The following is a 51,920-nucleotide window of genomic DNA, read 5'->3' as shown; positions in this document are numbered from 1 at the left end:
TTTTATAACATCTATAAACGATAATAAAATACTACGTGAAAAGACCGCATTTTGTATAAATATATCCCTTAAGTTGATGGGTGTGTGGCGGTACCCCTATAAATAGACGAAACAAAACCTCGTTATAAGTTCTGTAGGTTCCGTTTGGAAATAAAAGTAAGATTATGACTCGAATTTAAATCTGTCTCGGCTGTGCTCCCATTTATGACGGAAGGTTATAAATTTTATTTAATATTTTTTGGGAACGATACCCTTTTTATGTTAATTTATTAAATGTGGTAAAGTAAAATTAAGGTCTGTGCAGCAATAAAACTTTTTTGCGCAACAAGGATTATCGGACATTCATCTTAATGGTTATTCCATATATTAGTGGACATAAAAGGACTATTTTTCGTTATATGATATCCAATAATGTTTATTACTTAACTTGGTTAAAAATATAGGGGGAGCAAATGATTATAGGGTATATTTGTATAAATGACTGCGAGCAGAAAATGATTGATGGGATTCGATCACTTACCGAATTTGGATGTGAAAAAATAATTAAAGACAATCTTATAGAAGTAAAGAAAAAGAGATCCGAACTAGAAAAATTGTTTGATTATATATATACAGAAGATGTTTTAGTTGTTGAAAGTATATTATGTTTGGGAGAAAAAACGTTTGATATTTTAAAAACTCTTCAGAGTTTAGATGAAAGAGAGGTTGGTTTTATATCATTAAATGAGGGAATAGATACGAGAACAGTTGCAGGAAAAGCTATGTTGCGTATGATAGCTATTACCCTAGAATTAGAAAATAAATTAATTGCTAAAAGAATAAAAAATAGCCTGAAGAAAAGTAAGACGAGAGGGAAAAGATTAGGAAGACCACCATTAGCAGAAGGGAAAATTTCAATTGCATTACACATGTATGATAGTAATAAGTATTCCATCAAAGAAATTGTAAAAAAAACAGGAGTGTCACAAACTTCTCTATATAGAGCAATCAATGCTGGAAATAAAAAACACAAATAGTATCATATTTGTGTTTTTTATTTTGAATGCAAATTCCCTTTAAAGCATTGGTTACTCCCAAAAATAAGTTAAATTCTCATAAATAACTGTAAACTAATAAAATACCTTTTCACATCACAACAATAATATAAAAGTTTTAATATAACACTTATCATAACAAACTACTCAAAGAACAATGTTTATATAGCAAAGGTTATTTAACATCTATACTAATACGTAATTAAAGATACGCACACCAGAGGTTTAAAAACATTTTCTACTGTATTCCCATTTATACAACATATACACTTAATATATTTCAAAAGTCACTAGCAAACTTTGAAAATACATTTTAATATCTATATACTCAAAACCGAAACCTGTATAGCTTGTTCGTTTTGTCCCAACCTCCAAACCGAAACATACTTCTCATTAAAATCTTGTTTTTATAATAAATGGACAAGAAGTTAGAAACCCCATGGGATAAGCCTTCTGCTTGTCCACGTCTTCGGTCTAGGGTTATGAGAAAGATAGTATTTAATTATTGAAAAGGAACGTCGTATATAAACCATGTTCCATTTTTTTTATACATATAGAATTGAATGTTGGTACCCATCCATGGGGGCATATTAATAGCTGCGGAATCCTTGTAATCTTCGTTTATTACTACAGATGATCTTGCAAATCTAAAAGAGGATAGAATTGTTTTATGAAATTCAGGCGCTTCTTTTAAAAATTGTTTCTTTTCCTCTGTCATTTTTTTATCATTTTTATAGAAAAGATAAGTTATTTCATAATCTTTTTCTTGTATTGAATGTAAATATAATCTTACTATTGTTTTAGGTTTTTGTTCTTTTAGTGTATAAATATCTTGGGATTTTTGTAATTTATCATATAACTTTTGTTCTGTATGATTTAAATCTGCTAAATAAGGTGAAAGAGGAAATACAAACCAAAGAATAATGATTACTAAAATTAATAAACCTATTTTTTTCTTATTCATTAAAAGTCCCTCACTCCACTTATTGGCAATATAAGGATATTTTAATATATATAATGCGGTTTTGCTAGGCTTTTTATTACAAATAGATTTTCTTTGTTTGCCTTTTTGTATTTACAGTTTTGAATAAGATTAATTATTTTTCTGAAAGTAAATTTCTATTCAAAAGTTTATTTTCGAAAAAAGTAAAAAAAGAGTCCTAAATTAATAGGACTCTTTTTTGTTTTAGGATAATTTTGAATTTTTAACTTGATGTTGATGTGACAGAACCTTAGGTATGTAGAAATTTTAAAAAAAGTTCCTTAATAATGCAAAAGGGACTTTGCTCATACAAATGATCTGCACATCAATTTATTTTTGATATACAGATCATTTGTATGATAATTTTATAGATAATTACTAAATAATGAATTTACATAAATGTTTTTAGGAGTTCTTGAACGAATGGGATTGCTCCACCTATAAATTTTAAAACTGTCATTGCGATTTCCATATTATTTCCTCCTCTTGTTCGTATTAAGGTATGATAATTTTATAGATAATTGCTAAATAATGAATTTACATAAATGTTTTTAGAAGTTCTTGAACGAATGGGATTGCTCCACCTATAAATTTTAAAACTGTCATTGCGATTTCCATATTATTTCCTCCTCTTGTTCGTATTAAGGTATGATAGTTTTATAGATAATTGCTAAATAATGAATTTACATAAATGTTTTTAGGAGTTCTTGAATTAATGGGATTGCTCCACCTATAAATTTTAAAACTGTCATTGCGATTTCCATATTATTTCCTCCTCTTTTTTGAGTATTAAGATGTGGTGAATCTTTATATTTTCATTATAGTAAGCGCTTACATTTATATCAATGTATTTTTATATGCAATATTACATATAGTAGGCAACGAACTATCACGTTTTGGCATTAAGACATGTATTGGAAATTAATTATTCCCTAAAACAAAAAAGAACTTGTAGAAGGACTACAAATTCTTTTTTTAGATAGTGCTAATGTTAATGGTTAAAAAATTTGAACAGATAGTAAGACCAAATCAATTTATCATCATAATTTTGATTTGAAGTTTTCGATTCTTGAATTTTTTATAACTATATTGGGAATGTTGATAATGGTATTTTATAGTGATGTGAAAAAAGCGATCATTAATGAATTTAAAATAAAAAGAAGACCGAACTAGATTGTTTTTTCTGGTTTGATCTTCTTTTTATTTTATTTTTTGCTTGGATTGTAGGTGAAAAAGAAAGGGGCAGAATCTGAATCCAGATTCTGCCCTATTCCTTAGTTGGTCATTACAGTTAAGATGGTTTACTCTCGACAAACATTGTTTTTTGAAATAAAAAACATATAGTTTTTACTTTTTTAGACTACCAAATGATAGTGAGTGTATACAAGACTTTATGCAAGATTGCATGAATTTAGGACTAATTCGTTAGCTATCAAAAGTAACGACTCACCGAGAAGCCCCCACTTCAAGTAAGCTCGTAAGAGCTACTAAGTGGCGGGTAGTTCACTTCACTGCAATAGGTTACTATTATTTTAATACCTTTCTAAATTTACGACCAAAAGAAAGAACCATACCTGCAAGAACCATCAATACACCCATTGCTGCACTGTTATTTGTACTTGCACCCGTTTTTGGAAGCTCTTTATATGTATCTTCTTTTTTATCAGTAGTACTATTGTTTGAGATATTACTGTTACCAGTATCAGAGACATTGCTGTTGTTAGTACCAGTACTGCCATTATCAGAACCGTTATTGTTGCCTAAACCATTATTTCCGTTATCAGAACCGTTACCATTGTCCTTATCTTTCACAACTACTTTTTGTATTGTAGTTACCTCATTACCTGCGGAATCTTTGACACTATATATTACTTCATAAGTACCGGCTTTAGATGTATCAACAGTTCCTTCATGCGTTACTTTAGAAGTAAGGTCACCGCCTTCTTTATCAGTAGCTGATACTCCTGCCATTGGGGCGAATTGATTACCCTCAATAATTGTTGTTTCAGCAGGTACTTTTAGTACTGGTTTTTCATCTTTAACTTCTTCTCCAGCTTTAACCGTTACTGTTTGTTTCGCAGTTACTTCATGGCCTTTAGTGTCTGTAACAGTGTAAGTTAATATGTAAGTACCGGCTTTAGATGTATCTACTTTACCATCAACTGTTACTTTAAAAGTAAGGTCGCCGTCTTCTTTATCAGTAGCTGATACTCCTGCCATTGGGGCGAATGAATCTCCTACATTAATTGTTGCTCCAACAGGCACTGTTAATTTAGGTTCCATATCTGGAGTTTCTCCATTTCCCTCTACAATTACAGTCTGTGTAGCCGTTGCATTAACCCCTTGGGAATCGACAACCGAGTACTCCACAATGTAGTTACCTGGTTTAGAAGTATCTACATTGCCTTTATGTTTTACTCTATTTGTTAAATCACCATCTTCTTTATCAACAGCTTTTACACCTCTCATCGGGTCGAACGTATCACCTACATGTAGTGTAGCTGTAAACGGTACAGTTAACTCCGGCGCTTGGTTTTCCGCAGGCTTTTCTTTTTCTTTCACTGTTACCTTGATTTTTGCTGCATCAAAAGCTTCTTGGACTGCTTGAGCTTCAGCTGAGTTCGCGCCATATTCATTTGTTGCAACTCGAAGACATGCTGATCTCAATTCAGAGAAATCAGAAGTCATGTTTAATTCATCAGTGTTTGCATAATAGAAAATATCAAACATTTTATCCTCGCCAATACCTTTTACAGTTACACCGTTATGAGTGCCACCTTTTGCAATTAAATATGCAACTTTATTAATAATACTTGAGTTGAAATGAACGCCTCCATCATCCTCTCCATTTAAATTATTATATTTACTATAATCATCTGGATATGGCACTCCATTTGAATAATTGATTGAAGATGGATTTTTCATATCACGTAAAACTGATCCAGTTTGTTCTCCTATTGTCCAGTTAAAATTCCCATTGTTTATATATTTCTCAATAGCCGTCCCCATAATATCCGATAACGCCTCGTTAATCGCACCAGATTCTCCGGAATATTCAAGATTGGATTCGCTAGATGTAACCGCATGTGTAAATTCATGTCCCGCTACGTCAAATGCCTTTACCATAGGGTCTCCATATACGAGCATACTACTATTATTAATATTAGCACTTAATGCATTTTTCCAATTTTTTGGATCGTTCGTATCCTCAGAATCCCAAGCGTGTACAACTGAAACTACTTTTTGTCCCTTATTATCAAAACTATTACGCTTGTATTTATCTTTATAAAAATCAAATACTTTTGTTGCTAAGTAATGAGCACTTACCGCTTTTGGGTCATTAAATGTTGTTGAAGTGCTAGTTGCTAGTGTGCCAGGATAATAGCTTTCCTCTTTAGTAATATCTCTGTAATTCACATCATATGTTTCAATTCCTTGCCCTCTTGAATAATCAGAAAGTGAATATTTTTCATTACTTTGTTTAGAAATACCAAATGTACGAGATATACCGAAAGCATCTTTTCCTGTTCCAGTTAATGATGTAAGATTGCTTTTACTACTTTCCTTTAAGGCACCAACAAGCTTCTCACTTGCTTTTAAATCTGATTCTTGTACCATATTTTTTAACATTTCACCATTATGTGCATTCACTAAATAAGTTCCAGATACATATTTTGGTGTTGCTGCAGTAAATGTAACCTGGTAGGCATTACTGGCTTGTCCATTATTTTCATCAACAAAAATAACTTCCTTTACTTCTGGCTCAGAAATAAACTTGATATCATTCCCATACTTCGTATAAATATATTGTTTCGCTTTTTCTTGTGATAGATTAATAGGCTTCTTTAAATCTTCTTGTTTTAAATTTTGCGCACTATCCCCTGAAACACTTTTAATAACACCCTTTTTATCTACGTGTGCAGTCAATTGATACCCATATACTTCTTTTCCTTCATATGTTTGTTGCATACGCACAAGTGTAGTCCCATCATACGAACCACGTTTTTGAAGAACCTTATAATCTACTCCCATTTCTCCATTCACTTGTTTTGGAGACAAAGCTTGCTCTGTCTGTTCCTTAAGGGCATCTTTTACTACATTTTCTGGTGCCTTTTGTGATGGTTGTGTAAGTTCACCTGTACGGAACGAATCCTCCTGAATTTGAACTTGTAATTGATCCGTTTCCTCTGCATGACCTACTCCATATGGTGTTACAGCTGTTAAAGCTAATCCTGTTGTTAATGCAACTGTAGCTGTTCTTTTTTTATTTTTCATCATATTTACCTCGTATCATTTTCTAAAAAATTAAGCTTATAAAAAGGTAACGTCACATGCCTATCAACCTAGCAGAACAAATTGCCCCAAAACGATAAAAATGAACTTCGGTGCTATAAAAACACAAAATTTTTGTTTAGGGGGTACTTTAAAATCTTAGCTTGATAGCGATGTGGCGGGACCCTTATTAGGAAAGGGATGGTGCGCTTATATATTTTAAAAAGAAAAGACACCCTAAGGTGCCTTCCTCCGACTTGATAACCACTTTAATTTTAATAACATTGGACTCCCATCCAAATATTATTTTACCACGTTAAGTAATGTTAGTCATTGAGAATGTCAAATACGTAGTGCTCATATATGGTGACCCCTAAGAGCATGCAAGATTTTATACAGTTTTTTGGTTAATTCAGTAACAAACGAGAACCCTAAAACCGCGCCAGGATAGGAATGTATAAAAAAATGAATAGAGTCATAGAAAAAGAAAAAGGCGGATTCCTTGTGAGAGTATGAATCCGTCTTTTTCTTGCTACCGATAATTTTATGTTATGTTAACTGGTTTTGTATACGATATACATTAAATGACGATGTAAATTAGTGCTGCTATAAGATTTGGAATAGCCATTATTAAAAAACCTTTTGATTGATCAATACGGCCAATTTTACGCGTTTCCTTTTTTGAAGAAAAGGTTCCTTTGTTACCTAAAATTAAACTATCAATGAAGTAAGCTAAAGCTAACCCAATGCTAATTAACCCAAAAGTTCCACATACATAATAAATGTGGCTCCAATCCCGACTAAAATAAGCTTCTACAGATACGATAAGTAATAGGAGTATTCCTGGAATGAGTCCTCTTTTTATCATTATGATCCCTCTTTCAAAAAGATTTAATATCCATATAATACCATATTATTAAGTGTATATTTTTTAAACAAATTCCGATAATGAGACGTTATATTAACTGGTCGTGTATAGGATATACATTGTTCCTTGTTCAAAAAATGAGAAATTTCAGTTGAAAAAGAAAAGATATATTTTTACAGTTACTAATTTATCAATTATACTTAATGCATTCTTTCAAATGAGGTGAATTGAATGTCGTTCCGTATTGTTCGAAGTAATTAGTTTTCGGGCTGGAAAAAACGCGTACCAGCTATCAAGGGGGGAGTCTGCCCTTTTTTCTGAAAACTAAAACTTAGAACAGTGCAGGAAGTCATTTTTAGTTATGAAACCAAGGCACTGTTATGTGACTTGGTTTTTTACATTTGAAAGGTGGATTTTAAAATGAATGAATTAGAATATAAAAACTTTTATGATAGAGTTGGAGAAATAAATGGTTGGGATTTCAGTAAAATAAAGAGCACTTCAATAGGAGTACAATGGAATTTTTATGAGGAAGTGAAAATTGAACGTTCATAATTACTCTCATATTTTTGTGTATATTTTGACAGCATTCGAGGTTTGCGCCAGAACCTAGATCCTTTCATAAACACTTTTGGCAGGGCTAGAATTGTTCAATTAGATATTTGAACATATAAAATAATCCGCTAGTATCTAAACTAGTGGATTTCAATTCATTATTTTTTCCATTCTGTAAGTTTGACATCCCATAGCAATGCATCTGTATCAATAAATTTAATACTAAGTTCATTTGCTTTAGCCAACTCTATCCTAAAAGAACTTGTGGATGTAGATATGCTTTCTTCAGAGAATCGAAGGGTTTGTACATCTTTTCCATCAATAGAAATAATTATCTTACCGGAATGTTTGCTAGCACTATCAGGGATACCGAGATATCCCGAAAGTTTTGCATACTTACCTTTTAACAAGTATTTAAATTGCTGAGAATTTGTCCCTTTACTACTAAACATATTTAATTTAGGTTCAATTTTTTTATGAGCCACTTCAAAGCTAGTGGAATTGTTAACTTTCGGTACATATCCAGTACTTTCTGTCAGTTGATTTAGCGCTATAACGGTTCCATTTTTTGGGGATTGTTGTTCCTTTTCTAATGATTTATTAATTTCACCTACAACTACAAGTACTCCTAATGTCAAGATAAATGCTGTTACACCTGTAATAATAAAGTTTTTCAAAGTATTATTAGAGCGAAATCCTATTTTATATGCACAAAAACCTATTGTAGCACCCATTGCATTCACAATTACATCATCAATGTCAAAGCCACCAAGAAAAGTAACCATTTGTAGTACTTCTAGTATAAGAATAGAAATACAGAATGAAGTAATAAATCTAATAAAGCTACAACGATATAACATAGGAATTAATACCCCAAAAGGTATGAATGCTGTTAAATTTCCAAAATTAAAAAACCATAGATTAAAATCTTCCCTATCTACCATATTTGGCAAGCTCAAAGGAATACTACTTGGAATTAACTGGAATTCATATTCGTGGTTAATATATTTTAATCCCAATCTATCGAAACCAAGAAACATAAAGTAGAGAATCAGAACGGAATATAGTCCTAATATTGCGAGGGTAATGTTACGATGTTTTCCGTTGATAATAAAACCTCCTATTACTAATAATTGTTCTTATTGATACTTTTACAAATTCGCACATTTTAAATATAACAATAAAACCATGTCCGTGTAAGTAGTAATTCGGTTCTGTTGCAAAGTTTTTAAAAGTAAGTTAAAATTTTGCAAAACAAAGCGAGGAGAATACGTCATTCCTTTCTTTTTCTCTCGAACAGATTGATCTTGTAGACGTTTTTTTGTTCTTTTTCTGTAAGTCGATGAACAATAACATGAGTCTGTACTTTGTCACTCATCCCTACATAAGCATCTGTTATATCATAGGTTTGTCCTGGCTGCATGGAATTCATCAACTTCTCCATATCTAATTGAACGTATTGCGTACCTTTCTTTATTCTTCCGGCTTGAAAGTAACCTGGATTGAGATTTTTCTGAATTACAAGCTAATAATGGTTCGTACATCATTATAGCGTGATTCTCCGTTACATATTGATTTTCTACAAACTGTTTCTGTTGGCTATATATTCTACGTTGAATAAAATTATGTCGTATATAACCACCCCAGTATGCAGATTGGATTGAGTGTTTTTTTTCATAAACTTCATATTGATAAAGCTGCGGATAGTCTGTTCTCCATTCACCAACTAAATGTTTATCTGTGATATAAAGGTGGAGTTGATACGATGGGTCCGTTTCATTTTCAATTTGTAAGTCCAAATAGTTATAGGAACAAGATCATTGCTTTATTAAGAAGGGGTAGCACCACATCGCTATCAAGATAAGAAAAGCAAATACCCCCAAACGAGAAAATTGACATGTCCAGATGAAAATGTACAATTTTTTGTTTTGGGGGCGTTATAAAGTTTTTAAGTTGATATGGGGTATCACCTATTAAATTTTTACGAGCAGTAATACGCCCTTATAATGATGGTATAATAAACCACTCAACTTCATTTTCTTTTTATTGATGGGATTGCGCATTTGAAATTGCATTATATAAAAACTGTGCATACTGTTCACGTGTTACGTTCATATCCGGAGCAAATTCCCCTTCTCCAACTCCTACTGCAATATGGTTCGATTGCAAGGCACTAATCGCATCTTTTGCCCATGAATTTGCTGGAACATCGTTGAAATTATGTGGCGCCTTTACATCTAATCTAAACGCTTTCTTAATAACTTGTGCCATTTCTGCACGTGTTAATGAAGCTTTCGGTCTAAAGTTTCCTTGATCATCTCCTTGGAAAATTCCTAGCTTAGTTAAAGCTAATATTTCCTCAGGAAACATTGTTGAATTTCCATCGATATCTCTGTATGGATTTTCATATTTATCTTGTTTTTCTATATGCAAAGTACGGTAAATTAATGCAGCTACTTGTTCACGTGTTACATTATCACCCATACCAAATATCCCATTTCCATAACCTGCAATAATTCCTTTATTCGCTAAATCATGAATTGCATGAAATACCCAGTGTTCTTGTGGGACATCCTTAAATGTAGTTCTATTTACTCCTGCATCGATTTGCAAATCATTTTTTATTACATCCCAAAGTGGATTATCTTGACGTTTTGGTTGCCCCTCTTCATCCCATTTTATTTTTTCTGTTCCTAATTCATAATTCATTCCTGTCCAAGTATCTTCACGGAATGCATAGAATGATTTATGCCATCCTTTCTGATTGAATATAGAAATTAAGTCTTGCATGTATTGAGGTGCTCCAGGAACGGTACGATTAATTCCAAATTCCTCAGCAATGATTCGATTAGATGGTACATGATTTTCCTGAGACCAATTTTGCACAGGCTGTAAGAATGTATTTAATCCATCTTTATCCCACATCATAGGTGTTTCTAAATCTCCTACTTTTACAATTCCAGGATATTGATACTCTTTATTTTGCTTTTCACGTTGACTTGTTAATTGATATGGCTCATACATATGAAATGCATACAATGTCTTATTATCTTTAACTGGTTTAAGATATTTAAAAGCCCAAGGTGTGGCATATAGACCTGAATCTAAAATAATAGGTGTTTCTTTATCTACTTCACGAATTGAAGTAACAACTTTTTGATAAAATTCATTTAAATCAGCTGGGGTTCCCTTCACTTTTGAATACCATTTCTCATAATCTTCCGTCCAAAAATCATTATATCTATTTTTCTTAGATGTTTCTGGATGTGGTTCATTGATAATGTTGTAACCAACCACAGCGGGATGATCTTTCAATTCAAACGCAAGGTCCTTCCAAAATTGGCTTGCTTGTTCTTGATATTTCTCTTCTTCCCAGATTCTATCATCATTCTGATTATTGTTAAATTGACGCCAACGATCACCAGGTAATGAAAGCATTGTAAGTACAACTTTAATCCCTTGTGATTGTGCAGCATCTAAATCTGCTTTCAATTTTGCTACATCCTCTTTCACTAATCCTTGATAATTATCTGCATTACCGATAAGAAAATCTTTTCCTGATGTATCTGGTTTGTCTTCAAATAAGAAATCCTTATCTTTTGCCCATTTATCAGGTGCTAAACGAACATATTCAATATGAGCTTCCTTTGCACTTTTGTAGTTCTCAGGTAATGAAGTGCTATTCATAAAATTAGTACCTGTTCTTTTAGAATTCCAAAAATCCATTTTGGAACCTGCACTTTTGTATGTCTCAGCTTTCACATTCATTTCTTGTATACCTAAGCTCATCATGCCTATTAATGCGACTATCGGTATGAGTTTTTTCATAACTTCTCCCTCTTTCCATGTCAGTTTCTTATTATAAAATAAATCACTTATGTTACAGGAAAGTGACAATTTCAAAAAAATCAATATATCAGTATTGGCAGGTAAAGAGGGAGCAGACACAAAAACAGGCTGTGGAGAAAGTCTTCTTCACAGCCTGAGAACAAGTTATATATCCAAATATGACTTGTTCCTTTCACTATTTAGTTTTTATCGTTTGTTATAGGTGATATAACTAGGGTCATTATAAACCCACTGATTCGTTTCAATTCTTAGCCAACCATTCTTTTCTTCATATACTGTAACTTTTTCACCTTTACTTGCCTTTCTAACAATAGAGTAGTTTGTACCTGCTCCACTCCGAACATTTACCCCAATACCATTTATTTGAGCTGTTCCAATTGGATTTTGAACACTACCAGTTTCAATTACTTGAAGCATGTTTAGAATGAATGATGCTGTTTCACCACGAGTTGTTGTTCCTTTAGGGTCATATTGATTGTCACCCTTACCTTTTACAATACCTAGTCCATACAATCTTTGTACGTCTTCCTTATAGACAATTTGGTCTTTGTCTGAGAATGGTAAGTTTGCAACTGGCCCCCATAGACCTTTATACTGTAAAGCCTTGTTTACAATAATTGCTGATTCTTCTCTTGTAATAGGTGTGTTTGGGTCAAAATAACCGTCACCTCTACCTGCAATGATACCTGCACTTGCAGTGCGTTTAATACCATCTCGTAAAGTTGAGTTTGCATCGTTTAGGTCTTTAAATGAAATATCTCCAGCTGGCAGGTTTAGAGATTTAGAGATTAATTGAGCAAATTCGGCTCTTGTTACCGCTCTATTAGGTGAGAAAACACCGTTCCCTTCCCCTGCCATAATACCCCTTCTATTTAGCTCTCGAATAGCCGGCTCATACCAACCTCCTGTAATGTCGTCTTTTGGTTGATAAAGATTATTATAATACCCTCCAACACCATTTACGAATGCATCCCATTGCCCATTATTAATCATGTTAGCAGGACAATTTTTACCGCTCCACTTTTGATGTTTTACGATGTTATTTAACGGTACACCAGTTTCTTTCATTAAATAAGCTACAAGTTTCTTAGCGTTATCTACTGCTTTACTGTAGTTACCATCACTGTTAACCGCGATTTCAATTGCAATAGACTCTCTATTACCCGGGCCATTACCATCTCCTGCGTGCCACCCGTTCTCGTTTAATGGTAAGTGTTGATAAATCTCTTTATCGTCCACTGTAAAGTGCCATGATGCAGCTCGGTCTGTGTTCCCTACTGCTTGGTTATATAGGTATTGAGCGTGGTTCTTAGCACCTGCTCCTACACTTGTATTATCAGTCTCATGAATTGTAATGTACTTTGGACTCATGTAGTTTTGAGGACGAATATTATCGTTACCTGCTGGAACAATCCATTCAGTGAATGGAACACCGTTTATTGTACTAGAGATGCTAGGTGATGTGGAAGACAGACTACGTTTTGTTCTGTTTGAATTGTTAGGAACAGTTAATGTACCTGTTTCTTCATGAATACCTTCTGAACTTTGAAGACTGTCTGCTTTCTTATTATCGACAGTACCTCCACCACGTCCGTCTACCTCTTCAAAACTAGCTTCAATACTTTTTAGAGCCTGTTCATCTGATGTTTGAAGTTGGTCTGTTTTACCTTGTTCCTGAACGCTTGTAGGTTGCTTATTGTTTACTGATTGTTGTTCCTCTGCAAACGATACTAATGGTGAAGATAATACCGTTAATCCTGCCGTGAATGCTACTACTTTTTTATTAAATTTAATGTTCATTTCTAACTTGGTATATCTCTCCATCTTAATAGATATACCTTCCTCCTTATACCTCTTTTAATGTGAATAATAGTGTGAATAATAGTGAGAATAATAGTTTGAATAATGGTAGTCTGAATCCCAAGAATAACGACTTAATTTTTCATTCCATATAATCAACCAAAATCTATAGTTGCTCCTACAGATTTCAGTGTTATAACATAACACTAGGGCTCCTCTCACTACTAAGACAAAAGAAAACCCAACATAGATTTTTTCTTTTGTCTTAGTAATGGGAACGTTTCAATCAGAAACCGAAGAGAATGATAGAGACTTATATTGTTCTCCTTTGCGATTTCAACCATACCCTACATGATAGCACTCCCTCTAGTACATTTGCAAAAATATAGAATAAATAGCCTTATAATAACAAAAACTCAAAATATATATCAAGCAATTTTTTAAAAGTAAGCTAAACTTTTGCAAAACAGAATGAGGAGAATCATAAATGGGATATTTTAAAGGAAAACAGTTCAAACAAGATATTATTTTGGTAGCCGTCGGCTACTACTATCATTTTTCTTAAGTTATCGAGATGTATCTGAAATTTTGAAAGAACGTGGCGTATCGGTCCATCCCACTACCATCATGCGATGGGTTCATGAATATGGAAATCTCATTTATCAGATTTGGAAAAAGAAAAACAAATCTGTGCAGCTGTCTTGGCATCTGGATGAAACCTATATCAAAGTGAAAGGCGAATGACGTTATCTCTATCGAGCAATTGATAAAGATAGACACACATTGGATATTTAGCTTCGCAAAAAACGAGATCATCAAGTGGCTTATGCCTTTATGAAAAGACTAATAAAAACATTTGGAGAAGCAACGGTTCTCACAACAGACAAGGCTCCCGCGTTACTTTGCGCGTACAATAAATTGAGAGAGCAAGGCTTTTTTAAGCATACCATTCATTGCACAATCAAGCATTTGAATAATCTCATCGAACAGGATCATAGACATATCAAGCGACGTTTTTCTAAAAACGCAGGATTTCAAATTTTCCGCCATGCTTCACGTACTTTGAAAGGCATCGAAACTATTCATGCCCTATATAAACAAAAACGAAGTTTGCAACAACCAAACCTCGTTTTTTCGACGTACAATGAATTAGAGAAACTATTCAAAGTTGCATAAACTCTACCTACTAAATTAGGATTTTTTTGTTTATATAAAAACTTTGCAACAGAGCCCGTAAAAGAAAGATTTAGTTTCATTTATGTTAAACTTTCATATTTTTTATAAATTAATTAGGATATAGTTCACTTAACATAGCATGTGGGTTCTTATTCCAAAATCTATCTAATGGGGTTCTTAACCCTTGATTAATTATCCACCTTCTACTATACACCCTTATTAGTTCTTCATTAGTTAATTTTTCTTTTTCCTCTATCGTCCATTTCAATGCTTCCAATGCTTTCTCCTTTGTCCAAAATCCACGAGGGGCCCTATTTAATTCCCATTCTTTAAATTTCCCTGGATACAACTCGTGTAGCATGGCATATGGACTATTTTTCCAAAATCTCTCTAATGGGGTTCTTAACCCTTGATTAATCATCCATCTTCTACTATAGACCTTTATAAGTTCTTCATTAGTTAACTTTTCTTTTTCCTCTATCATCCATTTTAATGCCCCCAGTGCCTTTTTCTTTGTCCAGTAGTTTTTAGGTGTTTTCTGGAATTCCCACTCTTTAAAACATCCAGGATATAACTCATTTATCATACTAAATGGACTATCATTCCAATATCTCTCCAATGGGGTCCTTAAGCCTATTTCTGAAAACCAAATTACACTAATTTTTTTTCTTATCTCCTCATTATTCATTTGTTTTCTTTCCTCTATCGTCCATTTTAATGCTTCCAACGCTTTTTTTCTTGTCCATAAACGACTAGGAGTTTTTTTAAACTCCCATTCCTTAAAATGGTCTGGATATAATTCATTTATCATTATGTAAGGACTATTTCCCCAAAAAATTTGGCAAGGCGAACTCAAATTATGATTAGATAACCACCGAACGTTATAAACCTCCAATAGTTTATTATCTGTTAACCTTTCTTTTTTTTCTATCGTCCATTTTAATGCTTCCAATGCCTTTTCCTTTGTCCAATAGTTCCTAGGTGTCATTTGAAATTCCCATTCTTTAAAACAATTCGGATAAACATCATTTATCATTCCATATGGGCTATCATAATATTTAACGCTAAGTAAACCACCTAATTTATATTTAACAATTAATTGGGATTTCCAACTCTTAAGAATTGTTTTTTTATCCCACTTTAAAACTTTTTCTATAAGATACTTGATTACACGTTTTGCTAGATTATTATCTTGATCATCACTCCATGTACCTGTGGGAAATCTGTTCCTTTTACTGTCCAATATCTCTTGGTATATCTCTTCTATTTTTATTACCATTACAATCCTGTTCTCTCTTTCTATAGTGATTTTTACAGTAAACTAGATAAAAATCACCAGCAATTACAAATTTATTTCTAAGCAATAATCCACCTATATTTTAAGTACTAATAGGTGAATTTTGTTCATAATTAATATATATAATTGAACACCAATCCCCCCTCGATAAGGGGGATTAAGGGGTTCAGCCCATCAAGTTAACATTTTGAAGTTCCCCTTTAACGAAAATTTTGTGTTTTTTATAGCAACGAAGTTCATTTTTATCGTTTTGGGGGCAAACTGTTCTGTTAGGTTGATGGACATGGGGTACAGCCATAATTACACATACAGAAAAAGAATCCCTTATGATTTCTGGGATTCTATTTCTTGTTTAAAGTTTTTTCAGACAAATGATCTGCACATCAATTTATCTTTGATATACAGATCATTTGTCTGATAATTCCTATAAATAATTGCGGAGTAATAAACTTACATAAATGCTTTTAAAAGTTCTTGAACCAATGGAATTGCTCCACCTATGAATTTTAAAACTGCCATTGCGATTTCCATAATCATTTCCTCCTTTTTAATATTATGATGTAGTAAATCTTATACTCTCATTATATTAAGTGTATCAACTCATATCAATACATTTTAATATGCAATATTTCATCTTAAAATCATGCTTAATACTGTTATAATAGAAGAGGTAAATTCTACAGCATTTTTCGATATACTAAACGGCTAATGAACATAAAAAAGGAAGAGAATTTTTAAAATTCTCTTCCTTTTTTATGTGTTCATAGACAGTACTCATCTATATTAAGAAAGTACACCTATACAATTATTGGTTTTGAAATGCTTGATGATTTACCTTCAGCTAGAGGAATGACACATGCAAATCCGCAATTAGGAACAGGGGGATTGGAGCAAATATTTACTCCAGAATTTAAACAACTTGTAAGAGAAGGAAGAACAAAGCCGATGTTGGATAAACAAATGATGAATAGATTAAGAGAAAGTGGCGTAGAATTTGATCCTATATTACTGCAACAAGTTGATAAAGACGGAAAATATGTTTACAAGAGTATTTGTGATACTTTAGAGGTATTAACAGATGATTCTAACATAATTAAACTCAATAATTATAATTTAAATAAAATGGAAATAAGGAAAATTAAAGCGGCAATCAAAAACATAGAAAATAGCGGCGGAGGAATAAGATAATGAATAATTTGAAGCAAGGTATATTAGAGATTAATAAAGTTTTAATAGCTCCTAATCTTAACCTGAGCGAAGTTATTATGAAATTTAATAAAGATGATATTAAAATAATGAAAATAGATGATGAAACTACAGTTGTAGGACTTTTAGCACCTACAAAAATAAATACCAAAAGTTTTAGGATAGATATTTTCTTTAAAAATGAAGTAATTTGGTCTATTGATCTTAGAATAGATGATCCAGAGATAGACGAACCAATTATGAATGAGCATGATTTTTGGCGATATGTAGCTGAACAAAGAGAATGGCTTATTGAGGAATTAGGAAAAAATGATGGGATACGTGATGATATTACGTTTGAGTGGGGAAAAATAGGTCCTTGGTTTGATCCGAGATCATTTGGAGCAGGTATAAGTATAGTATATTTTCAAAAGTAAAAGTAATGAAACTTTAAATATTAATTACAGAAGTTTAAAGGTTCTTGTATAAATGGTTTTAAACAAGATTTATATGGATATGCAGGTGATAGGTATATGAGACGTATTCTTCCTACTGTGGTTAGATTTGTATGATAGCTTATCTATACCAGAGGAGGGGGAATGTGTATCAATTTAAAACAAAGTTGTACTGTTTATAAAAAAGTCATACCGTTTTGAAGAAGGTTAACCGTTTATAAAAAAGATGAACTGAAATAATCTAATCATCATCTGGAAAATGGTTCTGGTGCAAAAATACCAAGACTCTTGCAAGTAATCTCCTAATCTTGGACATACTGATAGTATGACTCTAAAAAGGTGCGTGATCAGTATGGAAAAGGAAAATTTGTTTAAATGGAAGCATTATCAGCCTGAACTAATCTTATTAACAGTAAGGTGGTACCTACGGTACAATTTGAGCTTCCGTAACCTGTTGGAAATGATGGAGGAAAGAGGATTATCAATTGCTCATACAACGATTATGCGCTGGGTTCATCAATATGGATCTCAATTAGAAGAGAAAGTACGACATCATCTTAAATCAACAAATGACTCATGGAGAGTCGATAAAACATATATCAAAGTAAAAGGTCAATGGATGTACTTATACCGTGCAGTCGATTCAGAAGGGTATACAATTGATTTTCATCTAAGTAAATCAAGAGATAAACAAGCAGCCAAGCGCTTTTTCAAGAAAGCCTTGGATTTTTCGTATGTTTCTAAACCTCGCGTGATAACAGTAGATAAGAACCCTGCCTATCCTGTAGCGATTCAAGAGTTGAAAGAAGAGAAACATATGCCTGAAGGCATACAACTAAGGCGAGTTAAATATCTCAATAATATAGTGGGACAAGACCACCGGTTTATTAAAAGGCGAGTTCGTTCTATGTTAGGATTCAAGTCGTTTAAAACAGCAATCTCTATATTGAGTGGTGTTGAAGCCATGCATATGATGAAAAAAGGGCAACTTATTTTACTGGATAAGTCTGTCCAAAACCAGAAAGAATTTATTCATAAATTCTTTGGCTTAGCTTCATAAGATAGAAATGAAGAGGAAATTGCTACTATATGTTTCTAACTAAAATTTTCGCACCTAACCAAATTATGAATAGATAGGAATTAATTCTTGTGTGAACTACTCGCCACTTAGCAAAGCTTGAAGTGGGAGCTTCTCAGTTCCACGACGAAAGCAACCTTTCATCTCCCTGAGCGTTACTTCGGAGTGTTCCAACCCTAGATGTCCAACGCTTGGACGCTCTTTTGGTACGGTTGATATTTTACGCAGGAACCGAATGGCTTGGTTTTCGCACTCTATTTTCTTCCTGCAACCTCATATATCAAGTTATCAAAGAACTTCATATAGCTAGTTTATCAAAAGTTTTTGGCTATGCCAAACCGAAATTCATCTCCCACCTACCGTTGGGCTATCGCCCTTCACACGCTTGAGGAAGGAGAATTCTTTCGGTAAATTCGTTAAAATCTTCATACATACCTAAAGCAATTTTAAAAATTTTTTCTAAGCTGTCATAATCGCTAAATAGTACAGGCTTAATTCTAGTATCAGGAGAAATTAAAAGTCTTGAATATAGACTCCATGGACTACCTAATCTTAGTTCATCATTATGATAAACTACCCAAGTAAAATCCAGAACGTTTACTTTAATACCAATATTAAAATAAAATAAATTTTCTTTTTTATCACCTAGTTCTCCAACTTTTAAAAACTTTTCTTTTTTATCATAAACTGATTTATAACCTAGCTTTTCAAGTATTTGTTGAATTTCTTCAATATTGGGATTAGGAATGATCTCTTCGGCATCATAATTTTCTCTTGAAAAAGAAGAAAGTTCTGTGTGCCTATTAACAAAGTCAATTTTTTTTAGTGCTGTTTCTATTTCAGGTTTTAATTTTAAGCTCATAATTATTCCTCCCTAAATCTTAATGTTACACCGTATTCTTCAGCTATTTCTTTATACTTTTCTATATTTTTAATGTTTTTATTAGATGCTGGCACCTCTAAAATTTAGTCTCCGTTAAGTTTTAGGCTATCTAACTCAGAATACTGATTTGATCTTATTTTAGTGCCAGGTGAATATTTATCCCTAAATTCGTTCAAGTAAGTTCTAAATGTTGACTCATCTATTTTATGTAAATCTGTAGCTTTCCTTGAAACACAAACTATTTGCTTTAAAAGAGAATTTACATTCCCAGATTGTAAAAATATTGATTTATTAAAATTTGATTTTGCTATTTTTAATAAAAATAACTCTTTATTGGCTTTAATTGAATTTGATGGCGAACAGCATTTTAAACCAGTTCCATACTTTGGTGGGAAAAAGAAATATGAAGAGACAAAGAAAAGGGATAAGATAACGAATGATTACTGTTATAATAATGATTTGAAATTATTAAGAATCCCATATTATGAAGAAAATATTGTGTCCCTTTTAGATAATCAAATACATACTTTACTAAATAAGAATACGTTCTTTATTATTTCTTGCCAAAAATATTATTTAGCCCGCTAAGTAAAAGTGCCAAGCTAGGGAAGAAGTAAAGTATAATTTGATTTGCACAAACAAATAAACCTATTGCAGATACAATCATCAAAAATCCAGCCTCTTTACATGCACCCTTAGCTTTTAGAAAGCCAAAGAATCCTAAAATAGAAAAAAATGCTCCCATACATCCAATAGTAAGACCTTTTTCAGCTCCTTCTAACTGTCCCATTTCGTATGCTAGTCTTCCTAGAAATAGAATGGCTAGCGAACATAGTAATCCTAGCAACGTACCAATCAGTCCAATTACATCTTCACCTGTTCGTTTCAACATAACAACCTATCCTTTTTTCCAAATTATGCGTATTTTATATCTGTAATATGATTGATGTATATATATATCACCTTATCATGCTTATCAATAACTCTTAACTCATTTCGAGATGTGTCATAATAATGAATATAACCTGTTTCCAATTGTATTTTTTTTCTGTTTATGATAGAAAATACTTACTTCTAGATTTTTAGACATTGCCAAATACACAACAGCATTTATTTCTTCTAATTGTTGCTCATCTAAAATAGCCATTGGCATTTCATTTTGTTTATCATATATTTCGTTTAGTCCTTCAAATTGCTCTTTTATTGCTGAAAACGGTTATCAAGACCTAAATTCAAAAAATACTTAAAATATCAAGCTCCTAACATATTAGTCATATATAATATGTTAGGAGCTTTTATTTTTGGTAATGATTTTTGAAACTGAATTTGAATCGTATTTTTCTATATTTGGGTAGAAATAAGTAAAGTCCCTTAAACAGTCGTTTTCAATATTTTTACAGAAACCCAGGATATATACGCATCTTAGTTATACTCCTTTGAATTGTATATTGATTAATAATTGGTCATTTTTAATCTTAAATATATACTTCTCTGCTAACTTTGATTGCGAGAAATCATTCGGAAAATTCCGAATTTTAGACAGGTACATTTGCTCATAGTTTACGTATAGGACTGGTAAGTGCAATGATTACTTCAATGAATTTTGTAGCTGATGCCAAAATAAAAACTGCAGCCGGATTATAATCAGAAATCACGCCATCTACTTCCTGATGACATAATTCGTTTCATTCCAATCATATCTATATCAAAACCACATTCTTCAAAAATATTTCGAGGTAGTTTTCCTTTCTCATTTTCCTCAATAAAAATACGCTTACATTCATCTGTATAAGTGATTCCTTTCTGACTTACAGATTTTATGTATGGGTTATTTGATAGAATTTGAATGTCTCTTTCTGTAAATAGCTTTTTTATCATTTTAGACCTTCTCCGATCCCAATTTTCTCTCATTATACAAGAAATACCCTATAGAATAGACTTTTTTTCAGTGTCTATTCTATAGGGTACATTTTAATATGTTATGTATCTCCCTTTTATATCAACCTATTCGTTATAAATAAGGTCTTCCGCTAAAGAAGTAAAAATCTCCCCAACAAGCGAATCTTCGTCATATACACATGACCCATTATTCTCTTCACGCTTCGCAAACGGTATTTGGGCGATTACTTCTGTTTGCAGTTGTTCTGCTAACATTTCGCCGCCACCCTTGCCGAAGAGATAGTTTCTTGATCCGTCTTGTTCTTCGTAATATGCCATGTTTTCAACGATACCTAAAATATCGTGTTTCGTATGTTTTGCCATTACTCCCACTCTAGAAGCGACAAATGAAGCTACGTTATGAGGCGTCGTAACGATTATTTCCTTCGCTTGTGGAATCATCGCAGCGACATCAATTGCAACGTCCCCTGTTCCAGGTGGTAAATCTAGAAGAAGATAGTCTAGTTTCCCCCAGTGCGTATTCGCAAGGAAGTTTTGAATCCATTTATTTAACATCGGTCCGCGCCACATAACTGGGTTGTTTCCTTCTGTAAAGAATCCCATCGACATAATTTTAACTCCGTGACTCACGACTGGAATTGCGGTTTGGTCGATCATTGTTGGCTTTTCATTCGTTTCCATCATAGCAGGGATGCTGAAGCCGTATATATCCGCATCTAAAATCCCAACTTTTTTCCCCATGCGCGCTAACGCAGTAGCAAGGTTAATCGTCACAGTTGATTTTCCGACTCCCCCTTTTCCGCTCGTTACAGTAATAAAACGTACCCCTGAATCAGGACGTAACATACTAGGCATACCTGATTCTGTTCTAGCCTCTTTCTTTAAAGATGCTGTTAATGCCGCTCGTTCTTCTGGTGTCATCGAACCGAATGTTAAAGAAACTTTTGATGCCCCAATATTTCGAAGAGATTCTTCAATATCATGTTGAATTTTTGCTTTCAACGGACAACCTTGTATCGTTAAAACTACTTCTAGCCCAACCTCTGTACCATCAATTTGTATATTTCTTACCATGTTTAATTCCACAATACTTTTGTGTAACTCTGGATCTTCTACATGACTTAAAGCGTTCATAATTTGTTCATGAGTAATCATCATACACATTCCTTCCATTATAATCATTTCACTTTATGAAAAAAGTCTCCGCTTTTCCCACCCGTTTTTTGAACTAAATATGTTTCTTTCATAACCATCGTTTTATCAACAGCTTTGCACATATCGTAAAAAGTAAGGGCGGCGATTGATACGGCCGTTAATGCTTCCATTTCTACACCTGTTTTCCCACTGCATTTTACTGTAGCTCGTATGATCAACTCATAGCCATCGGTTTTCTTTTCATAATGAAACGTAAAGTCTGTTCCTTGGATTAATATCGGATGACACATAGGGATTATATCCGCTGTTTTTTTAGCACCGATTATGCCAGCAACTTGTGCTACCTGAAGCGGGTCACCTTTTTTCAATCCACCACTTTGAATTGCTTCAAATAGTTCATTTGATAAAGAAATTGTACTTTGCGCAACAGCTGTACGTGTTGAAATGTCTTTTTGAGAGATATCAACCATTTTGGCTCTTCCTTCTTCATTCCAGTGCGAAAATTCACTCATAATGATCCTCCTTAATGTATAAAAGATGCGGTATTCAAATAAAAAGAATTAACCTCCACTTACGGGCGGGATAAACGCGACAGTATCTCCGGCTTTTACAATATCTTCGTCCATTACAAATTCCTCATTAATTGCTATCATAACTTTATCCAGCGATTGTAATTGATAGTTATCTTTCAGCCATTTTTTCAATTGATGAACATTCATCTCTCGTTTTTCTATTATTACTAATCTCTCTGAGCCGACTTCTTCTCGTAAATTTGCGAACAGTAAAATTGTTATCATCTTCTCATTCTTCTTTCTTTGGTTTTCCTTCTGGATACGAAGTATTTTCGAGCTGATCTCCTATCCACTCCGTTCCATCTTCCCAAAATTCTTTTTTCCAAATTGGGACAATTCTCTTTATACGTTCAATTGCGTATTCATTCGCTTCGTACGCTACTTTACGATGTGGTGACGATACTGAAATGACAACAGCGATATCCATTATTTCTAAGCGTCCTATTCGGTGTGTGATTGCTACTTTTGCATCCGGCCACTGATTCTCAATTTCTTCTCCAATTTCAGTAAGCTTTTTTACTGCCATCGGTTTATATGCTTCATACTCAAGATGTAACGTTCGTTTTCCTTTCGTTAATTCTCTAACCGTTCCAATAAAAGTTGTAATTGCTCCCGCTTCTCGTCTTGCTATTTTATCCATTACTTCTTCAACTACAATCGGAATATCTACAATTTCAAATAGTGCTTGTCCCATCAAAACCTCTCCCCACTTTTCGGAATGTCCAAGGCCATTCACTACCTTCGTTATCTTCTAATAAGAGAACATCAACAAACATCCCTTTCTTATATCCTCTCGTACCACCTAGTAATACGATAAAAACATTTGATTCCGCTAATGAAGAAACGGAACTAGATTTATCAAATCCTGAAGGATAAGCTATGAGTTGTCCTTCGTTATACTGGAGCTTCGCTCGTATAAACCTTGTAAATGGATTCGGTTTTAGAAAGTCTTCTCCTAGTAATGCTTTTTCTCGTTTTACATGTGGTTTTTCGCTAAACATATACGCACGAATGCTAGGTTTTACGAATAACTCAAAACCTACATAGCAAGCAGAAGGATTTCCTGATAATCCGAATAATAATTTTCCGTTTAATTGAGCTACAGTCGTGACGCTTCCCGGCCGCATTGCAACTTTATTAAAAAGAACTGCTGCTCCTAATTTTTCGTATATCGCTGGCAAATAATCGTAATCTCCTACCGAGACACCACCAGTTGTAATTAACATATCAACTTCACTTAACGCTTTTTTCACTGCTTCGTAGCACGTATTCAAATCGTCGCTAAACTTCCCAAAGTATTTTACTCTTCCACCTGCTCTTCGAATTTGAGACGATATCATATACGTATTACTATTTCTAATTTTCCCAGGTTGTAGTTCTTCATTTACATCGAGAAGTTCACTCCCAGTCGCTAATAGTCCAATGACAGGCTTTTTCGCTACTGGCACTTCGCTATAACCGAATGTAGCAAGAAGAGCAGAAATACCTGGATTAATGTAACAACCCCTTTTTGCGAGAACGGTTTCTTTACTTGCATCTTCACCTTGAAAAGATATATTGTCCCCTTCTTTAAATGAGCGTTTCACTTCCATATAGCTTTTTCTGATATTCTCATATTGACGATGACGAGTCAGTTCTAGCATGACGACCGCGTTACATCCTTTCGGAATTTGTGCCCCTGTCATAATTCGAACTGCTTGAAATGCTCCTACTTCTGTAGGAAATACGGAGCCTGCTCCAATTTCACCAATTACTTCAAATACAATTGGATTCTCACGACTAGCTCGTAAAGTATCTTCTGCCCTAATAGCAAATCCATCATATGGCGAGCGATCGAAGGAAGGAACATCGTGATCCGCTACTAAATCGTCTGCTAACGTACGTCCGTATGCTAATTTCAGTGGTACTAGTTCTTTTACACCACAATTAGCAAATCCCATTACTTTACGAACAGCCTCTTCAACTGTAATCGGCACCCTTCTTTCCATCATTACCAATTCCTTTCTATTACCCTAATAACCGATAGTATAGTTGTTTCGCTTTTTGAATTTCATTCGTTCCGTGAATGAATACACGACCATCTTGAAAGATGACGATGCGATACTCTTGTAATTGGCAAAAGAGCAAAGACAGATTCCGATCTACTTTCCCGTGGTTCTTTAATACTTTTTCTAACTCGTCAAAGTTGTAATGACTATTATGCGCCGGTCTAATTTGAACTGTATTTCTTCCGCATAAAACAGCTATCTTCGTTTGATTTTCGTATGATAAATAAGGATAAGTTCTATTTGTTCCGCACGAAGGACAGTCTTCCGTTTTGATTTTTCCTAGTTTGATAGAATGATGTTGATTACTCCATATATCAAACATTAAAAATGTTTTCCTAACTGCTTCGTAATCTTCTACTAAAATTTTGAAAGCTTCCGCCACTTGATACGCTGCGACGATTTGAACGGCAGGACTAATAACTCCAACTGTGTCACACGTCGCCCCTGTAACAGGAACACTTTTCAACACACAATGTAAGCACGGTGTTTTCTTCGGAATAATTGTATAGCTCATGCCATAACCTCCGACACAAGAACCGTAAATCCAAGGGATATTGCGTATTTGTGATAGGTCATTGATTACAAATCGAATATCAAAATTATCTGTGGCATCAATAATGACATCGACACCGTCCAATAAAGCTTCCATATTATCTACTCTTGCATCCATTACAAGAGCTTGAATTTGCACGTCTGAATTAATTTGTTTTAGACGATTCTGTGCTGCGATTGCTTTTGGCAACTTTTCTATCGCATCTTGTTCAACGTAAAGCTGTTGCCGCTGTAAATTACTCCATTCTACGTAATCACGATCAATAATGGTTAATTTTCCGATCCCTGCACGTACAAAGCTTTCCGCACTTGCACTTCCCAATGCACCTGCCCCTACTATTAATACATGCTTATTTCTAATCATTTCTTGCCCCTTACTTCCAATAGGAGTGAACAACTGTTGTCGTGAATACCGCTCTATCATGAGATAGCCTTCCTTTCATTTAAAAAATCCGCTTCATATACTGTTATTTCTTCAATACATCTTTTTCGGTAGCACTTTGTTTCTGATAACAAGAAAAATAAGCGAATCCAACAAATCCAGCTCCGCCAATTACATTTCCGATAAAGACAGGAACAAAGTTTTTAGCAAGATCCATCCACGTAAGGTGCCCCGCAAAAATCACTGCTGAAATGACAAACATATTTGCTACTACTTGCTGAAATCCAATTACGACAAATGCCATAATCGGAATCCAAATTCCAACAATCTTTCCAATTAAATCGTTCGTTCCGTAAGCTAACCAAATTGCAAGACAAACGAGCCAGTTACAACCAATTGCTAAAATTAACGTTCTCCCGAAAGATTCATGTAACTTATCTTGAGCTATCGCTATCGTTTTGCTTAAATAGGCTCCTTCAGTTAACCCGCCAAGATGACCGAAACAATACGCTACGAAAAGTGCACCTGCGAAGTTAGTTAAAGTGATCCAAACCCAATTGTTTAACACATGTTTCAATGAAATTTTCCGCGCATACAGTGCCATGGCCATTGACATCATATTTCCCGTAATTAATTCTCCTCCTGCTAAAACAACAAGCATAAGTCCAATAGGAAAAACTGCTCCACCTATAAAATTGACTAAACTTCCCCATTGCTCCGGTACATTACCTAGAACACGAATATTAAGTAAAAATCCTAACGAAATGAATGCTCCTCCTAAAAAACCAAGAATAAGCATCGCTGATAGCGGTTGCCCTACCTTTTGAACACCGGATTCAATCACAAGCGCCGCAATTTGTTCCGGTTTATGAAATGCCATAACCAATTCCTCCATTTTTCTCATCTAAAAAAAGCAACACCAAAAACCCTTAACATCGTAAGGATTTTTGAATGCTGCTTAATCTCTCTGCATATCTCTTACAGAAATATCAATCATCATTTTTACTATACTCATAGAAAGTGTACAAAACTTGCACATTTCCCACTATTTACTTTCAAAAAGAGATTCTACATTCATAGTAGTTTCTCAGCCACCGATATGCGACATTTCAATTTTCGGCATTGTTTTTTTATTCGTATCGCTTAATCGTTCATCTGAATAACGGTCTGAACGATTATTCCAAATGTCACGAATAACATTAGTAATCTCCTCATCTGTATATCCAGAACGAAGTAATTCTTTAAGATCGTTTCCTTTAGAAGCAAACAAACATGTATATAATTTTCCTTCTGCGGAAATACGTGCTCTTGTACAGGATGAACAGAACGAATCCGTTACAGATGAAATAATTCCTATTTCTTCATTACTACCGATATAGCGATAACGTGTCGCAACTTCACCAGGATAGTTCGCTTCAATACGTTCAAGCGGCATAACTTTATGAATCATCTCTAATATTTCTTGCTTAGAAACTACTTCGCCTAATTCCCAGCCGTTAAAATTTCCAACATCCATATATTCAATGAACCGAAGGATATGCTTATTCTCTTTAAAGTACTCTGCCATCTGAACGATGTCTTGTTCATTTTTCCCTTTTTGGACAACCATGTTCATTTTAATTTTCATTCCGGCTTCCGCGGCAGCCTGTATTCCTGCAAGAACCGTTTTCACTTTACTTCTATTCCCATTTAAATAAGAGAATCGCTCTTCATTTAAAGAATCTAAACTAACTGTCACACGAGATAAACCCACCTTATATAAATCAGGAGCAAATTTTTTAAGTAATGATCCATTTGTCGTTAAACCAATATCCTCTACTCCATCAATTTCGTTTAACCGCTGTATGAGTTCAGGTAAGTCTTTTCGAAGTAAAGGCTCTCCCCCAGTAATGCGTAACTTTCTTACACCTAAAGAAACGAAAATACTTGTAATCCTTTCAATTTCATCAAAAGATAAAATTTTATCATTAGACAAAAAAGAATAATCACGACCAAATATTTCTTCTGGCATACAATATCGACAGCGAAAATTACAGCGATCGGTAACAGAAATACGTAAATCCTTTAAAGGACGATCTAATTTGTCTAATGTAACAGATTTCATGATTATTGCCTCGTTTCTACTTATTTTATATTTATAATCCGCTCTGGATGCGTATATACATTTAAAGATTTATTACGAATGAAGCCTATGGTAGTAATCCCTAACTGTTCCGCTAGCTCTAATGCTAACTCAGTCGGAGCTGATTTTGACAATATTACTTCACAGCCAATTTTCGCAACTTTTAATAGAATTTCAGAAGAGATACGTCCGCTAAAAACAATAATTTTATCGCCAATCGAAATGTTATTTTTTAAGCAATAGCCGTAAATTTTATCTAAAGCGTTATGTCTTCCTATATCCATCCGGCTTAAAACAATTCCACTCACATCACATAAAGCTGCATTATGAACGCCGCCTGTATGTTGAAACGTAGACGCAGATTGCTGCATATCATTCATTAACCGAAAACAATCCTCGGCAGAGATTTTTACGCGAATATCATTCATTTCTTTCGCGGTCAGCGCATCGTTTGCGAAAACAAACCCCTGCCTACTCATTCCACAGCAAGAAGTAATATAACGTTTGTTTTGCATGTCACGATAATAAGGATTGATTCTCGTTGTTTTTACATGTACATAGCCTTCTTTTTCTTGCACCCATATTTCATCAATATCTTCATACTTTCGGACAATGCCTTCAGAGGCCAAAAAGCCAATTACCATATCTTCAATATACTCCGGAGTACTAACCATTGTAACAAATTCCTGGCCGTTAATTTTAACCGTAACAGGAAACTCTGTTACAATGCTGTCCTCTATATGTTTAAATTCCCCTTGCTCATATTTAAAAGTTTCCCGTTCCACCTGAATCGATTTCACGATGAGCATCCTTCTCTCACGTTATATTTTTATCAAAGACAAAAACTGAAACTGCAATATCTTCATCTACTTTCATATCAGAAAACAGATGAACTAACTTCGCACCAACAAGTTCTTCTAAATGTTCATGAGGATTAGCCGCATACACTTCTTGAATCATTTTCGTTCGAGCCATATGAACCATTTCCGCCCCATCCATAGTTCCCGAAATGAATTTCTCTGTAGGTGTCAAATTCCCATAAAGTGTAGCAATCGCCATGTTTTCGGTAAATACAGTATGAATTCGTTCCGGCCCTTTCCCGAACAACTCTTTTCGAAGCTTTCGGATCATATCATTAAATTCATGTACCATTTTTGACATACTCTCATTCCTTCCCAGTTATTCCTTACTATCTTCTCAAATATTATTCCCTCACAATTATTTTAACAAAATGACCATTTCGTCTAAACTATTTAATAATGAGACGAAATGGATCATCTTTTACAATTATCTCAAGTACGCAAACAACATATGAAATACTATTATTGTTGCTTATCTATTCTTCTTTTAACCCTTTACCCATACCTTTTAAGAAATGAAGACCAAATCCGATAGCACGATTAATATCTGGATCCTTCAGTACTTTCATAAGGTCTAATATTCCTACTTTTTTATTGCGTTGCAAATGCTGATTTCCTTCATCCATACCTGTTAATACACTACCTACAAGCTTTTTCGTAAGTTCCGGATCAAGTTCTGTTAATGCCCCTGCAGCGCCCATCATATTATTAATTAAATTTGTAACTGGTTCACGAGTGACTTGGCCTAGAACAATTTTTGCGATTGGTTCTTTCGCTTTCAGCATAGAATTTGCAGCTTCCAGCATCCCAATTTCATTTAGCTCACCTACTATATTAAACATTTGATTTAAAGCATCTTCATTATTTGCTAGCAGTTCTTTTAAATCTTCGAGTTTTTGTTGTTTGAGCTCTTCCTCGGTTAGCTCCTGCTTCTGGATCGCTTGAATAGGTGCTGCCATATTCTTTTCTCCTCCCTAGTTATCCGTTAAGTGTACGTATCCTGGACGAGCCCACTTACGATTTACCTCAATACCGTTTTGAGGATGACGCTTTTTATTACGTGGGTTCGTTTTTGGCATCGGATTTTCACCTTCTACTTGTAACACTTCCATACGTACTTTCGTTTGTTTATATGCAGGCGTGTTTGTACGTAAGTCAACGGCAGGACCTGTTAAGAAATTAATTGCCGAATCTTTATCCGTCGAGTTCATCGGTAAATAAAGTTCATTCGCTTTTACACGATCCGTTACAAGTGCACGTAATTTAAGTACTCCAAATGGAGAAACAAGGCGTACTAACGAACCAGTTTTCACTCCACGTTCTAGTGCAAGTTCTGGAGAAACTTCGACGAAAACACCTGGTACTTTCGATTGAATACCAGTTGATTTATTTGTCATGTTCCCTTCATGGAAATGTTCAAGCATACGACCGTTATTAATGTGAAGATCGTATTCTGCTGGGAATTCAGTAGGGCGTACCCAATCAGCTATCGCAAAACGAGCCTTTTTGTCCGGGAAGTTAAATCCATCTTTGAATAGAAGCGGCGTATTCGTACCATCAAAACTTCCCCAGTGGAAACTGTTCCACCCTTCAAGCACTTCATAGTTTGCGTGTGCAAATAGTGGTGATAAACTCGCCATTTCAGCAAAGATTTCACTTGGATGACTATAGTTCCAGTTTACGCCTAACTTATTAGCAATTGCCTGCACGATCCACCAGTCTGGTTTCGCATCTTCTAGCGCCGGAAGCACTTGATATAATCTTTGTATACGACGCTCTGTATTTGTAAAAGTACCTTCTTTCTCAAGAGATGGCGCTGCTGGTAATACTACATCAGCGTATTGAGCTGTTTTAGAAAGGAACACATCTTGAACGACAAAGAATTTAAGACTTGATAACACTTCATGTACGTGATTTGCGTTAGAGTCTACAAGAGCCATGTCCTCTCCAACAAGATACATAGCTTTCATTTTCCCTTCATCAATTGCCTGAAGCATTTCAATGTTATTAAGACCTGGTTTGTTATCAATTGTTACTCCGTAAGCTATTTCAAATTTCGCACGTTCTACATCGTCAGTAACGTGCTGATATCCTGGAAGCCAGCCTGGAAGTGTTCCCATATCACAAGCACCTTGTACGTTATTATGACCTCGAAGTGGATATGCACCAGCACCTGGACGGCGATAGTTTCCTGTTGCAAGAAGTAAGTTTGAAATCGCAGCGGAAGTATCTGAACCACCAGTATTTTGCGTTACACCCATTCCCCAAAGAATACACGTACCATCTGCATCACGAATCATTTCTGCCATTTTAACGAGCGTTTCTTTTGAAATGCCTGTAATCTCTTCTGCATATTCAAGCGTATATTCCGCGAGACTATCTTTGAAATCATCAAAGAAGTTTACATTCTCGTCAATGAACTGCTGATCGTGCCAACCTTGATCAATCATATATTTCGTAATAGCCATTAACCATACTTGGTCTGTTCCTTGCTTTGGACTAATAAAAATATCTGAACGCTCTGCCATTTCGGTTTTACGAAGATCTGCAACAATTAGTTTTTGACCGTGAAGTTTATGCGCACGTTTCACACGAGTTGCTAATACTGGGTGACCTTCTGTTGGATTACAACCGACGATAATAACAAGACCCGATTGTGCGATATCTTTAATCGTCCCTGCATCTCCGCCCATACCAATTGTACGGAACAATCCATCTGTCGCTGGTGATTGACAATAACGTGAACAATTATCAACGTTATTCGTTTCGAACACTTGACGCGCTAATTTTTGAATAACATAATTATCTTCATTTGTAATTTTAGAAGATGAAATAAAGCCGATAGAACCTTTACCGTACTCTTCTTTAATAGAGCCCAATTTATTCGCCACTACATTAAGCGCTTCTTCCCAAGTTGATTCAACGAACACTCCATTTTTACGAATTAAAGGTTTCGTAAGTCGTTTTTCAGAATTAACGAAATCCCAACCGAATTTTCCTTTTACACAAGTAGAAATTGCATTAACTGGTGCCTCAGAAGATGGTTGCACCTTTAAAATTTTACGCCCTTTCGTCCATACTTCAAATGAACAACCTACACCACAAAACGTACATACTGTTTTCGTCTTCTTCGTACGAGTGTCGCGCATCGCCGCTTCTACTTCTGACACAGCGAAAATACCGCTATATCCAGGTTCAACCTCTTTAATAAGATCAACCATAGGCCCCATAATATCCGGTTTTAACCCTGTCATAAATCCAGCTTCACCGAGCATCGATTTCTCCATTAATGCATTACAAGGACAAATTGTTACACATTGACCGCAGCTTACACATGAAGAATCGTTAATATCTACTCCTTCGTCCCAAATAACACGCGGGCGCTCTGCCTCCCAATCAATAGATAACGTTTCATTTACTTGTAAGTTTTGACACACCTCTACACATTGACCGCACGCGATACATTGATTCGGGTCATAGCGGTAAAATGGATGGGACATATCAACTTCGCCTGTATCAACTTTTGGTTCGTAAGGATATTTTTGATGCTCAATTTCCATTAATTCTGCCGTATTATGCAATTTACAATTCCCGTTATTGTTGTCACATACCGTACAGTAAAGTAAATGATTTTCCAATAAGCGGTCCATCCCCTCATGTTGTGCTGCCTTCGCACTAATAGAGGACAACTCGATATTCATACCATCCGTCACTACTGTAGAACACGATCGCACTAGCTTTCCATTCACTTCTACAATACAAGTATCACACGTTTGAATAGGATCCACTTCCGGCACGTAACAAATTTGTGGATGTTCAATTTCGTTCTCATTAATAATGCCTAGTATAGTTGAACCAGGCCCAGCACTATATTCTTTGCCGTCAATTGTAATATGAACCATGCTGTCGTTCATGGTTACTCCCCCTTTTTGAGAATAAAAAAACTCCACCACGAAAATATACGCACCACATTTTTGGCACGTTATCATCATGGTGGAGTAGTTTATTAGCACATCTTGCTAAAATACCAATCCATTTATTCATAAATAAAATGATAGATTCATAACAGGTCATATCACGATTCCATCTTTAACACTGTAATTATAGCGTTAAATCGAAAAATATACAATATAATTATCATTAAAAAGGACAAAGCACATAATAATCTGTACCCTTTGTATTACCACCATTTTGCCCCCGCAAGTCTGAAATATCACCTGTTTCTTGATATTTCCGGACCCAATTCATTAACTGAGTTCTACTTCTAAGCTTATATTTCTTCGCTATAGCTGATTGGCTACCCTCACCATTTAAATAACTTTTTACAACTTGTATCTTTAATTTATCTGAATAAGTTTGAAATTCATCCCCTTTTTTAACCATAATAAAACCCCCTCCAAGTAAAAGTGTAACATCCATGTGTATTCATGGTCTTTTTACACTGTCTACCTTAAGGGGATAATATCAGATTCCTTAAATTAATCTGTCTCTTTTTCATCATATGCATGACTTCCACACCACTCAATATAGCGGTTGCTGTTTAAAGTGATTTGAATCCCATCATAGAGCGTATGCGTTTCTTAATAAAACGATGATCTTGTTCCACTATGTTATTTAGATATTTTATCTGCCTGATTTGGATGCCTAGTGGCATCTTTTTTTCTTTCCTCAATTTTTCTATGGCTATTGGATAAGCTGGATTTTTATCAACTGTAATCACCCGGGTTTTAGAGACATGAAAAGACCGCAAAGCTTTCTTAAAGAATCGCCTTACAGCCTTATGATTTATATACATTTAATTATTTTTATATTTAAATTCGTTCCTTAAGGAACTTTTTAAGGCAGTGAAAAATATCCTTCTTATTTTTCACTATATAATACTTAAACTTCTCATCTTCAATGTTTTTATAAACAGAAAAAAGGGTAGATGATGAGCGATTATACTGGTTTAGTTAGCTGGGATGTAACCAAATTTAATTATATTCTGTTCCCAAAACTCACTTGTAACTTTATTATTTTTACCTCAAGAAATACATTCCCCTTTAAAGAAGTATTGTATTTTAGACTCAATAATCATTAATCCCTCATGGGGGCACCATATCAGAAAAGAAAATTGTACGTTTAGACACATTTAATCAATTACCTGTACGTTAAGAGGTACCACCCATCACCATCAAGCTAGGAAAAGCAAATACCCCAAAACGAAAAAATTGACATCTCCAGGAGAAAGTGTACATTTTTTTGTTTTGGGGCTTTATAAAATTCTTAAGTTGATGGCTGTGTGGCTGTCCCCCTAGTATAGCTGGCATTGTTGACGTAGGCCCTGGATTTACTATCGACACCCAAGTTGACATTAACGGTTCGCCTCAATATATAAAATATAAAGTACAAAACTGGAAGGGAAGTACGTTCCATATTACGGTTAGCAATGCGTATGTGAATGTAAATTAAGACGAAGAAAAGACCGCCTACTACGGGCGGTCGATTTTTACTAAGTATTTTTTAATGCTTGTTTTAACGTTTCACCTGTTTGGTCAAGCCATTCTAGGGGAGCCAGTTTTAAAGCAGGAAAATAAATGTCCGTATAATATTTAATGAATTCTTCTTTTTTTTCCGTGGATAGATCACTGTTTAAAAATGCAGTTATGTAATTTATAGTATTTTCTATACAAACTTTGTGGGCTTCTTCTATAAATTCGTGTAAGGCTTTTTCTGGTGTTCCCATATCTTGATGGAATGTTCCATCTAAAAAGTCACTTAATTCTTCATAAATATAATCTTTATCATTCATAAATATCCTCCTAAATTTCTATCTTATGGGGAATCCTGTTCTAATATAACTTCCTTCTCCATCATTTCCACCAAATCACGAAAACCTAGGTTGTACCGTATGTACCATCTTACCGTTAATAAGATAATATCAGACTGATAGTGCTTCCATTTGAACCAATTTTTCTTTTCCATACCGATCACACACCTTTTTAGAGTAATGGTATCAGTATGTCCGAGTTTAAGAGATTACTTGTAATTACCTTGAAGTTTTTGCACCAGAACCGCTAATACCACGCATAATTGAATTCTTACCATACCTATGCCGGATTCCGTCCATTGTCTTTACTAATGTTGCTTTTAAATAAAGTCACGATGTTTATAAGAAAGACGCGACGTTTTGCCCCCTTGGATCTGTTTATCTAAAGGGGTGTTTTTATTGTGAAACAAAGCTACATCTAATATTAAACCCAATACATTTATGCATAGTATTTCCAAATTACATTTGATAATATAGATAAACGGACGTTAAATACATAATATATTAATAGTTAGGGAGGTATTAGAAATGAAAAGAACACCTGAATTTATACTGGGTTTAATTGGTGGTATTTTGGGAGTTATAGGTTCTCTTATTATATTGATGATAGCTATTACTGTTTTGGATGGTGATATTGATTATAAAGTTTCGACTTATTACTCTATTTTATTAATTATTCAAATAGGGCTGTTAGTTTTAGCATGTTCAGTAAATAAGGTTAACAATATAGTCTATGGACTTTGTATGATATTACTTCCATTAGTAACATTGGTTATGTCATTATTCCTTTTATTTATTCCAGTAATTCTTCAAATTATTTCTGGTGGATTTGCGTTTCGACCTTTAAAACAAGAATCTAAATAAAATATTTAGCAATTCCAAAATCATGGTAAATATATAAGGGCTAATTTAAATAATATTTTTGAAGGGTGGTATTGTAATTTGAAACGCACTGTAGAATTTGTAATCGGCTTAATCGGAGGAATCTTAGGACTCTTACTTTCTTTATTTATTGTAATTGGTTGTATTTCTTACACAAGTTCTAATACTAGTTCTGGAGGTATTGAAGAATATATTATCATTACTTCTAGCATCGCCTTAATTATTCAAATAGGCCTATTAGTATTATCTTGTTGTGTTAATAAAATAAATAATAAAACTTATGGTATTTGCATGATTGTATTAAGTATAATTTCATTGTTTTTAGGTTTATTTATTTTATTCCTTCCAGTGGTTTTACAAATCATTTCAGGTGCATTTGCATTTAGACCTTTAAAACAGGAGACTAATTAAAACAATAACTGACTAATGAATCTAACTAAACTGGACAAGAGAGGTATTTGAGATTGATGGGAGTAGCTTGTAATTTGAACTGCGGACATTGCTCTTACAATCAAAATGTTTTTTAGGAATTGGATTTAGGTATATAAACTTGAGTTTAATTTTAGAATGGTATGAGGAAGAAGAAGGTCGGCAATACACCAGCAAGTTTATTAATAACAAGGAAACTTTAGCTTCATAGAATCCATTTAGCACACGCCCACCTTTACTCTTTAACACCTTCACAGGGGTCGGACGCTTGTTTATAAGCGCCACTCCCCCTCTTTGATACATTTCATTCGCTAGTTTGATAAGCATTTCAAATGCCATTCCACGATTTCCTAGTCCCATTGTAATTCCTCGCTTTCTATTCAAAGGGTTATTTTGTTGAGTTTTTTCATTACATACAATTAAAAGTTCTTCATGATATAATATTTTCAACTTACATAAATTTACTATTTTATAAAAGGAGATAACTATTATGAATAAATGGATTATCGCTATCATATATTGCTCCCTTTTAACAACATTTTGTTATTTATCCATTAAAACTGTACTTTTATCTGCTATGAATCATACCTCATTTCCAAATCCTCAGTTTTTTGTTGGGATATTTGGATTAACATTTGGCGTTTGGATATTAGCATTTGGAGTACGAAAATATATTTCGTTTGCTACCGAGAATAAACAAGAACGCCGAAAACTTAAAACCATGTTTTCTGTCATTTCAGTTTTATCTTGCTACGCTGCAACTATGTTATTTTTTATCTAATTCAGTTTAAAATTTATACATATATTCATTCTGTTCATCTGAATAAAACTTAATATTCCGTCAATAATATAGGTAGGCGATAGCCAGAACTCATTTAATGAAGTCCCTAGCCGTTCTCCATTCCCCCTTGGAGAACCAGCCGAGCAGTTAGCTTTTGCTAGCTGCTCTTTTATTTGTGACAAAATGAAATTTTTATTAAGTTTTTATGATGGCCACACTTCTACTTTTTCATATCCTACAATTAATCCGTTCTTCATCAAACCAATAATGGAGTTTTTTGCTGCTTCTTCAGTTTCTGTTACACCTACATTACTTTTTCGAGCAAAAGTGTCTAATGTGTAAATTACATACATAAAATTCATTCCATCACCTTGCTTTCTACTAAAATAGCGTTTTTATTGAAAACTCACTTTGATTCACTTTGCATATAGTATAATCTGTATAATTTATTTTTTCGAGAAAGGATAAAGTAATGAGAGAATACTTTGGTTTCATTTCAATATTTTTAACTGCATTCTTATTTTTCAATCTGTATTTTGCCGGTCCTTTTTTAATTTTAATACCCATCTCAATTGTTTTAGCTATTTTTGCTCCGAAAGGTACAGCCAAAACATTCGCTTTTGTTGGTTTAATAATTTTAGGCATTGTCTTCGCTTGCATATACATTCTCCTTTCTATGATTGGTCCGGGATTAGCTGAAACTCATCTCAGATAATCCTCTTTCTCCAAAATAACGATTTTGTTACATTTTTGTAACTACTCTAGGTATATATTAATGTTACAATTTATAAGATTTTGCAGATTACCCCTTGCAAATCCATATGTCTGTCCTGCCCTTGTTGCCCCCTCAACAAGGGCAGTTTTTAATAAAAAATAGGGATTTTGTTAAAATTTCACTTCAATTCACTTTAATTATGGTTTAATCTGTATAATTCATTTTTTCAAGAAAGGATAACGTAATGAGAAAATGTTTTAGTTTCATTTCAGTTTTGTTAACTCTTATCGTACTTTTCAATTTTTATAGATCTGATGGTAATTTAAATTATTTAATATTTGTATCACTGATTTTAATTATTTTTGCTCCAAAAGGTATAGAGAGGAATTTTGCTATTGTTATTTTTATACTTGTAAGTATTTTCTACCCCTTCTTTTCTATTATTGTTGATGCTATGTTCGGGGCTAGCTGAAACACATTTAGAATCATTCCATTTCTCCTAAATAACGCCTTTGTTAAAAATCATTTATGTTTCGCTTTGCAACCACTACAGTAATTTTTAAATTGCTTCCCTATATCTTTGAATGTGTCCCCCTTTGATAGCGCACCATTCATTTTAGTTTCAAAACTAGGCGGACAATTCGTTGTGCGTAGAGTCTCCTCTTTCCCACAATCATCACAAATAACAACAGTTTTGTATGTTTTAATTTCCTCTGTTCTGAAAGCCATACCTCATTCTCCTTTTATAATAAAACTCAAATTGCAGTACTTATCAATAATTTTAAATATATGAGTTTCACGTGAAACATTTGTAAAGATTGCTGTCATTCTCACCTTGTGTTTTGCAAACGCTATATAATCAAGGTGCAAACAACAAGTTTTCCATACGACATAACCTCTATTGATGCTAGGAGAAATCCTAGCCTTTTTTATTATCCGTTATCCTGGCGTTGGTGGTTTACTTCATTCTTTTTCATGTAAGCTTGTCCAATTTCTGCTTTGGTGAATCCTAGCATGTCACCAAAGCAGAAATACAATGTAAATAACTCTTTATATAAAGCATCACGAATAGCAAAGTTTAAAGCTGCATCATAAATCATAATGAATTGTTTTGTTAGTGAACTGTATCTGTAATTATGAGAGTTACTTCTGTAATGATTTTTTATTTCGTCAATGTAGCGGTCATACTCTATATACAACCCCAATGACAAAATGAAATGGAATCCGTCCACATACTCCTCGAGTATCACTTCGCGTGGGGATCGACGTTTTTGCACCAGAACCTTTTTTATTATATTTATGGTATGTGAGATTATATACATTTCTTCAATATTCGACCACTGAACAATATAAAATCTCTTAACTTATTAAGCTCGTTTTCATTACTCCATAAATTAAGAAAAGCCTAAACCCTTGTGTACCAATGGGTTTAAGCTTTTAATTTTATAGGAATACCTTTTGCAACAAGTTGCCATTAGGATAGTGTATCAGCAACTTGTAGCTATTACTATGAATGCTAGATTCCCAAAAATTATTACAAGTTTTTTCACTTTATTATTTTGTTTATTATATGCATTTAAGATTTAAAACATGTTAATTAATTGACATGTTTTAAACATTGAACTTTAGGACAAGCTAATAGTAAAAAGCTTAAATTAATTGAGGTGAATATAATGGATTGGTTTGATATTGGCAAACCCAGAAGTAAATTTGGTAAATTCCTAGATAAGCACCATTTAACCCAACAAGATATCGCTAAAGAGAGTGGCGTTAGTAGAGGAACCATTAGTCGGTTGTGTAAAGGAAGTGCTTTTCATCCATCTCTAAAAAACGGTAACAAAATTATTAGGGCTTTAAAAAAGCTAACTAATAAAAATGTAGATCATCAAGATTTTTGGTTTTAATCAGAAAATATCATTCATCACAAAAGTTCTCATAAACACATTTTGTTTTGCAGCATATTGCTCTAATTTAGATTGCCTATAGTCTGATAATGTAAAAAAGATAATCACTGGAACAATAGCGTTCTGTCTTTTGTAGATATCTGTTATATGGCCATATAACTGTATTTTATGTTCATTTGCCTTCATATGTTGCATACGATCTATTTCAACGAAGTGGGGAACATTATTTTCAAAATAGGTTGCGTCAGGGATAATCTGATACCGTTGACCATTGATTGAAAACTCTATAGATCTTTCTGTTTTCCATTCTGGAAATCCAAGCCACATCCAGCTTTCGTTTCGCATTAATATGTGCTGTAATTGACTACTTTTCTTCACTTCTTTTGTAATGCCTAATAAATCCCGTCCCTTTTTGTTTAAATAATATACGTGTTCACGAGCCATTTTTGTAATGTGACAATATGAATGTAGGTCCTTTAATACACGATTTGCGTTTCGAATGCTCCCTAGGCAATGGATAGCTTGTAATTGCCTCCTGGTTGCAAAATCTAACTTACTCAAAGTGGATAAAATCTCGATCTGTCTCACTTTCTGTTTGAGTGTTTGATGCCTCATTTTGCTTCACCACCTTATATTGTTTTAGCAGTTCCCACATATCTGTATCCTTTAAAAAAGGTACCTGGATTTCTTCAGTACGATCTGTCTTAAATAATGCTCTCCCTGGAAGGGAAGGCAGATCCTCGAGACCTGGTTCATCTAAAGCAACTTGTGAAGCGACCGCCGTTGGTAATCGAAAGCCTATTTTCGCATCAGCATTTTGTTTAATTTGTCTTGGTAATGTATCAGAAGTAGGATATTGCGTACAAAATATGAGCCGGAATCCCAAACCACCTCCGATTCTTGCGATTTCAGATAACATCTCCTGGCACAAAAATAATACATCACGTTGTTTTTTAGGTAATCCTTGTGTGGGACAAAGATTTGCTCCTTCATCTACTATGATGAAGCAACGTTCTCTAATTGATGTGTCTATGATATTGGTAAAATAGGACTTCTTCATTACTTCAATTTGTTTAACCATTTTCTCACGTACTTTAGCCAACATTTCTAACGCCTGTTCCGGATTTTCAGCTACTTCTACAACTTGGGATAGCTCTTTGTAAGGACTAAATTCTAGCCCTTCTTTCAGATCGATAATAAAAAAATTCACGTGTTGAGATTGTTGCAAAATCAAACTAGTCATCACATTTTTTAAGAATACTGTCTTTCCAAAACGAGTCATTCCACTTACACACATATGCGGCGTTTTCTCGAAATCATGATATACGTATTTATCTAACGCTTTCCCCACCATAACTCTCCATGTATGCTCTTTTAATAGATCCTTAGACCAATTCCACATTTCAGGTATTCGTTGGCTAAATACTCGAATATGAAGCTCTCTTTGGTGAAACGATATTTTAACAGGTTTATATAGGCCTTCTTCTAATACTTCAGCCAACTTTTGGATAAGTTGACTAGGTACACCAAGTGGTAACTTGTAAACATAATTCATACTTATATCATCTTTAATTTCTTTTATAAAAATGGGGTATTGTAATTCACCTTTATGTTGAACGCATATCTTTGCAATTTCAAAAAACGTTGCAATTTTTTTCTTATCACTCATTCCATTACTTTGATAAAAATAAGCTACAGTTATAAAGGTTGCTGGAATTAATAAAAGCGACAACATTCCCTCCATACCTCCTTAAGGTAGTTGAGCCTGTATGGAAGCTTAGAAAAAACTGTTTAAGGTGCACTGTTATAATCACTTTCAACTACCAGATGTAATACTAGCGTAGAAACACATCTAGTATATCCATTAGAACGTACCAAACACTCCCAATCAGCAAACATTTGAGACCCGCACGTAGCAACCAATCTGGAAGATAAAGACCTTTCTTCTTCAGCATTTTTATTCCTAAAATTGAAGCTCCTGTCAAGCCATATACAATGCCTAGTTCTCCAATGATTGTCATATTAACCCCATCCTTTTGGTTTAATGGACAAATTCCCTTTACCATCTTTAAAAAGTTGATATTCATCTAATAGCTCATTCCAGGAGACAGTCTGTTCATTACCATATAGATCCTCTTCGATTTTTTGACTTAAATAATAATAACCTCGGTATTGCCGATCCAGGTATACTTCATGTCTCAGCATGTGCTCTCGTATTGCACAAATGTTATCTTCCTTCTTGGTTCCTTTGTACATTTGCCTGAGTGTTTCTGAAGAGTAGAGATACGGAGTGCTGTATAACATTTGATATTGGTTCATATTCTCACCATCCATATAGATTTCTAGTTACACTAAATACATATGATGGTGATCCGAATTTTTGAAGTTGTCCCTTAAAAAAGTACAAAAGAAACGACAAAAAACATATTTATCAATTGGTATGGAAATTGTAAATAATATCATTAGCATCTAGAGAAAGTGCAAAAAAAGACATCTTCCCCAATTGAAGATGTCTTTTTTGCTACGTGGGGTCACTATGTCATTGAATCTAAGTTAAGCGGAAAAGTATTAGATATAGAATTGAACAACCCCTTTAAAGAAAACTGGGAATTTAAGTTGAAATATACATGTGGTTGTGAAGGATTGGACTTAAACTAAAAGGACAAAAGAATTGAATAAGAAAATAGTTATAATGGGACAATATTGGAAAAAGAAAAGGACAAATTATTTACATAATACAATGTTTTAAATGATTTTTAGGAGGATAATATGGAACTATCTTTATTATTAGAATATGGATGGGTTTTAATTATTTTGATTCTTTTAGAGGGTCTGTTATCTGCTGATAATGCTTTAGTTTTAGCTATAATAGCAAAACATTTACCAGAAGAACAGCAAAAAAAAGCTATTAATATTGGTTTGCTATTAGCTTTTATATTTAGAATTGGTGCAATTTTTATTATTTCGTTCCTTTTCCACGTTTGGCAAGTTCAAGCTATTGGGGCTGCTTATTTAATTTTCATTGCTTTAAAACATTTACTAAAAAAAGACAATGGAGAAAAAGAGAAAAAAGGAAAAAGTTATAATATGACTGTTGCTCAAATTGCATTAGCGGATATCGCATTCGCTGTTGATTCTATTTTAGCAGCAGTAGCTCTTGTCATTGACTTGCCCGATACGTCTATGGGTGAAATTGGTGGTATGGATGGTGCTAAATTTATTGTCATTATAATAGGTGCAATAGCGGGTTTAATTGTAATTCGATATGCAGCAGGATTCTTCGTTAAGTTATTGACAAAACGCCCTAGTCTTGAAAAAGCCGCAATGTTATTAGTTGGTTGGGTTGGGGTTAAGTTATTAATGCATACCCTCGCTCATCCATCAGTGCACATTGTTTCTCATGATTTTGTCGAAGGAGTAATTTGGAAGTCAATCTTTTGGTCTGTTATGCTTCTTATTGCTTTAGGTGGTTGGTTTTTATCTAAGGAGAAAACAGAAGAAACTAATGAAGAAAAATAATTACAAAAACCCCCAACTATACTTTTAGTTCTTATAATTAAGTGGAAATCTATTCAAGGGTGACCTATAAGCAAAAAATGTATTTCCTCATTAAAGGGTGCTATTGTGGAAAATAATCGAACTTCTTTATAAAATCGAAACTTAAATATGCTAAATAAGAAACCATTTTGATCCATCTTTTTTCAAAATGGTTTCTTATGATTTATTGTAAAATGGAAATTTTTTTTAGCATGTGAATGGAATATTTTTTTAATAATTTTTTTCAGTCGTTTTAGTAACAATGTAATTAATGATTAGTTAATAAAATCTAATATAAATATATATCTTATATATATTTTAAATATAAAGATAAAACTTATATAGGACGGATAAATGTACGTTTATCCTTACTGTAGCAAAGCCTTTTAACATTGCATAGCGTAAGAAATCATAAATGGTTGAATTTAACAACGGAAAATTAGGTATTCATATGATCTAAAATCTACAAATAATCATAAATGAAATTTAGTATTCCTACATAAAAAATGAAATAAATTGATACATTGTTAAACATATTTATTCAATCGTAAAATTTCATATGAATTCACTGAATCTCCACAATTTTATTATATTTACCCACAAAAGATTCACATAATGTGTTAATTAATCAACATAATCCATATTTAGCACATAACTCACATTAATATTGATGATTTTTGATAGATAAAGGCGTATAAGCTATTTATATCAATGATAATTGCACTTAATTATTCACATTATGTATTATTTATCTACTTATCCACGAAATTTAATTTTTTTCTTATGATTTCTTGTAGATATTTGAATGTATTTGGACAGCTCATAATGTGTTTATATGAAAGTATGTGTGGAAATGTAGATAGGTATTATATTATTTTTGTATATGATTGCATAAAAAAAGACTCTATTATGAATAGAATCGAGTAAAGTTACTTATTGTGCAGAAGGAGTAAAAGTCTTTTAAATAAACGTCTCAACACGAATAGCCCTCTTTCTTGAATTTTTTCAAAAATAGAGAGCTGATTATGATTAGTTCGTTTTCATTGCTGTCAGTACTTGCTCAGCTGTTGTTACTGGGATACCAGCACGTATTAACTGTTCAAAGGCACGCATAAATGTAATTAAATTAAAGTTATCTGGTACTTCAATAACGCGAAGCTTTTCTTTCGGTAATCTATCTATCTTTTCAATGAACAATTCCCGAACATCACTAGGAACAAAGCGCTCTTTATGTCCTCTTGCCTTTAAGAGTTCACGTATTTCTATTTCTAAAGCCATATAAGCGTTTAGGTTTGTACCTTGTTCATAGGCGTACTTTCTAAACAACGTTTCTTCTTGATACTTTAGATAGTTGCGGTGATACGATTCCTCTGTAACAGGTACAGCAAATTTGTAGTTTAGTAACTCATACGTTTTGCGGAACAGTTTTTTGATGTTTCGAAGAGAGTACATAGAGAAATGCAATCCGAAATCAAAGACAGCCTGTTCTTTTTGTTCTTTTGGAACATGTTGTGTAATAAGAGGATAAATACCTTCTTTAGCCGCTGTATCAAGAATTTGATATTGTGATGTTTGATTTAATAATTTCTTCAGTGTATATACCAACTTGCTTGGATATTCTTCATTACGATCTATCATGTCACGTAAGCTATGAATTACGCTTCGAATTTGTCGATGGCATGTATATTTAAATACATGAATAAACTTGTTCATCTCTTGTGTAAACTCACCAATATTCATCTCTTGTAGCACGGATTCGATAAAACGAGCTTTACGAGCATAAGTAAGCCTTGGTGTGAATGGATCGCGATACTGTACTTCTCCTGTTTCTTTTGTACATAAGAAATCCGTATGTAAGGATAGATATAGAGTCGTATATCTTTTTTTATTCTTAACCCCTTTTTGTAATTTACAAATTTTGAATAATGGAGTCCCTGTACATGGTAATGCAGTTGTTAATTCTGTTATAACTGCGCGTATTTGATGTGGATATTTTTTATGTAAAAAGCGGTACATCCCACCAAAATGAGTTCTATTCCCTCTTTCATCTTGTTTATCTAAGGAACGTTTTAGTGTAGTTTCACTGTGCTGTTGCATAGCAATATCTAAGAATAGCTTCTTAGCTGCAACTGATAGCTCAAAGAAAGCTTTTGTAAATACCACTGAACTAATATAAACATATGCATTGGCCTTTTCAGTTTCTTCATTCATAAAATGAGTTAATTTAATTGTATATCGGCCATCTAATTCATTTTCAATTGTAATAATGTTATGTAGGTTTAATTTTTTTAATGAAATATAAAATTGAGAATGCTGTATGTAAGCAAACTCTTCTTTATATAGTTTGTAATCTTCCCACATCATGTGTATTGTTACATTTGGAATGACTCCATTCGTGTAACATTTTTTATGTAGATATAAGAAGACTTCCAAATCTGCGTTTGTAATGCCATATAATTTATGCTTTCTTCCCATGGATTCCGAAATAGCAGATAGTGTACGACGTGAAAAAGATGGTTTAGCCTGTGCTACGAAGCCATCCACATCGGCAATACGTTCCTCATATGTCATATGATCAACAATATCCTCAAGGTATGTATCTTTATAGCTGTAGTATTTCTCTTCGAAAGTTTCAACAAATTTTTGCCAAGACTTCAGTGTTACTAAAACTTCATTTGTAGATTGTCCATTTAGACTACGTTGATTACGAATAATAAATGATTTTCCCATCTTTTTCACCTCCTACCTATAAATTCAGAAATAAATGCCAAAATACTATAAAATATACCAATTTTGATTATAACAAATCGAAATTTGCTGAAATGCGTCCCTTTAAGAGAAAAAATGAAAAGATGAAACGTCCTTTAATCCCTTGTGTATCAAGGGGTTTCAGGATTGGTGCGATTTTTTTTATGGACATGATATGGCTATGGATTTTCATATTGGTGGAACAGAAGAAAAATAGCAAAAAAACCTTATAAACATGATTAAATCAACTGTTATATCAATTTTTCAAAAAATAAAAGGGACATGATATGGCTATGGATTTTCATGTTTATAATTTGTGAGTTAAACAGATGAAACCCTTTAAATAGTGATGTTAATGGGTTTTATCTATAATTTTACAATTGCAAAAGGAACAAGAAGTGGCTAGGTGGGTTTTCATGTTTGGATAAAAAAAGGGACATCATACAGCTATGGATTTTCATGTTGCATAAATACATGAAAATAGAGTTATAAACGTGTAAATCCTTAATATGAAAAGGTTTATGGGGTTTTCATCTAAAATAAAAGGGACATCATATAGCTATAAATTTTCATAACTAATAGTATCGCTGTAATAGAAATGCTTATATATCAAGCTTTGAGCACTTTTAGAAAAAAATTTCGAGTTAGTAAAAAGAGTTACATAATGTCACTTTTGTTTCATGTTTTGATGGAAAGGGGAATGATATGACTATAAATTTTCATTTTTGATGAATTTGGGGTATTCGAAGTGAAATTTATATTTTCATCCTTACATTTTTGGCTTTTACTTCTCTTTTACATGTAAGAGGAACTGTAGGGAGATAAATATGAATAAAAGTACTGAAAATCTAATAGAAAAAGAGTTAATGAATGAAAGATTGGTTATTGTATAATTGCTATTTGGATTTTACAAATCGATTGATTCTTGTATAATCAGTTACAGAGCAGGCTATAAGTATGCAAACTAGATCCCCTAACATGTAACAGTGAAATAAAAGAATTAAATATTCTTATTCTATTTCTATTTTTATAAAAAGGGACATCATATAGCTAATTATTTTCAAATTAAGATCAATAATAACTAAATTTATATAAGGAGCCAAATTTATATGGAAGAAGTTCTACAATTGTTTAGAGATGCACTATCAGTAGCAGAACAACTGTATAAACAAGATAAGCAATTGTGGCATAAATGGGTTTCCTATTATGTTGAGGTTGAAGAAGATAAAAGTAAAATTGTGACTTCAAAATACCTTTCTCCATCATTTTCAATGCTTGTACAGTGGCTAGAACAACAACACAGAAAAGGTGTTTCTTCTCTAGATATATTTAAAAATATAAATGATTACAGGTTAATCATTCACGAGACAATAGGTGTCTTTATTGAACAAGAGTTTCGTGAAAATCAGACAGCTAGTACTATAGTGGATACAGCAACGAGTAAATCAGATGCGAACATATTGAATGAAAACTATTTAGAAGTAAATAACTCCGCTGTCTATTATAAGTTAAGAGATGGAATAGCTAAAAATCAATTTGAAGAAGATGAAAACACACGGTTAAAGTCATATCCCATTGAAGCAAAGGATAGTAATGGAGTGGCCCAACTCTCCTCTCATAAAGATGAAGATCTAAAGTTAACGAATATTGAAGAGGCAGCAAGATGGAATACATTAGTAGATGGCGTAATGAGTAATATGGATGATTTAACTGCAGATTGTTTAGATACCATCACAATTCAATGGTTGAATGAAGCAAAATCGCCGGATGAATTTATTGATTTTTCATATGAACAAGTTTTAGAAATGTGCAGTATTTCAAAGGCTAAGGCAAATGGTGTCGAATATTATAGGGTAGAAGATAAAATTAAGGTAGCGAAGCGGATTGCGGCCCTAGCGAGTATTTTTATATATCTAAATGATGACAATGAAGTAGTCGTATTAAATGATCGAGCTGAAACAGGTAAGCATTACGAAGTAAAACGCGAGGTAATTAAAAGACTATTTGTATTAGATTCCGTAGTTCTATGGAGAGATAAAAACACAAACGAATACATGGGGATAGAATCGTGCCGAATCAAACCGGGGAGTTTCTTATCCGGATATCTATATGGATCTAATAGTACTACCGCACTATTATCAAAAAAGGCACTTGAATATAATAGTTATAGACACAAATATCATAAAAGATTAATTCGATATTTGACATGGCAATGGAGAATCCGTCAAATGTTTTCTAGCTTACAAAGACCTTATTCTATAGGTGGAGATAAAGGTTTGTTAGCAGTTATGGGTATAAACCAGAAACAAAAACCTAATCGTATCCGCGAACAATTAGAAAATGTTCTTATTGATTTAGAAAAAGAAGAGGTAATTTCTCATTGGGAATATCATAATGGTTTAGAAGAAGAAAAACTGACAAAGAAGAATTGGTTTAAAAACTATTATTCACAGTTAGGAATAGTAATATTGCCACCAAAAGAATTAATTAATTCGATGGAAAACTTAGCGAAAAAGAAAACAATTGATACAATACATGAGGAAAGTCATCCAATAAAAATTGTAGAAAAACCATTAGATACGAATGAAAATGAACAAGTAATCAGGGAGAAAATAGAGTTTATGCATATGAAAAAGAATATAACTATGCGAGAACTATCAATAGAGATAGGTATATCGCAGCCTACTCTTTCTAGATTCTATAATAAAAAAACAAAACGTCTCTCTAGTACTGCGAGAAGCAAATTAAATCAATGGTATAAACGACAGTTAATTATTGATAAGATGTAAGTTGAAAATTAAAGTCTAAAAAAAGAGTCCTATTTCTAGGACTCTTTTTTTAGAGTATTTACATACTACTTACCAATTGAACTATCCCCGTAGTCCCCTCGGTTGATACGAAATTGGTATGGTCTTTCAGTCTTGGTTTCGGTTTGACACTGGGTTTTCGTACCATAAGTTTAATGTTTTTTTCTTTTTGCGAATTTTAAATGTTATAGGCGAACGACAGCCAACTGACGAGTTCTATTTACGCAACTAGCACCACACTCGACCTCGTCAAACGTTACAAAACTAAGAAAATGTAGATGAACATAGAAACGAAGGTGGAGACAGGTGCACCAAATGAAACCGTTCCCCGTGAAGGAGTCGTGCATATCGTAGCCCACCAGGTTCGCGGGGTTGGGATGCTCGACTAATAGTCCGGATTTTTTGCAGCCTGGACAACCTATGGTATTTTCATGGTTGGGTGGTATTGACATCGACGAATTTTTGGGCAATCTTGTGCGAGCAACCCACTCATCCGGCGTAGACGCTATCTCCCCTGTACATGGCTTCCCCACCACAGAGCGGCAAAATTACCGACGAAAATTGCGAGCCCTACGTGACGCAACAAAGGATAGGACATGCATGAAGATATGTGCATATTCATTATTGAAGTTATTAATAATAAAATGTATTATTGAAAAGCACAATATATAATTCAAGTAATTAAGACTATGTATTCATAATAAATTAAACATTGAGAAATGATATTATTGTCTGAAAAATGAGGTGGAATTAATAGAAACTGTACATATTAAATGGTATGGATCGTATAGTTTAAATGATCTTTATAATAGAGAAGAAGCTTCTAAGAAGGGGATTTTTGCAATCTTTAGAGTATATGCTAAGAAAGAAACATTGCTCTATATAGGACAAACCCAGAAGCACTTTATACAAAAGATAAGGGAACTTGATAACGATTGGCTTTGTGATGAAAGCGAATTAAAGATTAGATTAGGAATAATAGAATTCCCTAGCGGTGAAAGTTATTCTGAAAAGAAAGTAAAAGAGATAAAATCCCTTTTGATTTTACGGCATACCCCATTAGAAAACGACACATCTTTAGTATACTATAGAGGGAAGTTTAATTTGAAAATTATAAATAAAGGAAGAAGAGGTTTAATTGTTAATAAGCTTTCCACAGAAGATCTAATCTGGACATAAATGGAATCACCTTTGAATAAAATTGAAGGTTTCTTAAGTGCAGAAGCTTATCAATTTTTAATTTATTAAACTATTTTTGAATAACATATGTCAGATGCTTGAAAAAACACAAATTTTATTATTATATGGAATCCTGTATGGGAAGTGTAGTTCATTTCCATTATTTAATAAAAATATTAAGAATTATAGGGACAATGCATAAAGATTAGAGGAGAAAATAAACACGGAGGTTTGAAGAATGGGACAAGGAAGCAGGTTTCAACATAAACAACAAAAACAACAAAATCGTCGTCAAAAGGGAATTTTTAATATCGCATTTAGTTTGGTATTAGTGACAGTTGGTCTAGTGACATATCAGTTGCTTTTCCCTTCTGATACATCAAAGAAAGCAATTGCTCAAGAAAAGAATGCAACAAAGATAGAAAAGAAGCAAAGTGAAGATAAAGAAGCAACAAAAATAGAAAAGAAGCAAAGTGAAGATAAAGAAGCAACAAAGATAGAAAAGAAGCAAAGTGAAGATAAAGAAGCAACAAAAATAGAAGAGAAGCAAAGTAAAGATAAAGAAGCAGCAAAGATAGAAGAAAAGCAACGTGAAGATAAAGAATTAGCACGGTTAGAAGCGAAACAAAAAGCAGAAGAATCGGTAAAAACGAACGGAAATGAAAATAAAGAAGGAGAAAAAACGATATCTCAAGAAAAGGGTTCTCAAACTAATTCTTCTTGGAAGCCAATTGGTACAGAGCAAGGAGCAAAACCTGCAATGAAATTTAAAGAAGGAACAGTAGATTGGAATGAGATGAAAAAAGCAATTTCTTATGCTGTTGATGTTCCAGAGAGCCAATTGATTTTCGATTTTATTGGGAATAACGGTAATAATAAAGCCTACGGTAATGTACGAGATAAGCAAAGTAATAAAAAATATAAGGTTGATATTGATTGGGTAGAGAATCAGGGTTGGAAACCAGCATCTGTTCAAGTGATAAAATAAATAATGTAAATGTTCCCTGCTCTTGTTGTGGGGACTAAGCTATTATTGTCCAGATAAGATAAACCTGGTTTTATATGATGTTTGAAGTAATTATGTATTTAAAAGTTTACTTTTGTAAAAGCTCAAAAAAGAGTCCGTATCACTCAGGACTCTTTTTTGTTATGTTGACAGCGTTAATTACCCAAATAAACTTGCTGTATCAAGATCTTCATATTCATCATTCAAAACAGGTGTTACAAATTTAGAAACGTCTTCCTTTTTTACACCTGCATTATCATATTGCTCTTCAGAAGTCTCAATTTCTTTATTAGGAGATTTTCTCTCATTATGGATGCTTGAGTCTTCATTTTTGATAATGAGATTTGAATCTTTCAATATAATCCGTCTAACCTCATTTTAAAAATCTTTATCTTGAAGTAAGATTTCTTTTTGCATTTGTTGTTGAATCTTATAATCACCGACATATTGTCAGCCATATTATCTCACCTTTTTTCGAGTAAGAATTTTCTTGTTTTAAAACACACTAATAATATAGAAATAGGGATATTTCTATATTATTAGAAAAGAACACAGCGACGATATGTGGTGCATATTATAGAATTAATGGATAATATCTAAAGCATTGATGTTTCTATATTGAAAAGGAGATTATAGATGATATATGGTATACACAATAGAATCAGGAATTTATATTATTTTAGTAACTTATCCAAAGCTCTCTCCTATACCTTCATTTCCGTAACAAAAGCAACGGGATATAGAAATAGGGATATTTCTATATTATTAGAAAAGAACACAGCGACGATATGTGGTGCATATTATAGAATTAATGGATAATATCTAAAGCATTGATGTTTCTATATTGAAAAGGAGATTATAGAGTGATATGTGGTATATACAATAGAATCAGGAATTTATATTATTCCAGTAACTTATCCAAAGCTCTCTCCTATACTTTCATTTCCGTAACAAAAGCAACGGGATATAGAAATACCTACTTATAGAAATAGGGATATTTCTATATTACGAAGGAGATTATAGTAGTGTTATGTGGTATATGCAATGGATTCAGTAATTTATGTTATTCCAGTAACTTTTCAAAAACGCTCTCCTATGC

General features: G+C 33.6%; 46 protein-coding genes and 10 pseudogenes. 14 read left to right on the top strand and 42 right to left on the bottom strand.

What is annotated here, in order from left to right; translation table 11 throughout:
• Positions 1 to 452 precede the first annotated feature (452 nt).
• On the top strand, positions 453 to 1,016 hold the full coding sequence (locus MR109_RS25320; RefSeq protein WP_242274330.1) for a recombinase family protein: 564 nt from the start codon (positions 453 to 455) through the stop codon (positions 1,014 to 1,016).
• A 520-nt stretch (positions 1,017 to 1,536) separates the two neighbouring features.
• Here the strand turns inward: MR109_RS25320 and MR109_RS25315 are convergent.
• The 3 genes from MR109_RS25315 to MR109_RS25305 all read right to left on the bottom strand — a co-directional run bounded on the left by MR109_RS25315 (position 1,537) and on the right by MR109_RS25305 (position 7,156).
• A complete protein-coding gene (locus tag MR109_RS25315) occupies positions 1,537 to 1,998 on the bottom strand; it encodes a hypothetical protein (protein ID WP_048374229.1) in 462 nt (153 codons plus the stop codon).
• Positions 1,999 to 3,543: 1,545 nt separating this feature from the next.
• Positions 3,544 to 6,291, bottom strand: coding sequence for a M4 family metallopeptidase (locus tag MR109_RS25310; RefSeq protein ID WP_242274328.1), 2,748 nt, complete (start codon positions 6,289 to 6,291; stop codon positions 3,544 to 3,546).
• 577 nt (positions 6,292 to 6,868) lie between these two features.
• On the bottom strand, positions 6,869 to 7,156 hold the full coding sequence (locus tag MR109_RS25305) for a DUF5316 family protein (protein ID WP_242274326.1): 288 nt from the start codon (positions 7,154 to 7,156) through the stop codon (positions 6,869 to 6,871).
• 420 nt (positions 7,157 to 7,576) lie between these two features.
• On the opposite strand from MR109_RS25305, the pseudogene MR109_RS25300 reads away from it, so the two are divergent.
• Positions 7,577 to 7,696, top strand: a pseudogene (locus tag MR109_RS25300) (SAM-dependent methyltransferase); the annotation flags it as partial.
• A gap of 173 nt (positions 7,697 to 7,869) precedes the next feature.
• Here MR109_RS25300 and MR109_RS25295 read toward each other — a convergent pair.
• The 5 genes and pseudogenes from MR109_RS25295 to MR109_RS25275 form a co-directional block, all read right to left on the bottom strand.
• On the bottom strand, positions 7,870 to 8,766 hold the full coding sequence (locus MR109_RS25295; RefSeq protein ID WP_269431829.1) for a VanZ family protein: 897 nt from the start codon (positions 8,764 to 8,766) through the stop codon (positions 7,870 to 7,872).
• Positions 8,767 to 8,970: 204 nt separating this feature from the next.
• Positions 8,971 to 9,233, bottom strand: a pseudogene (locus tag MR109_RS25290) (IS4 family transposase); the annotation flags it as partial.
• A pseudogene (locus MR109_RS25285) lies at positions 9,217 to 9,528 on the bottom strand (VanW family protein); the annotation flags it as partial. The pseudogenes MR109_RS25285 and MR109_RS25290, both read right to left, overlap by 17 nt.
• Positions 9,529 to 9,754: 226 nt before the next feature.
• Complete coding sequence (locus tag MR109_RS25280; protein ID WP_242274325.1) at positions 9,755 to 11,539, bottom strand: S-layer homology domain-containing protein; 1,785 nt, start codon at positions 11,537 to 11,539, stop codon at positions 9,755 to 9,757.
• A 207-nt stretch (positions 11,540 to 11,746) separates the two neighbouring features.
• Positions 11,747 to 13,360, bottom strand: a complete 1,614-nt coding sequence (locus MR109_RS25275; RefSeq protein WP_242274332.1) for an S-layer homology domain-containing protein — start codon at positions 13,358 to 13,360, stop codon at positions 11,747 to 11,749.
• Positions 13,361 to 13,847: 487 nt separating this feature from the next.
• Here MR109_RS25275 and MR109_RS25270 point away from each other — a divergent pair.
• A pseudogene (locus tag MR109_RS25270) lies at positions 13,848 to 14,536 on the top strand (IS6 family transposase).
• 109 nt (positions 14,537 to 14,645) lie between these two features.
• Here the strand turns inward: MR109_RS25270 and MR109_RS25265 are convergent.
• Complete coding sequence (locus tag MR109_RS25265) at positions 14,646 to 15,815, bottom strand: DUF4046 domain-containing protein (protein ID WP_242274324.1); 1,170 nt, start codon at positions 15,813 to 15,815, stop codon at positions 14,646 to 14,648.
• A gap of 837 nt (positions 15,816 to 16,652) precedes the next feature.
• Here MR109_RS25265 and MR109_RS25260 point away from each other — a divergent pair.
• The 3 genes from MR109_RS25260 (at position 16,653) to MR109_RS25250 (ending at position 18,533) form a co-directional block, all read left to right on the top strand.
• Positions 16,653 to 17,021 carry a hypothetical protein gene (locus tag MR109_RS25260; RefSeq protein ID WP_242274322.1) on the top strand — a complete coding sequence of 123 codons (369 nt, stop codon included), beginning with the start codon at positions 16,653 to 16,655 and terminating at the stop codon, positions 17,019 to 17,021.
• Complete coding sequence (locus MR109_RS25255) at positions 17,021 to 17,455, top strand: hypothetical protein (protein WP_242274320.1); 435 nt, start codon at positions 17,021 to 17,023, stop codon at positions 17,453 to 17,455. Before MR109_RS25260 ends, MR109_RS25255 begins: the two co-directional genes overlap by 1 nt.
• 370 nt (positions 17,456 to 17,825) lie before the next feature.
• Positions 17,826 to 18,533: an IS6 family transposase gene (locus tag MR109_RS25250; RefSeq protein WP_242274318.1), complete on the top strand. Its 708-nt coding sequence runs from the start codon at positions 17,826 to 17,828 to the stop codon at positions 18,531 to 18,533.
• A 385-nt stretch (positions 18,534 to 18,918) separates the two neighbouring features.
• Here MR109_RS25250 and MR109_RS25245 read toward each other — a convergent pair whose 3' ends face one another.
• The 22 genes and pseudogenes from MR109_RS25245 to MR109_RS25135 form a co-directional block, all read right to left on the bottom strand.
• Complete coding sequence (locus MR109_RS25245; protein WP_242274317.1) at positions 18,919 to 19,413, bottom strand: hypothetical protein; 495 nt, start codon at positions 19,411 to 19,413, stop codon at positions 18,919 to 18,921.
• A 574-nt stretch (positions 19,414 to 19,987) separates the two neighbouring features.
• Entirely contained in the window at positions 19,988 to 20,326 is a 339-nt protein-coding gene (locus MR109_RS25240) for a hypothetical protein (protein WP_242274315.1), read from the bottom strand.
• A gap of 114 nt (positions 20,327 to 20,440) precedes the next feature.
• Complete coding sequence (locus MR109_RS30470; protein WP_374202582.1) at positions 20,441 to 20,581, bottom strand: YolD-like family protein; 141 nt, start codon at positions 20,579 to 20,581, stop codon at positions 20,441 to 20,443.
• 506 nt (positions 20,582 to 21,087) lie between these two features.
• Positions 21,088 to 21,312: pseudogene (locus tag MR109_RS25230) on the bottom strand (HTH domain-containing protein); the annotation flags it as partial.
• Positions 21,313 to 21,438: 126 nt separating this feature from the next.
• Positions 21,439 to 22,491: a P-loop NTPase gene (locus tag MR109_RS25225; protein WP_242274313.1), complete on the bottom strand. Its 1,053-nt coding sequence runs from the start codon at positions 22,489 to 22,491 to the stop codon at positions 21,439 to 21,441.
• Positions 22,492 to 22,511: 20 nt separating this feature from the next.
• Positions 22,512 to 23,000 (bottom strand): cyclic pyranopterin monophosphate synthase MoaC, encoded by a 489-nt coding sequence (gene moaC, locus MR109_RS25220; protein ID WP_025150807.1) that lies wholly within the window; start codon positions 22,998 to 23,000, stop codon positions 22,512 to 22,514.
• 48 nt (positions 23,001 to 23,048) lie between these two features.
• A complete protein-coding gene (gene moaD / locus MR109_RS25215; RefSeq protein WP_025150806.1) occupies positions 23,049 to 23,285 on the bottom strand; it encodes a molybdopterin converting factor subunit 1 in 237 nt (78 codons plus the stop codon).
• A 4-nt stretch (positions 23,286 to 23,289) separates the two neighbouring features.
• Positions 23,290 to 23,754, bottom strand: coding sequence for a molybdenum cofactor biosynthesis protein MoaE (locus tag MR109_RS25210; RefSeq protein ID WP_242274311.1), 465 nt, complete (start codon positions 23,752 to 23,754; stop codon positions 23,290 to 23,292).
• Positions 23,735 to 25,048: a molybdopterin molybdotransferase MoeA gene (locus tag MR109_RS25205; protein ID WP_098790578.1), complete on the bottom strand. Its 1,314-nt coding sequence runs from the start codon at positions 25,046 to 25,048 to the stop codon at positions 23,735 to 23,737. Before MR109_RS25205 ends, MR109_RS25210 begins: the two co-directional genes overlap by 20 nt.
• A gap of 19 nt (positions 25,049 to 25,067) precedes the next feature.
• Positions 25,068 to 26,084 (bottom strand): molybdopterin-synthase adenylyltransferase MoeB, encoded by a 1,017-nt coding sequence (locus MR109_RS25200; RefSeq protein WP_242274309.1) that lies wholly within the window; start codon positions 26,082 to 26,084, stop codon positions 25,068 to 25,070.
• Positions 26,085 to 26,127: 43 nt separating this feature from the next.
• A complete protein-coding gene (locus MR109_RS25195) occupies positions 26,128 to 26,922 on the bottom strand; it encodes a formate channel (protein ID WP_242274307.1) in 795 nt (264 codons plus the stop codon).
• Between the two features lie 207 nt (positions 26,923 to 27,129).
• Positions 27,130 to 28,146, bottom strand: coding sequence for a GTP 3',8-cyclase MoaA (moaA, locus tag MR109_RS25190; protein WP_242274305.1), 1,017 nt, complete (start codon positions 28,144 to 28,146; stop codon positions 27,130 to 27,132).
• Between the two features lie 20 nt (positions 28,147 to 28,166).
• Positions 28,167 to 28,964 carry a formate dehydrogenase accessory sulfurtransferase FdhD gene (gene fdhD / locus MR109_RS25185; RefSeq protein ID WP_242274303.1) on the bottom strand — a complete coding sequence of 266 codons (798 nt, stop codon included), beginning with the start codon at positions 28,962 to 28,964 and terminating at the stop codon, positions 28,167 to 28,169.
• A 16-nt stretch (positions 28,965 to 28,980) separates the two neighbouring features.
• Positions 28,981 to 29,325: a Na-translocating system protein MpsC family protein gene (locus MR109_RS25180; protein ID WP_000041502.1), complete on the bottom strand. Its 345-nt coding sequence runs from the start codon at positions 29,323 to 29,325 to the stop codon at positions 28,981 to 28,983.
• 175 nt (positions 29,326 to 29,500) lie between these two features.
• Positions 29,501 to 29,983 carry a helical membrane plugin domain-containing protein gene (locus MR109_RS25175; RefSeq protein WP_025150799.1) on the bottom strand — a complete coding sequence of 161 codons (483 nt, stop codon included), beginning with the start codon at positions 29,981 to 29,983 and terminating at the stop codon, positions 29,501 to 29,503.
• 15 nt (positions 29,984 to 29,998) lie between these two features.
• The gene (gene fdhF / locus MR109_RS25170) at positions 29,999 to 32,938 is read right to left on the bottom strand and encodes a formate dehydrogenase subunit alpha (protein ID WP_242274300.1); all 2,940 of its coding nucleotides are present in this window, start codon (positions 32,936 to 32,938) and stop codon (positions 29,999 to 30,001) included.
• Positions 32,907 to 33,098: a hypothetical protein gene (locus tag MR109_RS25165; protein ID WP_002158491.1), complete on the bottom strand. Its 192-nt coding sequence runs from the start codon at positions 33,096 to 33,098 to the stop codon at positions 32,907 to 32,909. Before MR109_RS25165 ends, fdhF begins: the two co-directional genes overlap by 32 nt.
• A 66-nt stretch (positions 33,099 to 33,164) precedes the next feature.
• The gene (locus MR109_RS25160; RefSeq protein WP_242274299.1) at positions 33,165 to 33,407 is read right to left on the bottom strand and encodes a transposase; all 243 of its coding nucleotides are present in this window, start codon (positions 33,405 to 33,407) and stop codon (positions 33,165 to 33,167) included.
• A gap of 67 nt (positions 33,408 to 33,474) precedes the next feature.
• Positions 33,475 to 33,804 (bottom strand): annotated as a pseudogene (locus tag MR109_RS25155) (DDE-type integrase/transposase/recombinase); the annotation flags it as partial.
• Positions 33,805 to 33,835: 31 nt separating this feature from the next.
• Positions 33,836 to 33,976: pseudogene (locus tag MR109_RS25150) on the bottom strand (sporulation protein YhbH); the annotation flags it as partial.
• 539 nt (positions 33,977 to 34,515) lie between these two features.
• Positions 34,516 to 34,815, bottom strand: coding sequence for a contact-dependent growth inhibition system immunity protein (locus MR109_RS25140; protein ID WP_242274296.1), 300 nt, complete (start codon positions 34,813 to 34,815; stop codon positions 34,516 to 34,518).
• Between the two features lie 53 nt (positions 34,816 to 34,868).
• Positions 34,869 to 34,988 (bottom strand): annotated as a pseudogene (locus tag MR109_RS25135) (IS6 family transposase); the annotation flags it as partial.
• Positions 34,989 to 35,361: 373 nt separating this feature from the next.
• On the opposite strand from MR109_RS25135, the gene MR109_RS25130 reads away from it, so the two are divergent.
• Both MR109_RS25130 and MR109_RS25125 read left to right on the top strand, forming a co-directional pair.
• Entirely contained in the window at positions 35,362 to 35,697 is a 336-nt protein-coding gene (locus tag MR109_RS25130; RefSeq protein WP_242274294.1) for a DUF4064 domain-containing protein, read from the top strand.
• Positions 35,698 to 35,775: 78 nt separating this feature from the next.
• Entirely contained in the window at positions 35,776 to 36,126 is a 351-nt protein-coding gene (locus tag MR109_RS25125; protein ID WP_242274292.1) for a DUF4064 domain-containing protein, read from the top strand.
• 216 nt (positions 36,127 to 36,342) lie between these two features.
• On the opposite strand, the pseudogene MR109_RS25120 reads toward MR109_RS25125, so the two are convergent.
• Positions 36,343 to 36,504: pseudogene (locus MR109_RS25120) on the bottom strand (Holliday junction resolvase RecU); the annotation flags it as partial.
• A 130-nt stretch (positions 36,505 to 36,634) separates the two neighbouring features.
• On the opposite strand from MR109_RS25120, the gene MR109_RS25115 reads away from it, so the two are divergent.
• Positions 36,635 to 36,925, top strand: coding sequence for a hypothetical protein (locus tag MR109_RS25115; RefSeq protein WP_098308701.1), 291 nt, complete (start codon positions 36,635 to 36,637; stop codon positions 36,923 to 36,925).
• A gap of 203 nt (positions 36,926 to 37,128) precedes the next feature.
• Here MR109_RS25115 and MR109_RS25110 read toward each other — a convergent pair whose 3' ends face one another.
• The 4 genes and pseudogenes from MR109_RS25110 to MR109_RS25095 form a co-directional block, all read right to left on the bottom strand.
• Positions 37,129 to 37,287: a hypothetical protein gene (locus MR109_RS25110; RefSeq protein ID WP_162791027.1), complete on the bottom strand. Its 159-nt coding sequence runs from the start codon at positions 37,285 to 37,287 to the stop codon at positions 37,129 to 37,131.
• Positions 37,288 to 37,375: 88 nt separating this feature from the next.
• Positions 37,376 to 37,585: pseudogene (locus tag MR109_RS25105) on the bottom strand (hypothetical protein); the annotation flags it as partial.
• Positions 37,586 to 38,162: 577 nt separating this feature from the next.
• Positions 38,163 to 38,369 carry a hypothetical protein gene (locus MR109_RS25100; RefSeq protein WP_242274290.1) on the bottom strand — a complete coding sequence of 69 codons (207 nt, stop codon included), beginning with the start codon at positions 38,367 to 38,369 and terminating at the stop codon, positions 38,163 to 38,165.
• A gap of 203 nt (positions 38,370 to 38,572) precedes the next feature.
• On the bottom strand, positions 38,573 to 38,917 hold the full coding sequence (locus MR109_RS25095) for a dUTP diphosphatase (protein WP_242274288.1): 345 nt from the start codon (positions 38,915 to 38,917) through the stop codon (positions 38,573 to 38,575).
• 396 nt (positions 38,918 to 39,313) lie between these two features.
• Here MR109_RS25095 and MR109_RS25090 point away from each other — a divergent pair, with 396 nt between their 5' ends.
• Complete coding sequence (locus MR109_RS25090) at positions 39,314 to 39,544, top strand: helix-turn-helix transcriptional regulator (RefSeq protein WP_016103720.1); 231 nt, start codon at positions 39,314 to 39,316, stop codon at positions 39,542 to 39,544.
• On the opposite strand, the gene MR109_RS25085 is transcribed toward MR109_RS25090, so the two are convergent.
• The 4 genes from MR109_RS25085 to MR109_RS25070 all read right to left on the bottom strand — a co-directional run bounded on the left by MR109_RS25085 (position 39,545) and on the right by MR109_RS25070 (position 41,863).
• Complete coding sequence (locus MR109_RS25085) at positions 39,545 to 40,159, bottom strand: replication-relaxation family protein (RefSeq protein ID WP_242274286.1); 615 nt, start codon at positions 40,157 to 40,159, stop codon at positions 39,545 to 39,547. It abuts the gene before it with no gap.
• The gene (locus tag MR109_RS25080; RefSeq protein WP_242274284.1) at positions 40,098 to 41,279 is read right to left on the bottom strand and encodes an FtsK/SpoIIIE domain-containing protein; all 1,182 of its coding nucleotides are present in this window, start codon (positions 41,277 to 41,279) and stop codon (positions 40,098 to 40,100) included. The genes MR109_RS25085 and MR109_RS25080 overlap by 62 nt, the downstream gene beginning before the upstream one ends.
• Positions 41,280 to 41,379: 100 nt before the next feature.
• Entirely contained in the window at positions 41,380 to 41,565 is a 186-nt protein-coding gene (locus MR109_RS25075; RefSeq protein WP_025151364.1) for a hypothetical protein, read from the bottom strand.
• A 1-nt stretch (position 41,566) separates the two neighbouring features.
• Entirely contained in the window at positions 41,567 to 41,863 is a 297-nt protein-coding gene (locus MR109_RS25070) for a hypothetical protein (protein WP_025151363.1), read from the bottom strand.
• A 450-nt stretch (positions 41,864 to 42,313) separates the two neighbouring features.
• On the opposite strand from MR109_RS25070, the gene MR109_RS25065 reads away from it, so the two are divergent.
• Positions 42,314 to 43,063, top strand: a complete 750-nt coding sequence (locus MR109_RS25065) for a TerC family protein (RefSeq protein WP_098790174.1) — start codon at positions 42,314 to 42,316, stop codon at positions 43,061 to 43,063.
• Between the two features lie 1,047 nt (positions 43,064 to 44,110).
• Here MR109_RS25065 and MR109_RS25060 read toward each other — a convergent pair.
• Entirely contained in the window at positions 44,111 to 45,811 is a 1,701-nt protein-coding gene (locus MR109_RS25060) for a hypothetical protein (RefSeq protein WP_242274282.1), read from the bottom strand.
• A 1,127-nt stretch (positions 45,812 to 46,938) separates the two neighbouring features.
• Here MR109_RS25060 and MR109_RS25055 point away from each other — a divergent pair.
• The 3 genes from MR109_RS25055 to MR109_RS25045 all read left to right on the top strand — a co-directional run bounded on the left by MR109_RS25055 (position 46,939) and on the right by MR109_RS25045 (position 50,803).
• Complete coding sequence (locus MR109_RS25055) at positions 46,939 to 48,618, top strand: helix-turn-helix domain-containing protein (RefSeq protein WP_242274278.1); 1,680 nt, start codon at positions 46,939 to 46,941, stop codon at positions 48,616 to 48,618.
• Positions 48,619 to 49,380: 762 nt separating this feature from the next.
• Positions 49,381 to 49,815 (top strand): sodium:proton symporter, encoded by a 435-nt coding sequence (locus tag MR109_RS25050; RefSeq protein ID WP_242274276.1) that lies wholly within the window; start codon positions 49,381 to 49,383, stop codon positions 49,813 to 49,815.
• A gap of 238 nt (positions 49,816 to 50,053) precedes the next feature.
• Positions 50,054 to 50,803, top strand: a complete 750-nt coding sequence (locus tag MR109_RS25045) for a YrrS family protein (protein WP_242274275.1) — start codon at positions 50,054 to 50,056, stop codon at positions 50,801 to 50,803.
• A gap of 177 nt (positions 50,804 to 50,980) precedes the next feature.
• On the opposite strand, the gene MR109_RS25040 is transcribed toward MR109_RS25045, so the two are convergent.
• A complete protein-coding gene (locus tag MR109_RS25040) occupies positions 50,981 to 51,178 on the bottom strand; it encodes a hypothetical protein (protein WP_242274273.1) in 198 nt (65 codons plus the stop codon).
• Positions 51,179 to 51,920 lie beyond the last annotated feature (742 nt).

Origin of the sequence: Bacillus cereus group sp. BfR-BA-01310 (assembly GCF_022664325.1) — a bacterium.
Classification (GTDB): domain Bacteria; phylum Bacillota; class Bacilli; order Bacillales; family Bacillaceae_G; genus Bacillus_A; species Bacillus_A paramycoides.
This window is presented reverse-complemented; position numbering and strand designations above follow the sequence as displayed.

Excerpts from the sequence above, each read along its gene's own strand:
- MR109_RS25320 (WP_242274330.1), top strand. The coding sequence starts at position 453 with ATGATTATAGGGTATATTTGTATAAATGACTGCGAGCAGAAAATGATT.
- MR109_RS25315 (WP_048374229.1), bottom strand. The coding sequence starts at position 1,998 with ATGAATAAGAAAAAAATAGGTTTATTAATTTTAGTAATCATTATTCTT.
- MR109_RS25310 (WP_242274328.1), bottom strand. The coding sequence starts at position 6,291 with ATGAAAAATAAAAAAAGAACAGCTACAGTTGCATTAACAACAGGATTA.
- MR109_RS25305 (WP_242274326.1), bottom strand. The coding sequence starts at position 7,156 with ATGATAAAAAGAGGACTCATTCCAGGAATACTCCTATTACTTATCGTA.
- MR109_RS25280 (WP_242274325.1), bottom strand. The coding sequence starts at position 11,539 with ATGAAAAAACTCATACCGATAGTCGCATTAATAGGCATGATGAGCTTA.
- MR109_RS25275 (WP_242274332.1), bottom strand. The coding sequence starts at position 13,360 with ATGAACATTAAATTTAATAAAAAAGTAGTAGCATTCACGGCAGGATTA.
- MR109_RS25265 (WP_242274324.1), bottom strand. The coding sequence starts at position 15,815 with ATGGTAATAAAAATAGAAGAGATATACCAAGAGATATTGGACAGTAAA.
- MR109_RS25260 (WP_242274322.1), top strand. The coding sequence starts at position 16,653 with ATGCTTGATGATTTACCTTCAGCTAGAGGAATGACACATGCAAATCCG.
- MR109_RS25255 (WP_242274320.1), top strand. The coding sequence starts at position 17,021 with ATGAATAATTTGAAGCAAGGTATATTAGAGATTAATAAAGTTTTAATA.
- MR109_RS25250 (WP_242274318.1), top strand. The coding sequence starts at position 17,826 with ATGGAAAAGGAAAATTTGTTTAAATGGAAGCATTATCAGCCTGAACTA.
- MR109_RS25245 (WP_242274317.1), bottom strand. The coding sequence starts at position 19,413 with ATGAGCTTAAAATTAAAACCTGAAATAGAAACAGCACTAAAAAAAATT.
- MR109_RS25240 (WP_242274315.1), bottom strand. The coding sequence starts at position 20,326 with ATGTTGAAACGAACAGGTGAAGATGTAATTGGACTGATTGGTACGTTG.
- MR109_RS30470 (WP_374202582.1), bottom strand. The coding sequence starts at position 20,581 with ATGGCTATTTTAGATGAGCAACAATTAGAAGAAATAAATGCTGTTGTG.
- MR109_RS25225 (WP_242274313.1), bottom strand. The coding sequence starts at position 22,491 with ATGATGATTACTCATGAACAAATTATGAACGCTTTAAGTCATGTAGAA.
- moaC (WP_025150807.1), bottom strand. The coding sequence starts at position 23,000 with ATGAGTGAATTTTCGCACTGGAATGAAGAAGGAAGAGCCAAAATGGTT.
- moaD (WP_025150806.1), bottom strand. The coding sequence starts at position 23,285 with ATGATAACAATTTTACTGTTCGCAAATTTACGAGAAGAAGTCGGCTCA.
- MR109_RS25210 (WP_242274311.1), bottom strand. The coding sequence starts at position 23,754 with ATGGGACAAGCACTATTTGAAATTGTAGATATTCCGATTGTAGTTGAA.
- MR109_RS25205 (WP_098790578.1), bottom strand. The coding sequence starts at position 25,048 with ATGGAAAGAAGGGTGCCGATTACAGTTGAAGAGGCTGTTCGTAAAGTA.
- MR109_RS25200 (WP_242274309.1), bottom strand. The coding sequence starts at position 26,084 with ATGATAGAGCGGTATTCACGACAACAGTTGTTCACTCCTATTGGAAGT.
- MR109_RS25195 (WP_242274307.1), bottom strand. The coding sequence starts at position 26,922 with ATGGCATTTCATAAACCGGAACAAATTGCGGCGCTTGTGATTGAATCC.
- moaA (WP_242274305.1), bottom strand. The coding sequence starts at position 28,146 with ATGAAATCTGTTACATTAGACAAATTAGATCGTCCTTTAAAGGATTTA.
- MR109_RS25180 (WP_000041502.1), bottom strand. The coding sequence starts at position 29,325 with ATGTCAAAAATGGTACATGAATTTAATGATATGATCCGAAAGCTTCGA.
- MR109_RS25175 (WP_025150799.1), bottom strand. The coding sequence starts at position 29,983 with ATGGCAGCACCTATTCAAGCGATCCAGAAGCAGGAGCTAACCGAGGAA.
- fdhF (WP_242274300.1), bottom strand. The coding sequence starts at position 32,938 with ATGAACGACAGCATGGTTCATATTACAATTGACGGCAAAGAATATAGT.
- MR109_RS25165 (WP_002158491.1), bottom strand. The coding sequence starts at position 33,098 with ATGACCTGTTATGAATCTATCATTTTATTTATGAATAAATGGATTGGT.
- MR109_RS25160 (WP_242274299.1), bottom strand. The coding sequence starts at position 33,407 with ATGGTTAAAAAAGGGGATGAATTTCAAACTTATTCAGATAAATTAAAG.
- MR109_RS25140 (WP_242274296.1), bottom strand. The coding sequence starts at position 34,815 with ATGAATGATAAAGATTATATTTATGAAGAATTAAGTGACTTTTTAGAT.
- MR109_RS25130 (WP_242274294.1), top strand. The coding sequence starts at position 35,362 with ATGAAAAGAACACCTGAATTTATACTGGGTTTAATTGGTGGTATTTTG.
- MR109_RS25115 (WP_098308701.1), top strand. The coding sequence starts at position 36,635 with ATGAATAAATGGATTATCGCTATCATATATTGCTCCCTTTTAACAACA.
- MR109_RS25110 (WP_162791027.1), bottom strand. The coding sequence starts at position 37,287 with ATGAATTTTATGTATGTAATTTACACATTAGACACTTTTGCTCGAAAA.
- MR109_RS25100 (WP_242274290.1), bottom strand. The coding sequence starts at position 38,369 with ATGGCTTTCAGAACAGAGGAAATTAAAACATACAAAACTGTTGTTATT.
- MR109_RS25090 (WP_016103720.1), top strand. The coding sequence starts at position 39,314 with ATGGATTGGTTTGATATTGGCAAACCCAGAAGTAAATTTGGTAAATTC.
- MR109_RS25085 (WP_242274286.1), bottom strand. The coding sequence starts at position 40,159 with ATGAGGCATCAAACACTCAAACAGAAAGTGAGACAGATCGAGATTTTA.
- MR109_RS25080 (WP_242274284.1), bottom strand. The coding sequence starts at position 41,279 with ATGTTGTCGCTTTTATTAATTCCAGCAACCTTTATAACTGTAGCTTAT.
- MR109_RS25075 (WP_025151364.1), bottom strand. The coding sequence starts at position 41,565 with ATGACAATCATTGGAGAACTAGGCATTGTATATGGCTTGACAGGAGCT.
- MR109_RS25070 (WP_025151363.1), bottom strand. The coding sequence starts at position 41,863 with ATGAACCAATATCAAATGTTATACAGCACTCCGTATCTCTACTCTTCA.
- MR109_RS25065 (WP_098790174.1), top strand. The coding sequence starts at position 42,314 with ATGGAACTATCTTTATTATTAGAATATGGATGGGTTTTAATTATTTTG.
- MR109_RS25060 (WP_242274282.1), bottom strand. The coding sequence starts at position 45,811 with ATGGGAAAATCATTTATTATTCGTAATCAACGTAGTCTAAATGGACAA.
- MR109_RS25055 (WP_242274278.1), top strand. The coding sequence starts at position 46,939 with ATGGAAGAAGTTCTACAATTGTTTAGAGATGCACTATCAGTAGCAGAA.
- MR109_RS25045 (WP_242274275.1), top strand. The coding sequence starts at position 50,054 with ATGGGACAAGGAAGCAGGTTTCAACATAAACAACAAAAACAACAAAAT.